General features: G+C 63.3%; 49 protein-coding genes and 1 pseudogene (2 of these 50 cut by a window edge). 30 read left to right on the top strand and 20 right to left on the bottom strand.

What is annotated here, in order from left to right; all coding sequences use genetic code 11:
* Both ACLLJI_RS14520 and ACLLJI_RS14515 read right to left on the bottom strand, forming a co-directional pair.
* Nucleotides 1-434 carry the 5' portion of an Rv3235 family protein gene (locus tag ACLLJI_RS14520; RefSeq protein ID WP_283560289.1) on the bottom strand. 238 nt of this gene lie to the left of the window's left edge, so 434 of the gene's 672 nt are visible here — the first part of the coding sequence; its start codon is at nucleotides 432-434; its stop codon lies off the left edge, out of view.
* Nucleotides 435-511: 77 nt separating this feature from the next.
* Complete coding sequence (locus ACLLJI_RS14515) at nucleotides 512-1345, bottom strand: LysM peptidoglycan-binding domain-containing protein (protein WP_434613546.1); 834 nt, start codon at nucleotides 1343-1345, stop codon at nucleotides 512-514.
* 229 nt (nucleotides 1346-1574) lie between these two features.
* Between ACLLJI_RS14515 and ACLLJI_RS14510 the strand changes: the two genes are divergently transcribed.
* The gene (locus tag ACLLJI_RS14510) at nucleotides 1575-2099 is read left to right on the top strand and encodes a hypothetical protein (RefSeq protein WP_434613543.1); all 525 of its coding nucleotides are present in this window, start codon (nucleotides 1575-1577) and stop codon (nucleotides 2097-2099) included.
* A 187-nt stretch (nucleotides 2100-2286) separates the two neighbouring features.
* On the opposite strand, the gene ACLLJI_RS14505 is transcribed toward ACLLJI_RS14510, so the two are convergent.
* Nucleotides 2287-2535 (bottom strand): helix-turn-helix domain-containing protein, encoded by a 249-nt coding sequence (locus ACLLJI_RS14505; RefSeq protein ID WP_434613540.1) that lies wholly within the window; start codon nucleotides 2533-2535, stop codon nucleotides 2287-2289.
* Between the two features lie 342 nt (nucleotides 2536-2877).
* On the opposite strand from ACLLJI_RS14505, the gene ACLLJI_RS14500 reads away from it, so the two are divergent.
* The 4 genes from ACLLJI_RS14500 (at nucleotide 2878) to ACLLJI_RS14485 (ending at nucleotide 11334) form a co-directional block, all read left to right on the top strand.
* Nucleotides 2878-3330, top strand: coding sequence for a hypothetical protein (locus tag ACLLJI_RS14500; RefSeq protein ID WP_434613537.1), 453 nt, complete (start codon nucleotides 2878-2880; stop codon nucleotides 3328-3330).
* 188 nt (nucleotides 3331-3518) lie between these two features.
* Complete coding sequence (locus ACLLJI_RS14495; RefSeq protein ID WP_434613534.1) at nucleotides 3519-4886, top strand: AAA family ATPase; 1368 nt, start codon at nucleotides 3519-3521, stop codon at nucleotides 4884-4886.
* A gap of 58 nt (nucleotides 4887-4944) precedes the next feature.
* Nucleotides 4945-9810 carry an NAD-glutamate dehydrogenase gene (locus tag ACLLJI_RS14490; protein WP_283560283.1) on the top strand — a complete coding sequence of 1622 codons (4866 nt, stop codon included), beginning with the start codon at nucleotides 4945-4947 and terminating at the stop codon, nucleotides 9808-9810.
* A gap of 45 nt (nucleotides 9811-9855) precedes the next feature.
* Nucleotides 9856-11334 carry a sensor histidine kinase gene (locus ACLLJI_RS14485; RefSeq protein ID WP_283560282.1) on the top strand — a complete coding sequence of 493 codons (1479 nt, stop codon included), beginning with the start codon at nucleotides 9856-9858 and terminating at the stop codon, nucleotides 11332-11334.
* Between the two features lie 74 nt (nucleotides 11335-11408).
* On the opposite strand, the gene ACLLJI_RS14480 is transcribed toward ACLLJI_RS14485, so the two are convergent.
* Nucleotides 11409-11657: a WhiB family transcriptional regulator gene (locus ACLLJI_RS14480; protein WP_214427045.1), complete on the bottom strand. Its 249-nt coding sequence runs from the start codon at nucleotides 11655-11657 to the stop codon at nucleotides 11409-11411.
* 266 nt (nucleotides 11658-11923) lie between these two features.
* Between ACLLJI_RS14480 and ACLLJI_RS14475 the strand changes: the two genes are divergently transcribed.
* Nucleotides 11924-12394 carry a hypothetical protein gene (locus ACLLJI_RS14475; protein WP_434613529.1) on the top strand — a complete coding sequence of 157 codons (471 nt, stop codon included), beginning with the start codon at nucleotides 11924-11926 and terminating at the stop codon, nucleotides 12392-12394.
* A gap of 62 nt (nucleotides 12395-12456) precedes the next feature.
* Here ACLLJI_RS14475 and ACLLJI_RS14470 read toward each other — a convergent pair whose 3' ends face one another.
* The gene (locus ACLLJI_RS14470; protein ID WP_434613526.1) at nucleotides 12457-16947 is read right to left on the bottom strand and encodes an FtsK/SpoIIIE domain-containing protein; all 4491 of its coding nucleotides are present in this window, start codon (nucleotides 16945-16947) and stop codon (nucleotides 12457-12459) included.
* Between the two features lie 275 nt (nucleotides 16948-17222).
* Here ACLLJI_RS14470 and glf point away from each other — a divergent pair, with 275 nt between their 5' ends.
* Genes glf through ACLLJI_RS14445 form a run of 5 tightly spaced genes read left to right on the top strand, consistent with a single transcriptional unit; the run spans nucleotide 17223 to nucleotide 24110 of the window.
* Nucleotides 17223-18407 (top strand): UDP-galactopyranose mutase, encoded by a 1185-nt coding sequence (gene glf, locus ACLLJI_RS14465; protein WP_434613523.1) that lies wholly within the window; start codon nucleotides 17223-17225, stop codon nucleotides 18405-18407.
* Nucleotides 18404-20443 carry a glycosyltransferase gene (locus ACLLJI_RS14460; protein ID WP_434613520.1) on the top strand — a complete coding sequence of 680 codons (2040 nt, stop codon included), beginning with the start codon at nucleotides 18404-18406 and terminating at the stop codon, nucleotides 20441-20443. The genes glf and ACLLJI_RS14460 overlap by 4 nt, the downstream gene beginning before the upstream one ends.
* On the top strand, nucleotides 20440-21315 hold the full coding sequence (locus ACLLJI_RS14455; RefSeq protein WP_434613517.1) for an ABC transporter permease: 876 nt from the start codon (nucleotides 20440-20442) through the stop codon (nucleotides 21313-21315). The genes ACLLJI_RS14460 and ACLLJI_RS14455 overlap by 4 nt, the downstream gene beginning before the upstream one ends.
* 20 nt (nucleotides 21316-21335) lie before the next feature.
* Complete coding sequence (locus tag ACLLJI_RS14450) at nucleotides 21336-22076, top strand: ABC transporter ATP-binding protein (RefSeq protein WP_434621557.1); 741 nt, start codon at nucleotides 21336-21338, stop codon at nucleotides 22074-22076.
* 54 nt (nucleotides 22077-22130) lie between these two features.
* Complete coding sequence (locus ACLLJI_RS14445; RefSeq protein WP_434613514.1) at nucleotides 22131-24110, top strand: DUF6541 family protein; 1980 nt, start codon at nucleotides 22131-22133, stop codon at nucleotides 24108-24110.
* An 84-nt stretch (nucleotides 24111-24194) separates the two neighbouring features.
* On the opposite strand, the gene rfbA is transcribed toward ACLLJI_RS14445, so the two are convergent.
* Complete coding sequence (gene rfbA, locus ACLLJI_RS14440) at nucleotides 24195-25058, bottom strand: glucose-1-phosphate thymidylyltransferase RfbA (RefSeq protein WP_434613511.1); 864 nt, start codon at nucleotides 25056-25058, stop codon at nucleotides 24195-24197.
* Nucleotides 25059-25168: 110 nt separating this feature from the next.
* Here rfbA and ACLLJI_RS14435 point away from each other — a divergent pair, with 110 nt between their 5' ends.
* Nucleotides 25169-26251, top strand: coding sequence for an acyltransferase family protein (locus tag ACLLJI_RS14435; protein ID WP_434613508.1), 1083 nt, complete (start codon nucleotides 25169-25171; stop codon nucleotides 26249-26251).
* 16 nt (nucleotides 26252-26267) lie between these two features.
* Here ACLLJI_RS14435 and ACLLJI_RS14430 read toward each other — a convergent pair whose 3' ends face one another.
* The 9 genes from ACLLJI_RS14430 to ACLLJI_RS14390 form a co-directional block, all read right to left on the bottom strand.
* Nucleotides 26268-26462 (bottom strand): hypothetical protein, encoded by a 195-nt coding sequence (locus ACLLJI_RS14430; protein WP_434613505.1) that lies wholly within the window; start codon nucleotides 26460-26462, stop codon nucleotides 26268-26270.
* 178 nt (nucleotides 26463-26640) lie between these two features.
* The gene (locus tag ACLLJI_RS14425; RefSeq protein ID WP_434613502.1) at nucleotides 26641-27501 is read right to left on the bottom strand and encodes a hypothetical protein; all 861 of its coding nucleotides are present in this window, start codon (nucleotides 27499-27501) and stop codon (nucleotides 26641-26643) included.
* A gap of 557 nt (nucleotides 27502-28058) precedes the next feature.
* Complete coding sequence (locus ACLLJI_RS14420; protein WP_434613499.1) at nucleotides 28059-28961, bottom strand: glycosyltransferase; 903 nt, start codon at nucleotides 28959-28961, stop codon at nucleotides 28059-28061.
* A gap of 21 nt (nucleotides 28962-28982) precedes the next feature.
* Entirely contained in the window at nucleotides 28983-30077 is a 1095-nt protein-coding gene (locus tag ACLLJI_RS14415) for an NAD-dependent epimerase/dehydratase family protein (RefSeq protein WP_434613496.1), read from the bottom strand.
* A gap of 23 nt (nucleotides 30078-30100) precedes the next feature.
* Nucleotides 30101-30988 (bottom strand): glycosyltransferase family 2 protein, encoded by an 888-nt coding sequence (locus ACLLJI_RS14410; protein WP_434613493.1) that lies wholly within the window; start codon nucleotides 30986-30988, stop codon nucleotides 30101-30103.
* The gene (locus ACLLJI_RS14405; protein WP_434613490.1) at nucleotides 30989-31396 is read right to left on the bottom strand and encodes a DUF2304 domain-containing protein; all 408 of its coding nucleotides are present in this window, start codon (nucleotides 31394-31396) and stop codon (nucleotides 30989-30991) included.
* Nucleotides 31397-31399: 3 nt separating this feature from the next.
* Nucleotides 31400-32149, bottom strand: a complete 750-nt coding sequence (locus tag ACLLJI_RS14400) for a glycosyltransferase family 2 protein (protein WP_434621554.1) — start codon at nucleotides 32147-32149, stop codon at nucleotides 31400-31402.
* A 78-nt stretch (nucleotides 32150-32227) separates the two neighbouring features.
* Nucleotides 32228-33154, bottom strand: coding sequence for a glycosyltransferase (locus ACLLJI_RS14395; RefSeq protein ID WP_434613487.1), 927 nt, complete (start codon nucleotides 33152-33154; stop codon nucleotides 32228-32230).
* Entirely contained in the window at nucleotides 33144-34376 is a 1233-nt protein-coding gene (locus ACLLJI_RS14390) for a polysaccharide biosynthesis protein (RefSeq protein WP_434613484.1), read from the bottom strand. Before ACLLJI_RS14390 ends, ACLLJI_RS14395 begins: the two co-directional genes overlap by 11 nt.
* A gap of 148 nt (nucleotides 34377-34524) precedes the next feature.
* Between ACLLJI_RS14390 and ACLLJI_RS14385 the strand changes: the two genes are divergently transcribed.
* Nucleotides 34525-35301: a glycosyltransferase gene (locus tag ACLLJI_RS14385; protein ID WP_434613481.1), complete on the top strand. Its 777-nt coding sequence runs from the start codon at nucleotides 34525-34527 to the stop codon at nucleotides 35299-35301.
* A 22-nt stretch (nucleotides 35302-35323) separates the two neighbouring features.
* Here the strand turns inward: ACLLJI_RS14385 and ACLLJI_RS14380 are convergent, their stop codons facing one another.
* A complete protein-coding gene (locus ACLLJI_RS14380) occupies nucleotides 35324-36814 on the bottom strand; it encodes a GH25 family lysozyme (protein ID WP_434613478.1) in 1491 nt (496 codons plus the stop codon).
* A 559-nt stretch (nucleotides 36815-37373) separates the two neighbouring features.
* Here ACLLJI_RS14380 and rfbB point away from each other — a divergent pair.
* Together rfbB and ACLLJI_RS14370 are read left to right on the top strand one after the other, a co-directional pair.
* Nucleotides 37374-38372, top strand: a complete 999-nt coding sequence (rfbB, locus tag ACLLJI_RS14375; RefSeq protein WP_434613475.1) for a dTDP-glucose 4,6-dehydratase — start codon at nucleotides 37374-37376, stop codon at nucleotides 38370-38372.
* Between the two features lie 2 nt (nucleotides 38373-38374).
* Nucleotides 38375-39784, top strand: coding sequence for a sugar nucleotide-binding protein (locus tag ACLLJI_RS14370; protein ID WP_434613472.1), 1410 nt, complete (start codon nucleotides 38375-38377; stop codon nucleotides 39782-39784).
* A 32-nt stretch (nucleotides 39785-39816) separates the two neighbouring features.
* Here ACLLJI_RS14370 and ACLLJI_RS14365 read toward each other — a convergent pair whose 3' ends face one another.
* A complete protein-coding gene (locus tag ACLLJI_RS14365; RefSeq protein WP_434613469.1) occupies nucleotides 39817-41454 on the bottom strand; it encodes a DUF2142 domain-containing protein in 1638 nt (545 codons plus the stop codon).
* Nucleotides 41455-41517: 63 nt separating this feature from the next.
* Complete coding sequence (locus ACLLJI_RS14360; protein ID WP_283560340.1) at nucleotides 41518-42531, bottom strand: substrate-binding domain-containing protein; 1014 nt, start codon at nucleotides 42529-42531, stop codon at nucleotides 41518-41520.
* A 356-nt stretch (nucleotides 42532-42887) separates the two neighbouring features.
* On the opposite strand from ACLLJI_RS14360, the gene ACLLJI_RS14355 reads away from it, so the two are divergent.
* The 5 genes from ACLLJI_RS14355 (at nucleotide 42888) to ACLLJI_RS14335 (ending at nucleotide 50179) form a co-directional block, all read left to right on the top strand.
* Nucleotides 42888-45575, top strand: a complete 2688-nt coding sequence (locus ACLLJI_RS14355; RefSeq protein WP_434613466.1) for a M12 family metallo-peptidase — start codon at nucleotides 42888-42890, stop codon at nucleotides 45573-45575.
* Nucleotides 45576-45741: 166 nt separating this feature from the next.
* A complete protein-coding gene (locus ACLLJI_RS14350; RefSeq protein ID WP_434613463.1) occupies nucleotides 45742-47007 on the top strand; it encodes a CpaF family protein in 1266 nt (421 codons plus the stop codon).
* 210 nt (nucleotides 47008-47217) lie between these two features.
* Nucleotides 47218-47514, top strand: coding sequence for a hypothetical protein (locus ACLLJI_RS14345; protein ID WP_434613460.1), 297 nt, complete (start codon nucleotides 47218-47220; stop codon nucleotides 47512-47514).
* A gap of 437 nt (nucleotides 47515-47951) precedes the next feature.
* Nucleotides 47952-48629 (top strand): hypothetical protein, encoded by a 678-nt coding sequence (locus tag ACLLJI_RS14340; RefSeq protein ID WP_434613457.1) that lies wholly within the window; start codon nucleotides 47952-47954, stop codon nucleotides 48627-48629.
* Between the two features lie 320 nt (nucleotides 48630-48949).
* A complete protein-coding gene (locus ACLLJI_RS14335) occupies nucleotides 48950-50179 on the top strand; it encodes an IS110 family transposase (protein ID WP_434613454.1) in 1230 nt (409 codons plus the stop codon).
* Nucleotides 50180-50215: 36 nt separating this feature from the next.
* Here the strand turns inward: ACLLJI_RS14335 and ACLLJI_RS14330 are convergent, their stop codons facing one another.
* The gene (locus ACLLJI_RS14330; protein ID WP_434613451.1) at nucleotides 50216-50674 is read right to left on the bottom strand and encodes a hypothetical protein; all 459 of its coding nucleotides are present in this window, start codon (nucleotides 50672-50674) and stop codon (nucleotides 50216-50218) included.
* A 156-nt stretch (nucleotides 50675-50830) separates the two neighbouring features.
* Between ACLLJI_RS14330 and ACLLJI_RS14325 the strand changes: the two genes are divergently transcribed.
* Nucleotides 50831-51010, top strand: a complete 180-nt coding sequence (locus ACLLJI_RS14325; RefSeq protein WP_434613448.1) for a recombinase family protein — start codon at nucleotides 50831-50833, stop codon at nucleotides 51008-51010.
* Nucleotides 50946-51440, top strand: a complete 495-nt coding sequence (locus tag ACLLJI_RS14320; RefSeq protein WP_434613446.1) for a recombinase family protein — start codon at nucleotides 50946-50948, stop codon at nucleotides 51438-51440. Before ACLLJI_RS14325 ends, ACLLJI_RS14320 begins: the two co-directional genes overlap by 65 nt.
* Nucleotides 51441-51510: 70 nt before the next feature.
* Here ACLLJI_RS14320 and ACLLJI_RS14315 read toward each other — a convergent pair whose 3' ends face one another.
* A complete protein-coding gene (locus ACLLJI_RS14315) occupies nucleotides 51511-53058 on the bottom strand; it encodes a recombinase family protein (protein ID WP_434613443.1) in 1548 nt (515 codons plus the stop codon).
* 38 nt (nucleotides 53059-53096) lie between these two features.
* Here ACLLJI_RS14315 and ACLLJI_RS14310 point away from each other — a divergent pair.
* The 8 genes and pseudogenes from ACLLJI_RS14310 to prfB all read left to right on the top strand — a co-directional run.
* Nucleotides 53097-53444, top strand: a pseudogene (locus ACLLJI_RS14310) (hypothetical protein); the annotation flags it as partial.
* Nucleotides 53444-54298, top strand: coding sequence for a type II secretion system F family protein (locus ACLLJI_RS14305; protein ID WP_434613440.1), 855 nt, complete (start codon nucleotides 53444-53446; stop codon nucleotides 54296-54298). The pseudogene ACLLJI_RS14310 and the gene ACLLJI_RS14305, both read left to right, overlap by 1 nt.
* The gene (locus tag ACLLJI_RS14300; RefSeq protein ID WP_434613437.1) at nucleotides 54295-55236 is read left to right on the top strand and encodes a type II secretion system F family protein; all 942 of its coding nucleotides are present in this window, start codon (nucleotides 54295-54297) and stop codon (nucleotides 55234-55236) included. Before ACLLJI_RS14305 ends, ACLLJI_RS14300 begins: the two co-directional genes overlap by 4 nt.
* Before the next feature lie 140 nt (nucleotides 55237-55376).
* A complete protein-coding gene (locus ACLLJI_RS14295; RefSeq protein ID WP_434621549.1) occupies nucleotides 55377-55574 on the top strand; it encodes a hypothetical protein in 198 nt (65 codons plus the stop codon).
* Between the two features lie 121 nt (nucleotides 55575-55695).
* Nucleotides 55696-56097: a TadE family protein gene (locus ACLLJI_RS14290; protein WP_434621546.1), complete on the top strand. Its 402-nt coding sequence runs from the start codon at nucleotides 55696-55698 to the stop codon at nucleotides 56095-56097.
* Nucleotides 56098-56233: 136 nt separating this feature from the next.
* Nucleotides 56234-56626, top strand: coding sequence for a hypothetical protein (locus ACLLJI_RS14285; RefSeq protein ID WP_283560256.1), 393 nt, complete (start codon nucleotides 56234-56236; stop codon nucleotides 56624-56626).
* Nucleotides 56623-57141 carry a pilus assembly protein TadG-related protein gene (locus ACLLJI_RS14280; RefSeq protein ID WP_434613433.1) on the top strand — a complete coding sequence of 173 codons (519 nt, stop codon included), beginning with the start codon at nucleotides 56623-56625 and terminating at the stop codon, nucleotides 57139-57141. Before ACLLJI_RS14285 ends, ACLLJI_RS14280 begins: the two co-directional genes overlap by 4 nt.
* Before the next feature lie 75 nt (nucleotides 57142-57216).
* Nucleotides 57217-57671, top strand: partial view of a peptide chain release factor 2 gene (gene prfB, locus ACLLJI_RS14275; protein ID WP_283560254.1) — the 5' end (the start) only. Its footprint extends 664 nt past the window's final position; only the first 455 of its 1119 coding nucleotides appear in the window; its start codon is at nucleotides 57217-57219; its stop codon lies off the right edge, out of view.

Here is a 57671-nt window from a genome sequence, read left to right as displayed (position 1 = left end):
TGAAGGGCCTCGAAGCTGCGCGCGTCCAGCCAGCGCGCCAGCTGCTGGGGTGGCCTGCTGCCAGCCAGGACCTCGACGGCGGCCTGGCCGATCTTGGCCGTCATGGCCCGAACCAGGGCTGCTTCCGCCGCACGCGCCTGGGCAAGATCGTGTCGGAATTTGTCTGCTGGGGATTTCAGGGATGAGCCATCGCCGTCCGCAGAGCCTCCTGGCTCAACGGCCTCACGATCTGCCGATGTGAACACGCCCAAGGCCGGAACTGCCAGGACCTCTGCCGCGGTCGCCGCCTGTCCTGACGTTGTTCCCGCGCGGAGACCACGATGCCGCGGCGGCATCGGAATAACGGGAGCCAATTCCCCGGCCGGTTCCAGCACGGGCGCCGGACGGCTCCGGATCGGCGTGACAGCGCCATCAAGGGCTGCATGCGTGTTCATGGTTCTCTCCTTGCTTGGGTGCGCGTGGGTGAAAAGCGTCTCCGACCAGGTACTCCGGAAGCCTAAGGGACGACATGTCAGGGCTCCTGCAGAATCTGCCCCGGCAGGATAAGCCCTGGGTCGCTGCCGATGACGGCGCGGTTGATGCGGTACCAGAGCGGCCATTGACGGGCAATCTCCACGTCGGTGGCAAAAGGACCCAATTGCTTTGCGGCGAGAGTCCACAGGCTGTCGCCGGCCCTCACCACGACCATATTCGCGTCCTCGGAGCCTGCGTCATTGGCCGCTGGTGCGACCGGCTGCGCCGCGGCGTGACCGCCCGGTGATGCCGGGGTCTGTTCACCCCGTGATGACGGCATCTGGTCCGGCGGACGGCTGGGGACCGGCGCCAGCGGCCCGGGGAATACGACGGGTGCCTCCGGCTTCCAGAGCGGGCTCGGCGGTTCCGGAGCACCCGGTGTCACCGGGTCCACGGCCGTCCGCGCGGCGGGAAGGACCGGGGCGGCCGGGGCGGTGGTGGCCACGGCAGGATGCCACAGCGGATCAACGGGGGATTCAGCGCCGTGAGCCAAGGGCGCGCAGAGCAGATTGACCCCGAGGACGGCCAGAACCAGTCTGCGCATAAACGCCGGTGTCAGGCGCCCGGCAGCGCCGGCCAGCCGCCGTCGCCCGGTGCGGTGCAGAACGCAGGAAACAAGGGCCAGCAGTAGGGCAAAGAGCCACCAGAGGACGACGGCGGATCCAATCGCCGCCGACACGGCTCCGAGCGCGTCCTCAAACCCGGGAGTCCGTCCAGGACGGCCCTGCACGAGCCAGCGCTGGAGCAGCACGGTCCCGACATAGACCAGTGCGACTCCCAGCAGGAGTATGGTCCCGGCCATGGCCGCATCTTCCCGCAGTTGCTTTCGCACGATGCGCACTCCTTCCACCGTTAGCCCGCGCCGCCTTATTCTGAACCATTTTGATGCTCTTTGATAGATTTTGACTTCTTTGGATGGCTGTGTCCAGAGGTGAGGGGTGGCTGTGGGTAACTCCATCCCTGTGTTGACGCCCTGTGGACCGACTGTTGACCCGTCCGGCCGGCTCTCGTACGCTGGCGGCATGCGCTGGGACTCGCTTTTTCGCGATATGGAGGACCAATTGGATGCTGCGCAGCAATTGGAACGTGATGCGGGTGTCACGGAAATGGCGCGGATCGAGGACTCCGCAATCGGGCTGGCGGACAGGCTCCGGGGCGGCGTAGATGCCCCTCTGACGCTGCTGCTGAAGGGTAATCTGCAGCTCAGCGGTACGCTGGCCTGCACGGGACACGGGTGGCTGCTGATGTCCGACGGGAACCGTTCAGTGCTGGTGCCCCTGCACGCCGTGATTCGGATTTCGGGCCTGCCCGGGACCGCAGTCAAGCCGGTCGGCAAGGTCCGCCATTCGCTGGCATCGGTCCTGCGGACGCTTGCGCGCGACAGAGCGGCCGTTCATCTGTATCTGGAGGACTCGGAGCATGCCGGCCCGCTCTCCGGTGTCTTCGACCGGGTTGGTTCCGATTACGTGGAGCTTGCTGTGACCGCCGACGGCGAACCGCGGCGCCAGCGCAACGTGCTCACCAGCTATGCAATTCCTTTTGACGCTCTGATGGCCGTCAGCTCGCGGAACAACGGCCGCCCCTAGGCTGCATTTGGCAGACGCTGTCTTAGCCGACCGCGCCTTAGCCGACCGCGCCTTAGCCGACCGCGCCTTAGCCGACCGCGCCTTTGTCGACCGCGCCTTTGCCGACCGCGCCTTTGCCGGCGGCGTCTTGGCAGGCCGATTCTTAGCCGCCGGCGCCTTGGCAGGCGGAGCCGTTGGAGGCGGTCCCTCAGCTTCGGCGACGGCTGGATGACCCCACGTCAGGTGCTGGTGCAGGTTTCGATGCGGCCAACAGCTGCTCTGTCGCCGCGTAGCGCGCCTGGATGAATTCCTCAAACTTGGATTCCTCTACCCGCCACTGCCCCCGGCCGCCGATCTGGATGGCGGCGAGTTCGCCGCTGCGCACCAGGGCGTACGTGGCGGCCGCGGACAGCTGCAGTTGCTCCGCAACGTCCGAAAGGGTCAGAAAGCGTGGCATGCTTTCATCCTGCCACGTTTGCGCCCCTTTGATGCTGATGTCCACAACCCTCTCGGGGGCCCCGGATACCTTGGACGGTTTACCTCGGCCGGAAGTTTCGCCCGATGGTCCTGTCCAATGGATTTGCCCAAGGCTTGCTCAATGGTCCTGCATGACCGTTTTTGCCGACGGTTTCCGTCGGTGACCAATGCTGCGGTTTTGCACATTTTCCGCCCCGGGGCTTTCCTTCCGGGCCGCGAACCATTAGAACTAGGAACACAGGCAGGAAAATCATTCGGGTCGAACCAGGACCGCAAAGGCGCGGACCGGGGAAGCGCCACGGGAACCTTCGGGGGAGTGCAGATGAGCCTTGGCGTTTCCACCCCGGCGGCCCGCCTCAAAAAGCCCTCCTGGAAAGACCCACGGCTGCTGGTCGGCATTCTGCTTGTCCTGGCCTCGATAGCCTCGGTGGTGGCGCTCGTGGGCGGGGCCGACCAAACAACTGAGGTGTACGCGGCCAGGAACAACATTGGGCTGGGACAAAAAATCACTCCGGACGAATTGACCACCGTTCGGGTCCGGCTCGGGGACGCGGAGGGCATGTATGCAGTGGCCGCGGATCCCCTTCCGGCCGGACAAATGGCCGTCCGTCTGGTGCCGAGAGGTGAGCTGTTGGCCAAATCCAGCATGGGCACGGCCGACGCGCTGGGACGAAAACCGGCGGCCATCAGCGTCGAAGAGGCGCTCCCGAAGGAAGTGGCGGTCGGTTCACGGGTGGATGTGTGGATTTCTGTTCCGGACGGCAAAAACGGATAGGGTGAGCCGGCACTGCTGCTGCCCGGCGCGGAAATCTCCGAACTCACTCCGGGTTCATCGGCGCTGGGCGGGAACAAAACCACCCAACTGCATGTGCTGGTGACAACGGCCCAGATGCCCAAACTTCTCGGCGCCCAGGCGAACAAGGCGAAGATCGCCGTGGTCTGGAACCCCGCAGGCGGACAATAATGCAGATTCCTGTCGTGACGGTGGGTCAGACGACACAAGATCTGATCGGCGGCCTCGAGAAACTGCACGGCCAGGTCACGGTGGTGCGGCGTTGTGGTGAACTGACCGAACTGCTGGCTGCCTGTCAGAGCGGGCTGGCCCGGGCCGCCGTCGTCCTTGCCGGTTCGGAGGAACTGACGGCGACCCTCGTGGACCGGCTGGCGGCCGTCGGCGTCGCCGTCGTCGTACTGGCCGACGACGGCGGTGAAGTCAGCCGGCTGCGCGGCATCGGTGCTCTGGTCGCGGCGAGCACGACGGATCCCGCAACGCTGGCCGGGCAGATCCGTGAGGCGGTCGCCACGTCTGCGGGAACGCCCGGGCGGGGAACCAGCGGTGCCCAAGCGCACCCGGCGACGGCCACATCGCGGCTGGATCCTGCGGCCGGACGCGGAGAACCGCCGCCGGGGCATGACACCGGGGAAGCCGCGCCGCCTGACCCCACTGGGAACGGCGGCACGGAAGCGATTTCCGCAGCGCGGATCCTGGCCGTCTGGGGCCCGACCGGGGCACCCGGCCGGACCATGGTTGCCGTCAATATTGCCGCCGAGCTAGCGGCCTCGGGGCTGTCCGTCCTGCTGGTGGATGCGGACAGCTATGGACCGACCGTCAGTGCCAGTCTGGGGCTGCTGGACGAATCGGCGGGACTGGCGCAGGCCTGCCGGCTGGCCGATCAGGGGCTGTTGACCGCCGATGGGCTGCGCACCGTGGCGACCCCGGTCGTCTTCAGGGGCGGACATATCCGTGTGCTGACCGGGCTGACCCGGGCGGACAGATGGCCGGAACTGCGGGCCGCGGCGCTAGAGGGGGTGCTGGCGGTCTGCCGGGAACTTGCCGAGGTGACGGTGATCGACTGCGGGTTCTGTCTGGAGTCGGACGAGGAGCTCAGCTACGACACTCTGGCCCCGCGCCGCAATGCTGCCACGCTCGCGTCCCTGGCCGCGGCGGACAGCATTTACGCGGTCGGCGCCGCGGACGCCGTCGGGCTGCCGCGGTTGGTGCGCGGATTAGCCGAGCTCGCCGGGCTGACCTTCGCCGCGGACATTTCGGTGGTGCTCAACAAGGTCCGTACGTCGGCCGCGGGCAGGGGGCCCGAGCGTGCGCTGCAACTGGCCTGGGACCGGTTTGGGCCGCCACTGGGGATCGGCCACTTCCTGCCCTGGGATCCGGCCGCAACGGACAAAACCCTTAGTGCCGGGCAGCTGCTGCTGGAGGCGGCGCCGGATTCGGCCCTCCGGACGGCAGTGTCCCGGATAGTTTGTGCACCCGTCCAGCACAGGCGAAGATCCGCTGTCGGAAGGGCCACAGCACGGTTGGGGATTTCGCGCTAGGCTCGGAATCGGGCCGCAATGAGGCGGCCTTCAACAACTGTCACGGAGGCGTTTATTCATGTCGTCTGGAATCAACTCGGCCGATACCACGCTGGATAATTCGGCCATGGAGACATTCATCGCTGACTACTACGAGCAGCTGGCCGCTGAAGATTCGCGGGCCTATGATCCGCAGACACTTAAGGACCGGGTGCAGGAGCACCGCAGGTTGGCCCGGGACCGCGCACCCGGCGAGACCAAGGTGCACATTTCCTCCGAGGTTGACCGCAGCGTTGTCTACATCGTCACCGATGACATGCCCTTTCTGGTGGACTCGGTCAACGCCGAGCTGGTCCGCCAAAACGCCGCCATCCGCCTGGTGATGCACCCGATGTTCGTGGTGACTCGCAACCGGGACACCAACGAGCTGGTCCACGTGGCGCGGGTGCCCTCCCACGTCGGCATTGCCAGCGGCGACACGGCGGCGATGCCCAGTCTTTCCGCTCTCATTTCCCAGGGCGACAACGCCTCCTTCATGGAGTCCTGGATCGCCGTCGAAATTGACCGCGTGGGCGACGACGTCAACGCGGAACTGTGTTCTGGCCTCACGAAAATCCTCGGCGATGTCCGGGCGGCGGTGGAGGATTGGCAGCAGATGCGGGAGCGCGCCCTGAGCCGCGCCGGTCTGCTGGCCGAGGTCTCCGCTGCCGAGTCCATCGTCGACCTTCGCGAAGCGGAAGACCTGCTGCACTGGATGGATGCGGGCAATTTCACCTTCCTCGGTTACCGGGAATATGACCTCGTGCAGGAAAACGGCGAGGACGTTCTGGTCAACAGGGAAGGCAGCGGACTGGGCCTGCTCCGCGACGACCGCGGCAACCGGCACGTCCAACATTTGACCGATACGGGCAGGCGCAAGGCGCGGGAAAAACGGGCACTCGTCATCACCAAAGCCAATTCCCGCTCCACGGTCCACCGCGCCGCGTATCTGGACTACATCGGCGTCAAGTCCTTTGACGCGGCCGGAAACGTCAACGGAGAGCAGCGTTTCATCGGACTGTTCGCCTCGACGGTCTACACCGGAAGCGTCCGGAACATTCCCGTGGTGCGGGAGAAGGTCGACGCCGTGCTGCGGCACTTCGGGTTTCCGCCGGATTCCCACTCCGGCAAGGATCTCTTCGCTGTGTTGGAGACCTACCCGCGGGATGAGCTCTTCCAGATCGAGGTCGATGACCTGATCGCCACGGCCCAGGGAATTCTGCGTCTGCAGGAGCGTCGGCGGACCCGGCTCTTCCTGCGCCCGGACATCTACGGCCGGTTCATGTCCGCTCTGATCTACATCCCCAGAGACCGTTACACCACGGCCGTCCGGCACCGGATCGAAGCGGAGCTGACCAGCACGTTCGCCGCGGTGTCCATTGATTTTGAGGCGCGGATGAGCGAATCCGCGTTGGCCCGGCTCTTCTTCCGGATCCGGCTGCCGAAGGGAGAAGAGCTGGTCACGGTGGATTCCGCCGCGCTGGAGCAGCGGTTGGTCATGGCCGCCCGTTCCTGGCCCGAAGGCATCAGCGAAGTGCTCCGCGGTGCGCACCGGCTCGAAAGCGCCAAGCACCTGGCCGCGAAATGGTCCGACGCATTCCCGGCCGGCTATCGGGTGATTTTTGAGGTCGAAGAGGCGCTGGAGGATATCCGCCGGTTCGAGGAATTCGACACCGCCTACAATGCGCTCCAGACCGCCGGCGGAGACGTCGCGCATTGTCTGCCCGGCACCCACATCTACATTCCGCAAGGAGCGGAAGCCGAGCCGGAGGAGGACGCCCGGATCAAGCTCTACATGGCGGATCCGAAGAGCCTGAGTCAGATCCTGCCGTATTTCCACAACCTGGGCCTCGAGGTCCTTGACGAGCGTCCCTTCGAAATCAGGACGGCGGACCGGCGGGATTTCTTCCTGTACGATCTGGGGCTGCGGTATCCCAAGGGAATCGATCCGCTGGCCACCGCCGGCCTGCTCACGGAGGCGTTCGGGGCCGCGATCACCGGGGCCAGCGAATCGGACGCCTTCGACAGGCTCGTCCTGCGCGAGGGCATGGGCTGGCGGCAGATTGTGATTCTGCGCAGCTATGCCAAATATCTGCGGCAGATGGGCAACACCAATTCCTACGGTTTCGTCTCGGACACGCTGCTGGCCAACGCCGCCGTGACCCGCTCCCTAGTGGAGCTCTTCGACGCAAGTTTTGACCCGGATCTCAGCGACGACACCCGGGCCACGCGGCTTGAAGAGGTGCGCGCGGCACTGGCTGCGGGGCTGGAACAGGTCCCCACCCTGGATGCGGACCGGGTGCTGCGGACACTCGCCAATCTGATCGAGGCGTCGCTGCGGACCAACTACTTCCAGGACAAGCCGTACCTGAGCATCAAGCTCAGCCCCACCATGATCGAGGGACTGCCCTTCCCCCGTCCGAAGTTCGAAATCTGGGTCTACTCGCCCCGGGTGGAGGGCGTGCACCTGCGCTTCGGCAAGGTGGCCCGCGGCGGGTTGCGTTGGTCCGACCGGCGCGAGGACTTCCGGACCGAGGTGCTGGGGCTGGTGAAAGCCCAGACGGTCAAGAACGCCGTCATCGTCCCTACCGGCGCCAAGGGCGGATTCTTTGCCAAGGCGCTGCCCGACCCGGCCGTCGACCGCGCCGCCTGGCTCGCCGAGGGCGTTGAGAGCTACAAGACATTCATCCGCGGCCTGCTGGATATTACTGACAATCTGGTCACCAGTGCCGATGGCGAGCGGCTGGTGCCGCCGGACCGGGTGGTCAGGCACGACGACGACGATTCTTACCTTGTCGTCGCGGCCGACAAGGGCACCGCGTCCTTCTCCGACATCGCCAACTCGTTGTCCGCCGAATACGGATTCTGGCTCGGGGACGCCTTCGCGTCCGGCGGATCGGTCGGCTACGACCACAAGGCCATGGGCATCACCGCCCGCGGAGCCTGGGAATCAGTCAAGCGGCACTTCAGCGAGCTGGACGTGGACACGCAGACCGAGGACTTCACCGTCGTCGGGGTTGGGGACATGTCCGGGGACGTCTTTGGTAACGGCATGCTGCTCTCTGAACATGTACAGCTGCTGGCGGCCTTTGACCACCGGCACATTTTCCTGGATCCGAATCCCGACGCGGCGAGCTCCTTCGCCGAGCGCCGCAGACTCTTCGAACTGCCCCGTTCGTCCTGGGCGGACTACGATTCCGCGCTGATCAGTGCAGGCGGCGGAATCTACCCACGTCAGCTCAAGGCCATCCCGATTTCCGATCAGGTGCGCACCGCGCTTGGCCTGCCTGACGACGCGAAGCACCTCAGCGCGCCCGAACTGCTGCGGGCCATTCTGCTGGCGCCCGCGGACTTGCTCTATAACGGCGGCATCGGCACCTACATTAAGGCCAGCACCGAGACCAATGCCATGGTCGGCGACAAGGCCAACGACGGCATCCGCGTGGACGGGCGGGACCTTCGCGTCAAGGTGGTCGGGGAGGGCGGAAACCTCGGGATGACCCAGCGCGGACGCATCGAGGCCGCGCTGGCCGGGGTAATCCTTAATACCGATGCCATCGACAACTCCGCGGGGGTGGATTGCTCCGACCATGAGGTAAACATCAAGATTTTTGTGGATCGGATGGTTGCGGCCGGAAAGCTGGATCCGGCCGAGCGCGCGGACTTCCTCGCCGCCATGACGGACGAGGTCAGCCGGCTGGTGCTCGCCGACAACGTGGAGCAGAACATTCTGCTGCTCGCCGACAGGGCCCGGGTGGTCGAAGCGACCCCGAGCTACGAACGGCTGATGGACTGGCTGGAATCCTCGGCGGACCTCAAGCGCGACATCGAAGCGCTGCCGACCACGGGAACCCTGCAGACCAGGCTGGAGAGCGGACAGGGTCTGACCTCGCCCGAACTTGCGGTGCTGGTCGCCTACGCGAAAATCGAGCTGGCGGGGGCCCTCGGGGCCAGCGACCTGGCCGACGATCCATGGTTCCGGACAACCCTGCGCAACTACTTCCCCAAGCAGTTGGCGGAACGCTTCGATGCCGAGCTGGACACTCACCCGCTGCGTCGGGAAATCATAGCCACGGTCGTGGCCAACGACATGATCAACATCGGCGGCATTACCTTTGCCTTCCGCGCCATGGAGGAGACCTCGGTCGGCGAGGCGGTCATCGCCCGCGCCTTTGTGGCCATGCGTGAGATCTACCAGCTGGACGGCATGCTCGAGGCACTGAACGCGCTGCCGCCGTCGTTCCCCACCGCGCACTGGTGCACCATCCAACTTGACATTCGTCGACTGCTGGACCGTGGGGTCCGCTGGCTGGCGAATCAGGGTACCGACGGACGCCGGATCGAGGAGGTCGTCGGGCAGTTCGCCCCCGTGGTCACCGGCCTGCGTGCCGAGCTTCCCGGCTTCCTGAAGGGTGCCGACAAGTCAAGAGTCGAGGCCTGGCAGCAGCGGTCCGACGAGTGGGACGTGCCGGGGGAGCTGGGCCAGCGCTGGGCGCAGCTGTTCGAGAGCTATGCGCTTCTCGACGTAGCCAAAGTATCAGGCCGCATCGAAGAGCCCGTCGGGGACGTGGCCCGCGTCTACTTTGCGCTGTATAACCACTTCGGCGTGGACGGCATGCTGGAGCGGATCACGGCACTGCCGCGTGAGGACCGGTGGCAGTCCCTGGCCCGGGCCGCACTGCGCGACGACTTGTATGCAACGACGGCCGACATGACCGTCGCCGTGATGCACGGGACCGAGCGGGGTCTGCCTGCCGCGGAACGGATAGCGGCCTGGGAGGCCCAAAACGCAGAGCAGCTGGGACGGGCCAGGAAGATGTTCGACGAAGTCAATCAGCTTGAACAAGATGATATGGCGTCCCTGTCGGTAGCATTGAGGCTCCTGCGGTCGATCGTGCGGCACTGACGTCCGGCATGCTCTTCCCTGATCAGCGCTCCTAGGAGTCACTTAATGGCAATTTTCACCGACCCGATCAGGGAGCATGCCAACCTCGGCCCGGGGGATGCGGAATGGCTGCATCTGCTGGTCGGGGACTGGCAACTGGTGGCGGACCTGGCCTTTGCGGACCTGGCGCTGTGGTTCCCGCAGCCGGACATCGGCTATGTTTCGTTGGCCCATGTCCGGCCCTCCACCACGCACACGGTGTTCCACTCGGACTTCGTAGGGGATCCGATCCGCAGTGACCTGTTGCCCCTGGTGGGCAAGGCCTGGGACAGCCAGGTTATTGAGCGGTCCGGCGATACGAGTGGTTGGAACACGGATATGGCCATGCGGGTGGAGGCCGTTCCAATGGTCCGCAACGGGCGGACGCTTGCGGTAGTGACGACGCATATGGACCTGTCAAGTTCGCGGATGCCGTCCAGACTGGAGCTGACCTACCGGCAGTGCGCCTACGATCTGCTCCGAATGGGCACGCTGGGACTGTGGCCTGACTTTGCCTCTCCGACTGGTTCGCGCCGAGGGGCCCCGCGGGTGGGTGACGGGCTGATCCGGCTCGATGCCGAAGGGATCGTGCAGTACGCCAGCCCCAACGGCGTCTCCGCGTACCGCCGGCTGGGCGACGCGGAATCCTTAGAGGGCAGGTCGCTGGCGGAGGTGACGACGGGGCTGCTCAAGGACCGCCGAATGGTGGACGAAACGCTGCCGCTGGTGGTGACCGGGCGGATGCCTTGGCGGACGGAAATCGAGTCCCGCGGCGTCAGCCTGTCGCTGCGGGCGATACCGCTTCGCGACAGCCACGAACGATTCGGAGCGGTGGTGCTCTGCCGCGACGTCTCGGAACTGCGCCGCCGCGAACAGGAGCTGGTGACGAAGGATGCGACGATCCGGGAGATCCACCACCGGGTGAAAAACAATCTGCAGACCGTGGCGGCGCTGCTGCGCATGCAGTCGCGCCGGATGCAAAGCGAAGAGGGAAAACAGGGTCTGGAGCAGGCTATGCGGCGGGTGGGGACGATAGCCCTGGTGCACGAAACGCTGTCCCAGGGGCTGGCGCAAAGTGTCGATTTTGACGAGTTGATCGGCCGGCAGTTCCGGCTTTCCGCCGAGGTGGCCTCGCCTGCACAGCGGGTCCGCACCGAGCGCGAGGGCGTTTTCGGTGAACTGCCGAGTGATTTTGCGACGCCCTTGGCGTTGGTGATCAACGAACTGGTCACCAACGCGGTGGATCACGGCCTGCAGGGGAGGGAAGGCACGGTATGGCTCAAGGCCAACAGGAGTGTGAACGACGCAGGAGAGGAAATTCTCAACATCTGGGTGTCCGACGATGGTGTGGGGCTCCCCGAGGGACCGTACAGCGAGGGCCTGGGCCTGCAGATAGTCCGCACTCTGGTCACCAGCGAGCTCGGAGGATCCATCCGTTGGTCACCGCGGGACGGCGGGGGGACTACGGTCGAACTGGAGATGGCCCTGATCAGCCGCGGCGGCTGACCCTCTCTGCTCCGACACTACGTGCAAAAAAACCGCGGATCCGGGTATCCGGTCCCGCGGTTGTTTGCCGGTCGTCAGCTGGCGCGGCGGGCGCGCGCGGCGCGGCGCTTGAGGGCGCGGCGTTCGTCTTCGCTCATGCCGCCCCAGACTCCGGCATCCTGGCCGGACTCGAGAGCCCACTGGAGACAGGTGTCAACAACCTGGCAGCGCCTGCACACGCTTTTGGCTTCCTCGATCTGAAGCAGGGCGGGGCCGGTATTCCCGACAGGGAAAAACAGCTCCGGGTCCTTGTCGAGGCAGGCCGCGCGGTTACGCCAGTCCATGCTGATCACATTTCTCCTTCTGGAACGGGGCGGCAGGCCTTGTGAAAACATTCACGTGCGGCCGCATAAGAAAAGGGCCTCTGGGGCCCCCTTGGTCACTTAAACAAGCGTGTCATGTTAACGAGACGTAAACAAGGGGTTGGTACCGGGAAAGTCGCGTTCGCAGGTGTACGATCCATCACACCGCGCACCGGAGCAAGCCCCGCAGGCCGGGTCCAGCAGTTGCGTCGAAGCTATCCCAAGGCAATCTCAGGTAGTGTGCCCTTGTGCCAACACCTCCAGTAAATGATCCTCAGCTGCCCGGCGACGTCCCGGCGAAAACGCCGCCGGCCGGCCACCGGCCGGTGCGCCCGGGGGGCGTGGTGCTCGCCGCCGGGGTGGTGGGTTTGGAGGGTCTTGCCCTGCTGGGCGCCGGCATCTGGTACATCGTTGGCCTGCTCACGTCCGTACCCCAGTCCCTAGGCGGCTCGATCTTCATGGTGGTTCTTTTGCTGGGTCTCGGGGTCGGTCTCGGCGCCGTGGCGGTCAATCTCTACCGCGGCTTCCGGTGGACCCGTGCCGCGGCTTTTGTCTGGCAGCTGCTGATGCTGACAATCGCCGGCCCCACACTCGTCGGTGGGCTCCTTCTGCCCGGCCTGCTTCTGCTGGTCCCGCCGCTGATGGTCCTGGTGCTGCTTTTCACGCCCAAGGTTGTCGCGTTCACGCTGCGTTCCGGCGGCGCCCCACCGGTACTGTAAACGCCCGGTACTGTAAACGCCGGGGCCTGTTATTGCCTGTCCGGTAAACCTAACCTGGCTCCTCAAGTCCTGTCACCGCTGTTCTTGAAGCGGGGATCGTGTAACCCGGGGAGTTGCAGCCAATTCATGCTGCCGCGGTCCAGCAGCACCGCGCGGCCCGGGGGTGTCTGACCGTGGGCATCTATCCGGCAGTTGAAGAAGTCTCCGTCCGACGGCCGGCGCGGGGCCAACACCAGCCCCTGCCCATGGCAGCGTGCTTGTACGGCCAGCGGAAACCGGCCCTGCGCGGACTGACCTGAGTCTGTCGTGGCGATGACTACGGCTCCGACCCCCAGCAGCTGGTAAATAGCCGCCTGACTGGCCTCCGACAGGGTCTCCACGTCATCGAGCAGCAGCGCCAGGACCCGCCCGTTTCGCCTGCTCTCCGCTGCTGCGGGGAGGTAGTCCCTTTCCGACACCCCTGCGGTGCGGAATTCACGCGGCGGGCAGACCCAGTCGAAGCCGCCCGGATTCAGCGCGGGGAGCGCATCCAGCAGCGTGGTCTTGCCGCTGCGTGGTGGTCCGATGGCCAACAGCACGGATCCCGGTTCCAGCCGGACGAAAACAGGGTCGAGGTTATCTCCACCCAAGCCCAGAAGCAGGCTTCCCGAATCCGGTTCTCCGGCTTTAGCCAGGTGCACCGCGGCACGGACATCGTCGACGAGGACCTCCTTCGGCAGCGCTTGGACACGGAACGGGGCGTTGCCCCGCGGGGGACTGGCCAGTTTTGAACCGGCCCCTATTGAATCGTCCCGCAGTGAATCGACCCGTAGTGAATCGTCCCGCACGGGGTTGTCGTGCGGCTGGGGAACCTTGGGAAGCTCCGGCCGAACACCGAACGGGGCGTCGCCGTCGGCTGTCACCCCGGGAAGAGCGAGTTGGGCCGCATGGCTGCCGGTAGCGGACCCAGGTCCGGCTACATCGTCGGCGATTTTCCCCATCACCAGTGCCCGTCCCGAGCAGGCAGGCACCGCGGGCAGTCTGGGCCACGCCAGCATCGACTCCGCGCTGGCGCCCATGGGTAAGAAGACCCGGTTTGGGATGCCTGCCATGAACCGGGCGGTAACAAGCTCACGCTCTCCGCTGATGATGACGGTAACGCCGGAACCCGGTCCATCACGGACGATATCCGCCAGCAGGTCTTCGCACCAGGGCCAGGGCCCGGACCGGATGGCGGACAGCCAGCGTCCCCACCCGGTGACCGCCAGAATGAGCGGCGCCGGAACGTTTTCCGCCGCCGTCGTGGCCGAACGGGGTGCATCAGCAGCGCCGGCCAACAACTGCAGCAGCCGGGCCGCGGAGCGTAGGTCCACGGGTTCCAGATAGGAGCCCACGGCGGTATTGCCAACCAGGGCGGTCGGGGATCCGACGGCAGCGCAGGGGGCCAGCGCGGCCAAGGATCCGTCTCCGTCGAGACAATACAGCCATGGATCCAGATGCCGGCATCGCAGCAGTTGTCCTATAGCCAGACTGCAGATGGCGGTCCGCGCACCGGCCGCGGGACCGATCAGCGCCAGATGGGACTGCTGCACCGGATCCCATGTCAGCGGGGCGACGTACTGCTGTTCGGGCAGGTCTAATAGGCCCAGCGGAATCTGGCCCGGCGCGGATCTGGGGAGCTGTTCCAGCGAAAGCAGCGCCGGCAGTTCCGGTGCCAGCGGGGCGGCCGGCAGCGTCTGTCCCGTCAGTGCCTGGGCCGCCGCGAGCAGCCTGGTCAATTCCAGTGCCGCTGCCATAGCGGCTGGCCCGGCCGAACCCCGGACGGCAGGAGGCTCCTGCGCCGCAAGCCGCGCAGGCCGGATCCGCGGACCCACGGTCGGCGGCTGCCGAGTTCCCAGCGCAGCAGTCTGAAATTCAATGGGCGGAGATCCGCCACGGCTGATATAAGCCCTGCCGGGCAGCGTGAGGGGGATGGCCCCGGCGAGCGGGGAATTGATGACATCCAGTGATTCGTAGCCCGACTGCACGCGCAGACAAACGCTTGTGGTGACGTTGGCGCGGATATCGGCCGAGATGGCACCCTGCGGCCGCTGGGTTGCCATCACCAGATGGATCCCCAGCGAACGGCCGGTGACGGCAATACGCATCAGTTCCGACATGGCATCCGGCGCCTGTTCCACCAGCATTCTGAATTCGTCGATCACAATCACAAGATGGGGAACGGGCGGGAGCCCCTCGGCTGTGCTGGACGCGTAGCTGCGGATGTCGTCGGCTGCCGCCCGGCCAAAGACGCCCTCCCGCCGACGGGTTTCCGCGCGCAGTGAGGTCAACACCCGGTTCAGTCCGTGCCCAGAGATATCCGTCACCAGGCCGGTGCAATGCGGAAGGTCCGCAAGCGGACCCAGCCCCGATCCGCCCTTGAAATCGAGAAACAGCAGCGACAACACCGTCGGCGGGTGCGAAAGCGCCAGGCTGGCCACCAAAGTACGCAGCAGCTCCGACTTTCCGGAGCCGGTGGTGCCTGCCACCAGCAGATGCGGCCCGTCCCGCTCCAGGTCCAGGTCCAGCAGCAGCGGACCGTCGGCAGCCACCCCAATCGCAATTTCCGCAAGCGCCGCGGGACCGTGCCGCGACCAGTTATGTAGTACCGATTCGGCGCTGATTCCGACCAGCCCGATCAACGGGCACTCCGTGGGTACGACGTTGTCGCTTGTCTCCGGGAGCAGGTCAGCTGCGCATGCCCCGGCCACCGCGGCGCGTCGTCGCGCGTAGCGGTCGAAAGTCCCGGCGCTGACCAGATCAGGCTCGAATGCTGTCGAGCCCAGGAGCCCGTGCGGACCGTCACCCGCTGTGCCGAGCCGGATCCAGCCGACACCGGCCGTTCCTGTCGCATCTGTCTCCTCCCCCTGTCCTGTTGCCGGTTCCGCTCCATCCGTCTTTTCTGCTCCTGGTGCTGCCTGGGTTACCGTTGCCGCAGGGTGGCAGCGGATGACGTAGACCCCGCGCGGCGAATTGTATTTCCGGGCCGGGAGGATACGGCTGCCAGCCAAGCCGGGCAGAGCATCGGTTTGAATCACCACGACCGGGCCGGGCCGGTCGAGCTGTGCACCGAGAGTGCCGGCATCGGCCGTGATTGAAACATGCGGCAGAAACCGTGCGGCCAGCGGCAGGGTATCGGCCGGACCCGCGACTACGGTGCGGATTCCGGCGGAATCGAGCTGCATCAGCAGAAATCTGACCAGCCCGGCAATAGCCTCCCGTGGGCCGGAAATGTTCAGTTCCCTGAGCACGCTCGCGCCTGAGCCGCTGGGGATCCTGCAGGAGAGGCCGCCGGACTGGCCGCCGGGGGCCACCCCGAGTGCCACGACCACAGGCATGACCGGCAAGAGGGGTGGGGTGAAGTGTGCATCCGGAGGGTCAGTGACGATGTTAGCCGGCTGGTCCGCCGTCCCCACCCGCAGGTGCACTGCCAGCGCAGCAAAGGTTTCGACGTCGCACTCTATTCGGGAGTCGCCAATTCGGGAGCCGCCCCCACCGGTGCCGCTTCTGATTTCAGGGACCGGGCCAGCCCCCGCGGCAGCGCCCATCTGACTCCCGTCGCTGCCGCAGGAGCTGGGGGAGCCGTCACCGCGGCCGTTGGCCGGAAAGCCGCGGGACCGGGGGAGCGAAGCATCATCCGGGAAGAGAGGACCGGGCGGGGTGAGCCCGCGCAGCACGAGGCTCGCGGCCGACGGCGCCCCTGCCTTCCTGCGCCGGCTGTCCAGCCGAAGGGCGGACGCCAGCTCCTGACGTAACCTCCGGCGGTGCCGGACGCCGAACAGCGGCACAAGGGCGGTGACAGCCGACATCGCTGCAAAGGCCATAAACATCCACTGCCCGGTCAGCAATGCCAGCCCTGTGCCCAACATGAGCGGAAGGGCAGACGTGGCCAAAAGCGTCCCCTTACCGCGCAGCCCACCGTGCGGGTGGCAAATCACCAGCGGGCCGCACTCGGTGCCCGTTGCCGGGACGTTCGGAATCGGAAGGAAGGTCAACATCAGACTGGTCGACCCAAAACTGATGACCCGGCCCACCGTGATTGCCGGCCACCGGGGCGCAGCACCGTCCACCAGATAGTGGCCGGTCGGGACCGCCGGCCGCAACGTAATGACGCGTTCGCCCACCTCGAGTTCGGCATGTACGCGGGAAAGTCCCGGATCCTGAACGCATATTTCCACCCGCCCCCGTCCAATCCGGTACCTGCCGCGTCGCAGGGCAAAGACAGCTCCGGCGTCGGGACCTGTCAGTACGGCCAGCACCAGCGCCGGGCCCTTCCGCCGGATGGACTCTTTTGGCGAACCGGGCGCTCCGGCGGGTCGGGCCACCAGGACGGCACCATTGACCAGTGGGGGAGTCCCCGCCACTAGGGCCGACAACGGCTGACCGGATAGGCTGAAGACGGTGTTCGGCCACCGTCCGGCGAAATCCAGCGCAAGGACGGAGCCGCCTGCACCAAAGGGGACATCGGCGCTGAGCTCCACCGGGTCGCCCGGCGCGGCGCCCGGTGCCGAGACGACGGTCAGTTCAAGTCTCATGGCTCCGTTTGCGCCTCCAGCCCGTGCGTCCCGTTTTCATCCACGCTAGAAGAACCCCATTGCCAGGGATGTCCTGCGGCCGCGAATTGTGGCCGCGTCCGGGTTCCCGGACCGGTGTGGAGGACGGATGGCGTACCCGGTGCTCCCGGTCCCGGCCTAGCCCCGTCCTGGCTCCCATCACGGCGGGCCAATGGGTGACGCGCCAGAAGGTCAGGTAACGTTGATCCGTAGACGCGGGCACTGCTGTGCCCGCACGCATATGCACAGGAGAGTTTGTGAACGCTGATCTCGTCGTCGTCGGTTCGGGTTTTTTTGGCCTCACCATTGCCGAACGCGCCGCCACCGAGCTGGGTTTGAAGGTGGCCGTGCTGGACCGGCGCCATCACATCGGCGGCAATGCCTACAGCGAAAGAGAAGCGCAGACCGGAATCGAGGTGCACCGCTACGGCGCGCACCTCTTCCATACCTCCAACGAACGCGTCTGGGAGTACGTGAACCGGTTCACGCAATTCACGGACTACCAGCACAAGGTGCACACGAGCCACAACGGCGAGGTCTACCAGATGCCGATCAACCTCGGCACCATCAACCAGTTCTTCCGCGCCTCGATGGGGCCGGCCGAAGCCCGGGCAATGATTCAGGAGCAGGCCGGCGAGCTGGCCGGGACGGATCCGCAGAACCTCAACGACAAGGGAATCCAGCTGATCGGGCGCCCGCTGTATGAGGCCTTCATCAAGCATTACACGGGCAAACAGTGGCAGACGGACCCCAAGGACCTGCCCGCGGAAATCATTTCCCGGTTGCCGGTGCGCTACACCTATGACAACCGCTACTTCAATGACGCTCACGAGGGTCTGCCGGTGGACGGGTACACCGCCTGGATCGAGCGGATGGCGGACCACCCGAACATCGAGGTGATATTGAACACCGATTTCTTCGACGACGGCGCATACGGCCGTGCCGCCGTCGCCGGTCAGGTACCGGTCATTTACACCGGACCGGTGGACCGCTACTTCGACTATGCCGAAGGGAACCTGTCCTGGCGCACCATCGATCTGGAGGAGGAGGTGCTCCCGGTGGAGGATTTCCAGGGCTGCTCGGTGATGAACTACCCGGATGACGGCGTGCCATACACCCGCATCCACGAGTTCCGGCACTTCCACCCGGAGCGGGAATACACCAAGGACGCCACCGTCATCATGCGCGAGTTCTCCCGTTTCGCCCAGCACGGTGATGAGCCGTATTACCCGGTCAATACCGCCGGCGACCGCGCCAAACTGCTCGCCTACCGCGACCTGGCAAGGGGTGAGGAATCGGTGCTCTTCGGCGGCCGGCTGGGAACGTACAAATACCTCGATATGCATATGGCCATCGGCTCGGCCCTGAGCATGTTCGACAACAAGATCAAGCCGCACTTTACCGGCGGAGCGAAACTCGAAAGCGGAGGAGTGGACGCATGAGCACCTCAACCAGGACCCCGTCCGTGCTGCAGCGGGTTATCCTTCCCGCCGACGGGCACGTCGACACGGTGGCGCTGTACGTGGACGCCGGATCGGTCAACGGCGTCCGGCTGATCGAGGACGACGGCATGTACCGGCTGCCAAAGAAGCGCGAAGACAAGCTGAACCTCATCAGCTCCACCCCGGCGGAAGCGCATTTCGAGGATTTTATTTCCCGCAGGTCCATGACGGTCCGCAGCGGAGCGCGGCTTTCCTTCGGCACCTACTTTAATGCCTTCCCGGCGAGTTACTGGCGCCGCTGGACCACGGTGGGCTCGGTGCGGCTGCAGGTGCGCACGTCCGGCCGCGGAGCGGTCATTGTCTACAAATCCAACGCCCGGGGCGTTGTGCAGCGGGTGGAGAGCCGGCGGGTGGACGGGGAGCAGAGCAACAGCTTTGAGCTGACGCTCAAGCCCTTCGGCGACGGCGGCTGGTACTGGTTCGATCTGGCAGCCGGTGCCGATGACCTGGTGCTGGAGGAGGCCGCATGGCTCACCGACACCGTGGCGGGCGACGGCGTCCCGGGTAACGTCACGCTCGAAATCACGACAATGAACAAGCCCGATTACTGCCTGAACAATGCCAGGATTCTGGCCGCAAATCCGGAAATCCTGACCAACGTCAGCGAAATCCTCATTGTCGACCAGGGGACCCGCAAGGTGGAAGCGGAACCGGGCTTTGCGGAAGTGGCCGAGCAGCTCAAGGGCAAACTGCGCATCATCAATCAGTCCAACCTCGGCGGCTCCGGCGGCTTTGCCCGCGGGATGTTCGAGGCGGTGGAGAACGGCAGCGCCTATGCGCTCCTGCTCGATGATGACGTGGTGATCGAGCCCGAAAGCATCGCCCGGATGCTGACCTTTGCCGACTACTGCCGCAAACCGACAATAGTCGGTGGCCACATGTTCGATCTGTACAACCGCACCACCATGCACACCTTTGGTGAGGTGGTGGACCCGTACCGCATCCAGCCCGCGCTGCCGCACACGGACATGGAACTGCGCCACGACTTTGCCCTCGCCAACCTGCGGCAGACGCCGTGGATGCACCGGCGGGTGGACGTCGATTACAACGGCTGGTGGATGTGCCTGATTCCCACGGCTGTGATCCGCGACATCGGACTCTCCCTGCCGGTTTTCATTAAATGGGACGACGCCGAGTACGGTCTGCGCGCCCGCGAGGCCGGTTTCGCCACCGTTTCCTTCCCGGGTGCAGCCGTCTGGCACATGTCCTGGGGTGACAAGGACGATCTGGTGGGATGGCAGTCCTACTTCCACGAGCGCAACAGAACGATCACCGCGCTGCTGCACAGCCCCTTCGGCAAGGGGGGGCGCGTGATGCGCGAATCCGTGCAGAACGACGTCAAACATCTGATCTCCATGCAGTACTTCACCCAGCACGGCAGACTGATTGCGCTGGAGGACATTCTCAACGGGCCAGACGCCCTGCATTCCCAGCTGGCGACCAAGCTGCCGCAGCTCAACGCGCTCAAGGCCGCCTACCCGGATGCCCAAATCAAGGACGACGTGGATGACTTCCCCGCCCCGCGGCTGGGCCGCGGTCCGCAGGGCGGCGGTGCGGAAGGCTCGCCGTCGAAGAAGCAGCTGATTCCGTGGGCAGCTAAAACCATGGCCCGGCAGCTGCTGAAGGCCCCTGCGGCCTCCTCCGCCGAGCGTCCGCAGGGCTACCTTGCGCACCGGGACAACAGGTGGTGGCGGCTGGCAGGCTACGACTCCGTGGTCGTCTCCAATGCCGAAGGGACCGGTGCCTCCTGGTACCAGCGGGATCCCAAAGTCATGAAGGACATGTTGGCCAAGAGTGCCCGACTGCACGCGCGGCTGTTCCGCGAATGGGACGAGCTGGCCAAGCAATACCGCGCGGCTCTGCCGCAGATCACATCCTTCGAGGCGTGGAAAAAGACCTTCGAGATCCACACCCAGACGGACAGCCATTCCCGCACCGACGACCGCGCGCCGTCAGGGCCCGCAGAGCGCAAGTGAGCGCTGCAGAAGCCGGACTGACCTACCCCGGCCGCGGCGCCGGACTGCGGGACGTTTACCGGAACCGTTTCCTGCTCAAGCTGCTGGTGATGAAGGAAATCAAGGTCAGGTACCGCGGGTCCGCGTTGGGGCTCTTATGGTCCTACCTGAAACCCGGCCTGCAGTTCGCCGTGTTCTACGTGGCGCTCGGGCTGTTCCTTAATGTCCAGGGATCCACACCGAACTACCCGATCTACCTCTTTGCCGGCATCGTGCTGGTTAATTTCTTCACCGAGGCGCTGGGCAACTCCACCCGCTCCATTATCAGCAACAGGGACCTGATCCGGAAGATCTACCTTCCACGGGAACTCTTTCCGGTGGCCAGCGTCTGGGTTTCCGCGGTACACTTCCTGCCGCAGGTGGTCATTCTGCTGATCGTGTGCTTCTTCAATGGCTGGAGCCCGTCCATTTGGCAGCTGCTGGCTGTGGTGGCGGCCTTCGCCATGGTCTCCGTGCTCGCCGTCGGCCTCGGTCTTTTTTTTGGTGCCGTCAACGTCTACTTCCGCGACTCCGAAAACCTCGTCGACCTGCTGGTCATGATGGTCACCTGGGCCTCGCCGGTGCTGTATTTGTGGAGCCAGGTCGAGCACGTCCTGGGACGCTTCTTCTGGGTCTACCAGCTGAACCCGATGACCATCGCCGTGCAGATCTTCCACTGGTCGTTCTGGACACCCACCCTGAACCAGACCCAGGCGGCGGCGCCGGCGGCAGCCTTGGTTCCCGGGCTGATCCCGTTCTGGCTGCCCGTGGGCGCCGTGATTTCGCTGCTGGTGCTGGTCATCGGACAAATCACCTTCAGCAGGCTCTCCACCAAATTCGCGCAGGAGCTGTGATGAGCGTGCAGGAAGTGTCCATCAGTACGGCCATCACGGTGGAAAACGTGCGCAAGGAGTTTGTCCTCCGGCACACCCGGTCGTTGAAGGAAGCCCTGGTGTGGCTGCTCCGCGGACGCCGCGGCGATCTGTCGAAGAAATTCGATGCGCTCAAGAACGTCTCCCTGCACGTGGGGCAGGGCGAAACGGTGGCCCTGCTGGGCCTTAACGGCTCCGGCAAGTCGACGCTGCTCAAACTCATTTCCGGCGTCCTGCAACCCGACAGCGGCTCCGTACGGACCCGCGGGCGGGTGGCCGGCCTGATAGAGGTGGGCGCCGGGTTCCACCACGACCTGAGCGGGCGCGACAACGTCTACCTCAACGGCGCCATTCTCGGCATGACGGAGTCTCAAATCGATACGATGTTTGACTCGATCGTGGAGTTCTCCGAAATCGGCGAATTCATTGACACGGAGGTGAAGTTCTATTCCTCGGGCATGTATGTTCGGCTGGCATTCTCCATTGCCGTCCACACGGATCCCGAGGTCTTCCTGATCGACGAAATCCTTGCCGTGGGGGACGAGCCGTTCCAGCGAAAGTGCATCGCCAAAATCAGGGAGCTCGGCGCGGCCGGCAAGACGCTCTTTGTCGTCAGCCATGACCTGGATCTGGTCGCCACGGTATGTGAGCGCGCGGTTTTGCTGGAGCACGGCCAGGTCATCATGGACGGCGAGGTGCACGACGTTGTTACCGAACTACGCCGGCGGTCCGCGGAAAGCTGACGATCCAGGAGCCCGTGCAGTGGATCCGTTCTACCCCTAAGGAGTCAGCCAGCCATGACATGGTTATCAGCAGTACCGGCGATAACCATTGCTGTGCTTGTTCTTCTCCTGCCGGGTGCGCTCCTGGCGTGGGGTCTCCGGGCGCGGGGGTTTGCGCTATTTGCGTTGGCTCCAGTGATGTCAGTTTCGCTGATTGCCGTGGCTGCGGTGGCGGGTCCCGTCCTTGGCTATTCCTGGTCCATCGTTCCGGTGGCGGTCCTGGCTGGTCTTGCAACTGCCATGGCATGGGCGGCCAGGAAGGTGCTGGCGCGCACCTGGCCGGACGAAACAGGCCGGCGCCGGTTTGACAGGCGCTTTTACTCCGCCGTCGCCGGCGTGGCGCTGGGGGCCCTGATTATCGGCGCGCGGCTGCTCTTTGTCTTTGGTTCCCCGGACAGTATTTCGCAGACATTTGACAATATATTCCATCTGAACGCCATCCAGTACATTTACCAGACCGGACAGGCATCATCGCTGACAATCGGCGGCATGACCGGGATCCCGTTCTACCCTGCCGCCTGGCATGCCTTCGCTGCCCTGGTGGGACAGCTTTCGGGCGCATCCATTCCGGTCGCCGTAAATGCTGCGAACCTTGCCATCGGGGCGCTGGTCTGGCCGCTGGGATGCGTCTACTTCTGTCAGCAGGTCTTCGGGCAGAAGATGCACGCGGCCCTGCTCACCGGCGTACTGTCGGCGGGTTTCGGCGCCTTTCCCATTCTGATGGTCGATTTCGGGGTGCTCTACCCTAACCTGCTGTCCATCGCCCTGCTGCCGGGAGTGCTGGCGCTCGGCGTGCAGACCCTTGGGTTATCAAAGGTTCCGGACTTCAGCCGGCCCGTGACGGGAATGGCGCTGATCCTGGCCGTTCCCGGGATTTCCATTGCACATCCAAGCACGACAATGGCATTCTTGGTATTTTTGCTGCCTGCGCTCTGCTACCTCTATATTCGGGCGGCCCGGCGATGGAGAGCCAGCTGGCCGGCCAGCCGCCGCCCGTTCCTGCTATGGACACTGCTGCTGCTTGCCGGGGCAACTGTATTCACTGTCCTGTGGGACGTCCTGCGGCCCCCGGCCGACGCAGCTTTCTGGCCGCCCATCCACTCCTACCGGCGCGCCATCTTCGAGATCCTGACCAGCTCGCCCATGGCCCGTCCCCCTGCTGTCCTTCTGACCGCGTTTCTTGTTGTTGGCCTGGTGGTGCTGGCCCGACGGAGGAAGACCTGGTGGATCCTGGGCTTATTCGCCGTCGCCTCCATCCTTTTTATCCTCGTGTCCGGTTTCCACCCCGGGGATCTCCGGAACTTCGCCACGGGTACCTGGTACAACGACAGTTTCCGGTTGGCGGCGTTACTACCTGCCGCCACGCTGCTTCCGGCAGCAGCGGGCGCTATCTGGCTGTGGGAATGGTGTAGACGATGCCTCTGGCGCCCGCTCAGAGCCAAGCTGATCGACGCCGGCACACCGGCCGCCCGCAGGCGCACGGCAGCGTCCGCTGCCGGGTTTTCCGTCATCGCGCTGACCGTCATCGCGCTTCTTGCACAGTCCGGCAGCATGGATTATTCCGCCGGCAGGGCACGCATCAATTATCAGCTTCGGCCGGATTCGCAGCTGCTCACGGCGGACGAGAGGGCCATTCTGGGCGATCTGGACCGCATTGTCCCGCCGGATTCGATCATCGCCGCCAACCCCTGGAACGGTAGCGCCCTTGCCTACGCGCTCGCGGACCGCAAGACCCTGCAGTTGCATGTTCTGAGTCCAATAAGCGCTGACGATGCGATCATCTACAGCGGCCTCAGGGACGCCAATACTAATCCAGCGGTGTGCCCGGCCGTGCGCAACCTCAACGTCCGGTATGTGCTGGACTTTGGCACCGAGGAGGTCAATGACGGCTCCCACCCCACGCCCGGTTTGATGAATCTCGAAGCCGCCGGTGTTGTGACCCTCGTTGAACAGCGGGGCGATGCGGCACTCTACAGGCTCACCGCCTGCCGTTAGTCGGGCATGAGTGAACGACGGCACTCAGCCGCGAGGACCCGACGCAGGGACGGCCACGCTTTTTGCGGTACCGACTGCAGCTGACTACTGCTCCAGCAGCCCCAGCAGGTACGCGCCGTACCCGCCCTTGACCAGTGGCTCCGCGCGCTCCCGCAATTCATCGCTCGTGAGGAAACCCTGGCGCCAGGCGATTTCCTCTGGTGCGCCGATCTTTAGACCCTGCCGGTGTTCAACGGTCCGGACAAAGTTGGAGGCGTCGTTAAGGGAGTCGAAGGTGCCGGTATCCAGCCAAGCCGTGCCCCTGGGTAGAATTTCCACCTGCAGTTTCCCGCGTTCGAGGTAGGTCCGGTTGACGTCGGTGATTTCCAGCTCGCCGCGCGGGGAGGGCTGAAGGTCTTTGGCTATCTCGACGACGTCGTTGTCATAGAAGTAAAGGCCCGGCACGGCGTAATGGCTCTTAGGCTTCGCCGGCTTCTCCTCCAGGGAAATCGCCTTGCCGGTGCTGTCGAATTCGACGACCCCGTACGCTGTCGGGTCGGCTACCCAGTAGCCGAAAACGGCCCCGCCGTCGATGTTTTCGAAACGCCGCAGTTGGGTGCCCATGCCCTGGCCGTAAAAGATATTGTCCCCTAGGACCAGGGCCACGGATTCCTGACCGATGTGCTCCGCTCCCAGGATGAAGGCCTGGGCCAAGCCGTCGGGAGACGGCTGCTGCACATAAGTTAACGAAACGCCGAACATGCTTCCGTCGCCCAGGAGGCGTTCAAACTGCTCTGCGTCGTGCGGAGTGGTGATGATCAGAATGTCTGTGATGCCTGCCAAGATCAGGGTGGACAAAGGATAATAGATCATCGGCTTGTCATAGACCGGCACCAGCTGCTTGCTGATGCCGAGGGTGATGGGGTGAAGCCGGGAGCCGGTACCGCCGGCAAGTATGATTCCGCGCATGTTTCCATCATCCCGTAGATGCCAGACACAGCAAAAACGGGGCTGAGCAAGGTCAACCGGTGCGCCGCGATAGGATGTGAGGGCCAGAACCAGCAAAAGACGGGAACAAATTGACTGCGCTTGGTGTGAAGCCGAGGGAACTGCCGAAGATGCTGTTCGGTAAACCCCTGGACCCTCGGAATAACAGCCTGAACCTTATCCGGCTGATTTTGGCTTTCATGGTGCTCTTTGCCCACAGTTTCTTCGTCGTGGGCGCGGGGACCGGGCCGGGCTTTAAGGGCGAGAACCTTGGCGGCTGGGCGGTTGCCGGATTCTTCGGCATCAGCGGCTACTTGATTACGGGCAGCAGGTTCAACAACAACATTGGGCCGTATCTGGTCCACAGAGCCGCCAGAATTTTTCCGGCGTTTCTCGTCTGCCTGCTCGTCATGGCTGGAGCATTTGCGCCCATTGCCTACGTGGCCCAGCACTCTTCCCTGCACGGGTTTTTTCAGACCCCCACGACGCCGGCCAACTCGGTCTTCGCAAACATGTTCCTCAAAATCAGCAGCTACGACATAGCGGGCACTCCTGCCGGCGTCCCCTACCCGGGAGCGTGGAACGGATCACTGTGGACCTTGTACTTCGAGTTCCTGTGTTACCTGCTGATCGCGCTGCTCGGTTCATTAGCACTCGTGCGGAAATCGCCGTGGCCCATTCTTGCCGCGTTTCTTCTCAGTGTGCTTGTCTGGGCCAATATAGCCCGGCTTGATCCCTATCTGCAGAACAATTTCGATTTCAATATGCTTTCCAGACTTGTCCCGTACTTTTTGGGCGGTGCCGTGGTCAAGGTGTTTGCCCGCCGCATTGGCCTCAACTGGCAGGGCGGCGTGGCGGCCTTAGTGTTGGCTGCCGGGTGTGTTTTCGGATTGGACGGCTTCGGCAATCAGCTCGCTGCACCGTTCATCGCTTACCTCCTGCTCTGGGTGTCGACGTGGCTTCCGAGCCCGAGGCTCGTTCTGCGTCACGATATTTCCTATGGTGCATACATCTACGCTTTTCCGGTCCAGCAGCTGCTGGCAGTTTTCGGCGCCTACCACTGGGGGGTGTGGTGGTTCACAGTTGCCGCCGCGGCAGCCACCATTCCCTTTGCCACTGCCAGCTGGCTGTTGGTTGAGAAGCCCATCATGGCGATTGCAAAACGCCGGACCTGAGGACGGTTCTGAGCGTTCAGGATCTGCCGGCGCTGATGACGCGGACGGCCAGGGGAGTCCCCGCCAGGTGGCTTTGTACTGCTCCGTATATTTCCGGATCAACGATGACCGACGGCCCAGGATTAGTGCGCAGGATGCCGGCAGCCACTTCCGGGGCCTTGGCATAGTCCTTCGATAGCTCCGCGAGGAGCCCGGTCAGCTCAATGTTCATTGACGTGGCAGCTCCGCTCAGCCCGAGTTCCCAGCGGGAGGCAAGAATCGGGTCAAGGCCGTTATCCGCCGGGAGATAGATCGATTTCGTGCTCCTGCCCCAGCCGGCCGCTGTCCAAGAGATACCGCACGCTGGCGGGCGTGTTCCATAAGAACCCAGGCGAAGAGTTCGGCCGCAATCAGATACTTATAGAAGTAATACGAGATGGTTCCGGAATGCTGAATCTGGCCGTAGGCAAGCACAATACAGACCCCAACAGGGAGTAGGAGCCCCAGACCCGCCATACCGGCTTGGCGGCGGATCCGGGCTGCTGTCCTGTTAGATTTGGAGAGGCAACGTTGGCCGCTCCCAGTGCTAGTACTGCCCCGACGGTGGCGAGGGCCCAGCCGAAGTCCGGTTCGGCAATGCCGCCCGAAGCCGCCAAAATATTCTGAGTCTGGTTCAGCAGTGGTGCAACCTGCAGGACCGAAAGTCCTATTCCAGTGCAGGCAAGTGCAACGAAACAAAAACAAGCAGCCCACCAGCCCTTGGTGTGCAGATGCCGGTCGTTGATCAACTGTCCTAAAGTCATGGTGACGACGACGGCGATCAGACTGGTGAGCAGCAGCCAGTTATGGCACACACCGGCCAGCCCTGCGGCCACTGCGGCGACGCCAGCCAGCGGAACCCTTCGTCCGAACGAAAGAATGGCCAGAACGGCTCCGGCCGCGAGACCGCAGGCCAAGTAAAAGTTAGCGAATCCTTCGTAGACAGGAATGGCACCCGGCCCGAGCACCCAGGCAGCGGAGGCGGCGGCAATGACAGGAGTGAGGACGGCGGCTCGTTGCCGCACGACGGGCAGCGAGCAGAGACCGGCGATGACCAGGACGACGGTCAGAATGCTCACAACTGCCTGCAGGTTAATGAACGAGACCAGCTCCGCATCCAGGGTCGATGCCGTCGGGCGTAGTATTTCAGCGAGGGTGGCCAGCACCGCATGGAATCCCTGCGGATATTCCGAAAAAGCCCAGTTGCCGCCGGCCGCAGGCCCCTGCACCATGGGTACTACGGAACCACGACTGCGAAGCATGTAATAGATGCTGAAATGCGACTGGTAGTCCCACCGCGTGATCTCCGAGCGCAATCCAGGCGGATAGGCCAGCAAAAGTGCCGGCGAGCAAAATGGTCCCGTGGGCGGTGCCGAATAACTGTTCAGGAATCCACCAGGACAACGGAACCAGCCCCCGGGCAACGAGCATGTTGATGAGGATCCGCTGCGACAGGATGGGGGAGGAGGGAATCAGCAGGACCAGAACTCCGGCGAGACCCAGCAGCCAATATCCGGTCGCGGGACCGCTTTCGCGCGCCAGTACCACGGCAGTAAAAACGGCAACAAAAAGCAGTGCCGCGCGGAAGATCCGCCGCGAACGCGAGGACGCGGCTGCTCTTTTCGGCGTATGAGGATAAGGGACGGATTCCCCGACCCGAGACCGAACTACGGATACACTATCCACGGGAAGATGTCCTTGGGCTAGAGAGCTGGCTGTTGAAGGTGCCCACCGGCTGTACACGGCGTCTGTGGGCCCAAGGTGAGGTTGTATTGACACCGCCGAGCCGTTATCGAGCCAAACGTGGACCGGTCACCCGGTGGCGTCCGTCGCGTGCTCCCGCGACGACGTTTTTGAGGCGCTCCAAGCGTCCGGGCACGAGCAGACTAACAATCATGAGATGCCGACAGTCGGCCAGTATTCCCTTGACGGCCCATCCGGGCTGCCGCAGCCAGTACCTGTTGACCAGAAGTTGGCGGTTGCGGAAAATATAGTAATACCGGTAGGCTGCGGCGGTCCTGACCAAGACCGGTTTTCCGCCAAGGGCCGGTTGCCAACCCAAAAACTCCACCGGACGCATGCTCCCCAGCGAGTGGTCCAGGCCAGCTGTTTCGGCGATCACCACCTGGTAGCCTGCTGTACGGCACCGCAGATAAAACTCAGTGTCCACGCCATCGATAAACAGTTCGCTCATCAGTGGGCCCAAACGGTCCAAGACTGTCACCGGTATCAGCAGTCCGGACTGAATTGGTTCGCCGCCCAGCACGACCGGGCCGACATGACCCGAACGCCGGGTACCCAGTCCCCGAATGCGCCCGGGCGCCACCATTCCTACCGCGACATCGGCCGCAGTTGCCTGGTCGAATGCCGTCACCAGCTTGTCCACGTACCCGGTTTCAATCCGGGAGTCCTGGTCCATTGTGAGGATGAACGCCGGGACTGCGGCGCGGTCCGCGCACACCGCGGCAATGCCCGCATTCAGCGCCGCGGCGATGCCGGAATTGGTGGCCAGCCGCACAATCCGGCAGCCGAGTGTGGCCAGCTGCGCCAGCACCCACGTCGGATCGTCGGAACTGCCGTCATCGACGGCAATGACGACGTCGACCTGCCGGAGTAGCGCGCCCACGTTGTCCAGAACACTGGCGTCCGGGTTGTAGAGCGAGACAACGGCCGCTGTTCTCCGGTGTGTCATATCCTTTGGTCCAGCCGGGCGCTATGCGGGCTGAACGTCGGGCTGGGCGTCGATCCAGTCGGCCAGGAGGTCAATTCCCTGGGTAAGACTGTATTGCGGCGTCCAGCCGAGAACGTCCGCCGCGGCGGATACATCGGCCCAGGCATGCCGGACGTCTCCCTGCCGGTATTGGCCAGTGACGTGTGGCTGCGGCGCGTTGTAATGCCGCGCAATCAGTCCGGCTGCCGTGCCGATAGTCTGGAACTCACCGGAGCCAATATCGATGGGGGTGCCCCGGACCGTGGTGCTGAGCGCACCGGCTAAGATGGCCGAGGCTACGTCGTCAATCAGAATGAAGTCCCGGCGGACATCTCCGTCCTCATAGAGTGGAATTGATTTCCCGCCCATAGCCATCCGGCAGAAGAGGCTCATAATGCCGGTATACGGGTTGATCAGGGATTGCCCCGGGCCGTAGACATTCTGGAGCCGGAGAATGACCGTCTCCACGTCATACGACTTTGCCCAGGCCTGCAGAATGTTTTCCTGCGCCAGTTTGGTGGCGCCGTAAACACTGACCGGCGCCGGGAACGTCTGTGCGGCATTCATGGCAACCGGTTCCGCACCTGGGAAGTCCCATTCGCCCTTTTCGAGCGTCACGCTGGTGCGCTGGCCGGGGTAGAACAGCTTGCCGTCGGCACGGCGCCAGGCCCCTTCCCCATACACGGCACGACTGGATGACAGAACGATCCGCCGGGGGAGCTTGTGGTGGCGATTAAGACCGTCAAGGAGCTGGGATGTCCCCACCACATTGACGTGCGTATGCCTCGTGGACTCATTTAGGGATTGCGCCGTACCCGTTTCGGCGGCGAGATGGACAACCACGTCGGGCGTGACCCTTGCAAGGACGTCATCCCAGGTGGCCGCTTCGGTCACGTCGCGGACAATCAGTTCTGCCGCTGCCGCCAGCTCGGGAGGTCTGCGGCCGCTGGCATGGATTTGCGGATGCAGGCTGTCTACGACGACCACGCGGTCAAAGGATTCCATAAGAGCGGCGGAGATGGCACAGCCGATGAAACCGGCTCCGCCCGTGACAAGGACGGTTCCGCCAGGTCGCGCTGAGGATGAAGGAGTAGTCACATTGGACCTTTCGTTGCGGGCAGTCAGCTGCCGAATGTGTGGCGGACGAGGGCCCGGATGGCTGTGGTGTGCCTGCTGCCAACGGCCCTTGGAAGCAGGGACAGGGCATGTGCCCGGGACGTGATGCGCAGCCTGGCGGCCAATGCTGCGCGGTTCCAGCCCAGCTCGTCTGCCTGCGCCGCGGCGACGGAAAAATACTCGCGTTCACCGGCGAAGCGCGACCCATCGACGAGCTTTGTCGATGAGGCACTGTTGGAATGGCGGCGGTATGAAAAACACAATGTGGGGTCAATCAGTAGTTGGTCGCCTCGGTAGACCATGTCCATGATCAGTGCCAGATCCTGGATGATCGGAAAACCCTCCCGGAAATCCACCTCGCGGATCTTTTCCGTCCGAAAGGCCAGAGCCGGCCAGTAAAGCCAGTCCCCATGCATCAGGTTGGTGGCCAGCACTTCTCCTGAGATTACCTGCCGCCCGTTTCCCCTCGGACGGACAAGGCGCTGCTTAATGGTGTCCGTAAGGGTCGAAACCACCACACTGTGTTCATTGATTACCTGCACGCCGGGCTGGATTATCGCCGCGTCCGGAAAACGGCGGTGCGCGTCGAGGATGACGTCGACGTAATTTGGCAGTAGGACGTCATCGCAGCCCAGAATGACCATGATTTCCTGATCAACCAACGACACGCAGGTCCGGTAGTTGGCGGTAATGCCTTCGTTTCGGTCTTTACGGATATATTTCACCCGGGGGTCGCTGATGCCCGCCATGAAGTCGGGGATTTCCTGACTGGGGTAGGCATCATCCACCACGGTCAGGAGCCAGTCGCCGTTTTTCTGCGCCAGAACGCTGGCAACGGTTTCTTTCATGAAGGCGGGGTCGCCCCAGTAGGGAATAAAAATATCCAAAGGCATTTAGTTGTCGGTGCTTTCGTTAGCAGTATCGGTCCTGAGAATCAGCTGCTCAGGAACATTTGGAGAATGATCGGCTGCCAAGTGTTCAACCTGTGTCCGTAGGATGGCGACTTCTTCGGCCAAAGTGCGTGTCTCATCCTCGACGACAGAAATCTCCCACGACAGATGCAGGCACACACCGAGCAGCATCAAAATACTCATGGCAAACAACAAGTTGGATGGTATCTGTACTCCGACGATTTCCGCCACAATGTTCAGCAGGCGGGGAAACGCCGCCAGCACGACGGTCGCAACCCCGACCACCAGCCAGAGAACGGCGTATTTTTCGCGTAGCTTCTTGCGGCGCAACATATCGACGACGATGGCCAGGATGGCAAGCGCCAACAGAAAGGCTGCGATGTTTCCCATAATCTAGGCTTCCGCACTTTCTTCACGCGGCGCGACAACCGAAGATCGCCTACGGGTCAGCGCAAACAGCAGGGCGAAAACCGAACGACCCAGGTACATGGCGGCTTTTACCGGATTGTGGCTCGGTTTTCCGCCTTGCCGTGGTCTCATTTCGACTGGTACCTGGGTCACGGTGCAACCGGATCGGACAGCCACGACCAGGGAATCAATCGTGTCGCCCAGATACTCGGCGGGGTAGTGGTCCAGATACTGGCTGATGGCGCGGTCGTTCGCCGCACGGAAGCCGCTGGTGACATCGGTCAGCCGGGTCTTGGCCAGGGATGAAATAACGCTCGCCAGGAATTGCATGGCCCATTTCCGGGGCCCCTTCACCGCATAATCGCCACGTTCGGCGAAGCGAGCTCCGATGGAAATATCAGCGCGGTCCAGCCCGGCGAGAACTTCGGCGATGTTCGTCGGATCGTGCTGGCCATCGGAATCGACCTGAATCACCTGATGATAACCCAGACGCCGGGCATATTTGAAGCCCGCGCGCATGGCCCCCCCGACCCCCAGATTGAAGGGAAGATTGAGGACCGTGGCTCCTGCGCGGGTAGCGATGGCTGCGGTGTCGTCGGAGGATCCGTCATTGACCACCAGGACGTCATAGTGATTACTCACGGCCAAAACTTCCGCAACTGTCGAACCAACGGATTCGGCTTCATTCCATGCGGGCATGATAACGAGAGCGCGCGCGGTGGGGGGAGTTTCCATGATGTCCAAACTATATCAAGTGCCGGTGCCCCGGCCGGGAGGCAGTACCGTGCCCACCTGCCCCCGCCGTGCGTGTCATTAATGCAGGCGGTCCTCGAGCGAAGCAGGCATCCGTCCCATGCGTCCGTTGACAGCGTCACGGAACCCAGCGGCTGCAGCCATCGCCAGGGCGCGCCTGCCCGGGCTAAAGAGCAGCCGCAGGATGTGTGCCTTGGATTCTTCCAGCAGTCTGCGGGCAACCCAGCCAGGCGCCTTCAACGCGTACCTTCTGCTGAGGACTGTCCCGTTGCGGCAGATGTAATAGACCCGGCTGGGTGAATGATAGTTGTAGGAAATGTCACGCCCGAAAACGCTGACTCTCCGCCCGAACAACGTGGCGTGGCCGCGTTCCCCCAGATCGTGTTCCAGCGTGCAGCCGCGGCCGATGACAACTCTCAGGCCGGCGTCACGGCACCGCATCGTGAAGTCGGAGTCAACCCCGTCGATAAAAAACGATTCCGCAAAATAACCGACGCGTTGCCACGTCGAGCGCGGAATGAAGAATCCGGACTGCATCGGGTCAAAGGCTTCAGCCGGGCCGCCCCCGATCCTTAGCTTCGGCGTCGGATGCCCGCTGTAGGCCGCGGAGCAGACAAATCCGATCTCCAGATCGGCGGATCCCGCCTCGGTAAGGCATGTCAGGGCCAGCTCCACGTACCGGCCGGTAACCGCTGAATCCTGGTCCAAAGTGAGAAAATACTTCGGATCCCAGGCTTTCTCGGCGTAGTGCACCCCGGCATTGAGGGTTGCCGCGATACCTGCGTTGGGCTCCTGGCGGAGCACGGTGGCTCCCGCCGCTTCAATGGAGGTGAGGACATCTTCGGAGCCCTGCGGGGATCCGTCGTCGACGACGACAACGTGGCTCACTTGCTCCGCGAGTGCACGGACAGTGTCAGCCAGATTGTCCTTGGGACGGAAGGCCGCGATGACGGCCACGACGACATCGGACTGGTCTTCATGGTACATGGTGATGGTTCCTCTCATCATTGAGTACGCGCAGTGATGGAGCCAGCAGCGAGGCAAAAAGTACGACTTCGCTCAGCGCCATGCCAAGCGCTATTCCGGGGGTATTTCCGGTGAGACCCGCGGCCAGCATCGCTGCCACACCCAGTACCGCTGAAACCAGGGTCCACCGAAGGATCAGGGCCTTCTGGCCCGCCGGAATCAGCAAATTGCGGATAAAGGGGGTGCTGGCCGAGAGGAACAGAAAAGCAATGCCGTAGAAAAAACAGACCTGGGTGGTGGCCTGGATCTGACCGGCAAACAGGACATTGCTGACGAAGGGCCCCAGCGCCGTCAGAATGACGGCACCTGCCAGGCCGAGCCCGGCATGGGCCCAGATCGCGGCGATGTGCCGCTGACGGCCGTTGCTGATGCCCCGCTCAATCGTCCAGCTCTGAAAGGCGTTGCCCAGCGCCACCACGGTGAACAGCCCGAACCGGTACAAGGTATCAGCCGTCGCGAGGCTGCCCGAGGCCACCGGCGGGGAGGTGACGGTGGCAATCGGCGTCGGTGTCGATGCGTAGGCGTTTCCGGCGAGATTTATGCCTGCCGTGTGGCCTTGGCTTTTCAGTTCCCGCAAGGTATTTGCCAGCGAAGTCGGGAGCCACTGACCGTCCCGCGAGAATCTGCGGTGGAACATGATCAGGGTCGCCACGGTGGCTAGGGCGAGAATTGCGGTGTAGTTCCACAGTTGATGCGTGAGCAACAGCAGCGGCGCGGCGAGCGCCGTTGCGATAAATCTGGGGATCGTGTCGTAAAGTGCCAGCAGCCGGGGCTGTCCCAATCCGATGCAGAACCATGCGGGCGACATGCCGGCCAGCACGGCAGCCCACGCCATGCTCACTGCTTCAACACGGAACCCGGGCACCGCCACGGCGGCGGCAATGGCCGCGGAGACGGGAAGAACCAGAACCAACAGGACCAGCCGGGTGCGGATACTTTTCAGATAGACGGCACCGCGGCTCCGAGCGTCGTGGGCGCGCGCGATGGCGACCGGTCCGTCCACGTTCCAGCCCCACATGAGCACCGTGGCTCCGAAGGTTCCGATCGCCTGACCGGATATGACGCTGGAAATTCCGCCCGGACCCACGAATCCCGCTATGACGGGCAGCAGGAGCAGCGGCGTGATCAAAGACAGCAATGGCAGCACTGTGAAACCCGACAGGCGCAGTAATACGGTCTTCATTCGGTGCTTTGGTCCTTGACTGGTGGAGGTCTCAAATGATCTTACGGGAAAGCGGAGCGGCATCGCCGATCGCCTAAAGTAGTCAACGGCAGGTACCCCTCTGCCGCGGCGTCAGCGCCGCATCATCGTCCGACGGAGAAGTGGAACCATGAACGCGCAGCATGAGGATACGTCCCTGGGCATTCGGGCCAGCATCTGCATGGCGACATACAACGGCGCGGAATATGTGGCGGAACAGATTGAGTCGATAATGCGCCAGCTCGGACCGAACGATGAACTGGTGATCGTCGACGATGCGTCCCCCGATACGACGGTTGAGGTAGTCCGGACCTTTAGCGATGACCGCATCACGGTGCTGCAGGGGGTACAAAACCAAGGCTACGTGCGGTCCTTCGAACAGGCGGTGCTCGCCAGCAAGGGTGAGTACGTCTTTCTGGCGGACCAGGACGACGTCTGGCTTCCGGGGCGGCTGGCGGTCATGCTGCGGGCGCTGCAGGGGGCGGACGTCGTCGCCAGCAACTTTGCTGTTCTGGACGACGGCGACAGAGGTAAGGTTCCGCTGCTCCGGGCCGCCGATTCAGGGCACCACGCCCGGAATATCGCCGGTATTTTGGTCGGGTACAGGCCATACTATGGCTGCGGCATGGCGATGACGCGTGCCCAGGCCCGGGTCTTCACGCCAGTTCCGTCCTATCTGCAGGAGTCCCATGACCTGTGGCTCGCGCTCTGCGGCAATGTGGCAGGCTCCATGGCCCATCTCGACGAACCGACGCTTTTGCGCCGTCTGCACGGCAACAACGTGACGCCGACCGGATGGCGTTCGCTCCGCCGGATCCTCCAGGCGCGTCTGATGATTTTTCGCGCCCTCTTGGAAGCGGCACGCAGAACCAAGGCATCGAAGCGGTCAGCGCAGCAGGCGGCCTGATCCCCCTGCTGCCCGGACCGGTCTACTGCCGGACCGAATCCACCGCGAGGGTCCCGAGGTTATTCGTCAGCTGCCAGCCATTGCCGCGGACGATCCCCACAGTCGACTTACCGTTACCGTCCCAGTCGCCGACCGTGGGCCGGTCCGTCGAAACTCCATAGGGAAAGACGTATTTCACCACAGGACTTTGCGCGTTGTCGGATAGCCAAAATATGCCGGACCGCCAGACCCCGAAAGTATCCTTGCCATCTCCATTCCAGTCACCAATGAGGGGGGTGTCGGAGGGGATGCCGTAATTGGATACAATGTCGACGCCCGGTCTCCCGCTCTGTGAATTGGTCAGCTGCCAGCTGCCGCTGCGGAAGATGCCGATAGTTGTCTTACCGTCGCCGTTCCAGTCTCCGACAATCGGACTGTCCGACCCCACACCATAGTTCTGGACAATGTCCACGGTCAGACTGTTGACGCTGTTGGTCAGCTGCCACGAACCGTTACGCACTATACCGATGGAATCCGTGCCGTCACCGTCCCAGTCGCCAACCACGGGTTTGTCACCGGGACTGCCGAAGTAGAAGCACTTGCGCTCCGCAGCCGGCATCTGCAGGCACCAGAAGGAATCCTTGTACCAGCCGATATAGGACTTGCCGTCACCGGCCCACTTTCCGGAGATCAGGGTGGCGCCCGGGATCAACCCGACAGCCCCGACAGGGCCGACCGAAGTGTTGTTCGGAGCTCCGGCGAGTTTCCGCAGCTGATCCATGGTGCCATTGAAGACATTCTGATCCCCGGGGAACGTTGCTGTCCGTGTTTGACCAGCGTCGGCATACCCGTCGGCGTACTGCCAGATGGTGTGCTGCGGCCAGCCCCCCGGCATCCAGGGGCTGGACGCATAATAGGCGGCGATCCACAGCGGGTTCGTTTGCGCGAACCGGGTGGTCCCGCCCAGGCAGTCCTGCCAGAAATAGTAGCCCGTGTAGATAACGGCGGCCTTGTTCGTGTTCCGGGAAATGGTCGTGACAAAGTCGTTGACCCAAGAGGCCATTTGTGCCGGGCTGAGGCCATAGCACTTCCCGGTGCCGTCGTCATAGGGATTGTCCTCGATATCCAGCGCAGGCGGCATCGTTTTGCCGTCGGCGCTCCAGCCGCCGCCGCTGGACAGCATGACCTGTGCCTGGGATGCGCCGCTGGACAGATTCGGCCGGGCAAAGTGATAACTTCCGCGGATCAGCCCGGCGTTGGCAGCGCCCTTGTATTGCTGGCCAAAGTAATCATTGAGCGCCCACGGACCTTCCGACGACTTTATGTAGGCGAAACGCGCTCCGCGGTTCCGGACCGAATTCCAATCGACATTCTGCTGCCAGCCGCTGACATCCAGCCCCAACGGATTTCCTTGGGTCCCGTTCGGCTGCTCGGCGACGGAGGGCTCGCTGCCTGAAGCGGCGATCCCCTGCGGCGCGGCAAGCCTGGCCGCGCTGCCCGCCTCCGGGACCCCGCCGGCACCGGCCCCTCCCATGACGGCGCCGCCTCCTATGGGTCGCTGGTGTGGATCGGCCGACGCAGCCCCCGGGGAAGCCGCTGGCGCAGACGGGCCGCCCGCCGGAGTCGCTGCCTTCGGCGTAGGAGTCGACGGCGCAGGTTTCGACGGCGAAGCCGGCGGCGGCGCCGGGGAAGGCGACGGTGTCCCGGCCGGTGGGGCGGACGTCGCAGCGGTGCCCGGACGTGGCGGAGGCGGCGGGGTCGGCGCGGCGGACGCCGTTTGCCCTCCGACGAACAGCGTGAGTGCCACACTGGCCGCAATCAGGCAGGGGGCAGCCTTGAATGTTTGCACGAATAACCTCGGATTTCATGGAAGTCACCGACCGCGAGACCACGCTCCGATGTTCATATGTACCATAAACCGGAGGTGGCTGAAGTTGCTAATGGGGCAGCAGCAAGGCCAAAGACGAGTGCGGGCTGCTGCCGCGTCCGACACCGGCCGGAGGTTCACCTGCGGGAATTTGCCGGGCTTCCGGGGCTACCGCGTCAGTGCCCCGGCTGCGCACCGGCACGCGCGAACGGGTACCTTGATAGGCATGCAGAAAATTCTTGTCACCGGCGGCGCCGGCTTCATCGGATCGAATTTCGTTCACTATGTCCTCGACAATACGGACCATCATGTCACCGTGCTGGACAAACTGACATATGCAGGAAACCTGGCATCCCTGGCCGGACTGCCCGCTGAACGCTTCAGTTTTGTCCAGGGGGACATCTGCGACGGCTCGCTGACGGACAGGCTCACGGCCGCTGCCGACGTCGTCGTGCACTACGCAGCCGAATCCCACAATGACAATTCCCTGCATGACCCCCGGCCGTTTCTGGATACAAATATCATCGGCACGTACACGCTGATCGAAGCGGCCCGCAAGCACAACAAACGGTTCCACCACATCTCCACGGACGAGGTCTACGGCGACCTGGAGCTTGAGGATCCGGAGCGTTTCACGGAAAGCACGCCGTACAACCCGTCCAGTCCGTACTCGTCCACGAAAGCCGGTTCGGATCTGCTGGTCCGCGCGTGGGTGCGCTCCTTCGGGCTGCAGGCCACGATCAGTAACTGTTCCAACAACTACGGCCCGTATCAGCATGTGGAGAAATTCATCCCGCGTCAGATCACCAACGTCATCGACGGAATCCGCCCCAAGCTCTACGGAGCCGGTGAGAACGTCAGGGATTGGATCCATGCCAACGACCACTCCGCCGCGGTCCTGACCATTCTGGACAAGGGAGTGACCGGCGAGACATACCTGATCGGAGCGGACGGCGAGAAAAACAATAAGGACGTGGTGGAGCAGATCCTCACCCACATGGGACTACCCGAGGACGCCTACGACCATGTGACAGACCGGCCCGGGCACGATCTGCGCTACGCCATCGACTCGTCCAAGCTCCGCAGTGAACTGGGCTGGGTCCCGAAATTCGCCAACTTCGACGCCGGCATCGAAGACACGATTGCCTGGTACCGGAAGCATGAGGAATGGTGGCGCCCGCAAAAGGCTGCGACCGAAGCCAAGTACCAGGTGCAGGGCCAGTAGCCATGACCATTGAATTTTCCAAAAAGCTCAGAGCCACCGAAACGGCGATTCCCGGCGTCGTGGTGTACGACCTGCCCGTGCACGGCGACAACCGGGGCTGGTTCAAGGAAAACTGGCAACGGGAGAAAATGCTGGCACTTGGCCTGCCGGACTTCACCCCGGTCCAGAACAACATTTCCTTCAACGAAAAGGCCGGCACCACACGCGGTATCCATGCGGAGCCGTGGGACAAATATGTCTCCGTGGCGACGGGTAGGATCTTCGGCGCCTGGGTGGACCTCCGCGAGGGCCCTTCCTTTGGCGCGGTCTTCAGCACGGAACTGGACGCCAGTCAGGCCATTTTCATTCCGCGTGGGGTGGGGAATGCTTTCCAGACGCTGGAGGACAACACCGCCTATTCCTATCTGGTCAACGATCATTGGAGCGCGGACGCGCAGGGGCAATACACTTTCCTGAACCTGGCTGACGAGACGGCTAATATTGCCTGGCCGATACCGCTGGGAAACGCCGAGCTTTCGGACAAGGACAAGTCACACCCCCGTCTGCCAGATGTAACGCCCATGCCCGGGAAAAAGACCTTGGTGCTGGGAGCGGACGGACAGCTGGGCAAGGCTCTGCGGAAGGCCTATGCCGGGGACGCCTCGGTGGAGTTCGCCGGCCGTGCGGACTTTGATCTCACCGTTGACGCGTCCTACACGGGCCGGAACTGGAAGAATTACACCAGCATCATCAACGCGGCAGCGTACACCGCCGTCGACACCGCCGAAACGCAGGAGGGCAGGGCGGCGGCGTGGGCACTCAACGTCACCGCTGTGACCCGGCTGGCGAGAGTCGCGACCGACTACGGGGTGACGTTGGTCCATGTTTCCAGTGATTACGTATTCGATGGCAATCAGGCGCTGCATTCCGAGACCGAACCGTTTACACCACTGGGGGTCTACGGACAGACCAAGGCCGCCGGCGACGCCGTCGTCGGTGTAGTTCCACGGCATTACCTCGTGCGCACCAGCTGGGTCATCGGGGAGGGCAATAACTTCGTCCGGACGATGGCAAACCTGGCCGGACGCGGCGTCAGGCCTTCTGTGGTCAACGACCAGATCGGCCGGCTGAGCTTCACAGAAGACATCGCCGCGGGAATCAGGCATCTGTTGGATTCAGGGGCCACGTACGGCACCTACAACCTCAGCAACGATGGCGCCCCCCAGTCGTGGGCGGACATCGCCGCCGACGTCTATGAGATCTCCGGAGCCGACAGGGACGCGGTCACTGGCGTTGACACCGGCAAGTACTTTGCCGGGAAGGAAGCCGCACCGCGGCCGCTCAACAGCGCGCTGGATCTTGGGAAAATCAAAGCTTCGGGATTCGCCCCGGCGGATGCCGGCCTGCGGTTGCGGGAGTACCTGGGCCGGTAGGCCCCGGACCCACCTGAGGAACGGGAGCGCGATCAGGCGGGCTCGCTCCGGGCGTCGGCGGCAGGGTTCACTCTTGGCCGGACGTCCGGGGCGGCTGCCTTGGCGCGGTGCCGCGGCCGGACAAACAACTCGAACCCTGGGAATAGATAGCTGTACAACGAACGGGCCGCCACTGTGAGGAGCGCTGCATAGAGGATGGTGAGCACCGGCCAACCGAGCGGGGGCTGCCATGAGGGATGACTGATCATTGTCTGCCAAGTGCTCAGATCCTGAATGCCCGCGACATACCGACGCAGCACGTAGGCGAACGAAGCCACATGAGCGACCAGGGCCGAAATTATGAACAGCCTGCCCAGCACTGGCGCCCGGGCAGATGTGGAAAACCGATGGCAGCGCAAAGCCATCCCGGCAGAGATCAGCGTGATGATCACCAGCGGCATCGAATAGCGTCCTTGCCAGATGAATCCGACACTGCCGACGAGTACGGCCTGTATCACAGCCGGCACCACAGCCAGCATTAGCAGGGTCGTTACGAAAACATAAGCCAGGCGTCTCGGCCGGGTGATCAGCGGGAGCAGGATCGCAAGAACAAATAGCATGCTCCAGAACGAGAGGACCATCTGGGGCACGGGCGTATCCAGCCAGCCCATGACGCCGATGTATTGCGTGATGAAGTCAAACGTCCTGTCCAGCATCGTGACAAAGGCCTGATAAGAGGCGACGTTGTGAGTGGCGTTCGCGATGCCTTCCGGAGCCACACCGCTGGATGCCGGCGTGGATAGGGTCAGGACCATCCATGCCAGCCCCAGAACAACTCCAACGGCGGCGATACCGATGGTCACGAGTGTTAACCTATTGCGGAACAGGGACGCCACATCGCGCCAGCGGTAAAAGAGGAAGGCGACGACGACGGCACAGAGGAGCCATGCCAAGGAAACCGACCGCGTGTTCGCCAGGACAGCTATGGACGCTCCAACGGTCAGAATCGCAGGGCTGACCCGGGCGAGCCCACGGGAATTATCGAGCACAACCAGTAGCCCGCAAAAGAGGGCGACCGTGGTCCCTATTTCAATGGAATTTGGATTGATCCCGGAGCCCAGGAACAGCGTCATAGGGGTTATGGCGACGGCTGCGGCGATCACGGGCCACCCGGGTCGTCGGAGCTGCAGAAGTGCCGTAAACCCGGCGGCGAAGAAGACGGCCGACAGCAGGGCACTGACAATGCGCATGGCATAGATAGCCGGGGCGCCGGTCATCACCAGGCTTGGCAGGCCCACGATCCAGTAATACATGGGGTTGTAGGTTCCGGCCGATGTTACCGCGATGGCGTCATAGGTGTCGTTGCCCGGTACCGGCGGTGCGCAATCGGCCGGCACTGCGCGCTGAAAAGCGAAGCACGTCTGAGCCGGCAGGTTCGCGATGTATGCCGGAACGATGACGTGGACACCGTGACCGAACGACTGGCCCGGCGGAACCGTCACCTCACCCCTGACAACCGCCGCAGCCTTGATCGTGTGGGCTGGTTCGTCCGGGTAGCCCATCAGCGGCGTTGCCACGGCCCACAGGCTGAACGCGAGCGAAAAAAATATGAACAACCCAAGGAAGACTGCCGCGGGTGACCTCCGGGTTTTATTCGCAGTCCCGGCCTGCTTTCCGATGGCGGTCGACATGGATCTCCGATGCTGGTGTTCAATGTAAAGGCCGTGTCGGGCGGATGAGGCTGTGTTCACCGGCTAGCGGCCCCCGACGGTGATCGCATCGACGAGGCGCAGGGATGATGCAACCGCCGCCGGGCCGGGGGAAGTTGCGGCTGCCGAATTTGCCGCCGCCCGCTGTCCTGAATCACTCAACACGTACTTCGCCCATGATTGCACGAGCGTTGCCAGGGCCTCGGGCTGATATTGGTGGCAGAAGACCTGATAATTTATGGCACCGAGCGCGTACGCCTGATCGGTGTCACCCAAGGAGATCGACACGCCGCCAGCGGTCGCGCTCAGCTGGCCGGCTGCTACCGACGCATCGAGGGCGTCGTCTGTCATCTTTCCGTATGACGAGCCAAACTTCAGTTGCGCCGTACTGAAACGGGTGCCGATGGATGCTCTGTCTGTGAAGCCAATGGATCCGGCCGTATCGTCGAGGGCCTGCGGCAGGTCAGAAAGCTTGTCTACCCGACGGCCGGCAGTATCATCGGGGAGGGTGTCACCGGGAGAGCGGGACAAGTCGCCCGCATCGTTCTTGTTCAGATAAGCAGTAAAGGCCGCTGTCAGTGCGGACGGCTCGTCGGCATGAATGGGAACGATTTTGCGGTCCGGAATTGAGATGTGCGGATTCTGCGCCACAATCCGGGCATCCCGCCAATTCGTAATGTCTCCGCTGAAAATCCCGGCCAGGGACTCCGCGTCCAGGTGCAAGTCCTTCACGTTCCCGAGATTGTAGGCGACCGCGATGGGGATGATCGCCGTCGGGACGGCAAAGGCGCCCTGCGGTCCGCAAAACGCCTTAGAGTCCGAGATGTCCCCGGTGGTCAGGGGCGCATCCGTGACGGCAAAATATGCAGTGCCGGAGAATAGCGCCTTCTTCCCAACGTCAGCGCCGTCGGGGGAAAACGCAAGGGACACTCGTTTGTTTTCCTTGACCCAACCGTCCCGCCATCCATCCATCGCCCGTTGTCCGGTTCCAGCGCCGACAGCTGTGAGGGCGCCTCGCACTGACCCGGGCTCCGCCGTCGCCGAGCACGCCGTGAGCATAGCGATGCTGCAGGCAACAAGCAGCGCGTGCCATCGTCCCGTGGTGCGACGATTCAAAGTAGGATCCCTTCATTTCTCCCCATCGTGAACCCCACGAGGACGGGCCACTACAAACACACTATCCGGCGTGCGGCCTTTGACCGCACATGCCGGGCCGGAGGGTGATGATTCCGGCGCGAATTCTTATGGCGCAGGTCTCCTGTCAATGACAAGTACATTCTGCTCCTGCAGAGCATTGCTTCGTGACAGCACTTTGACCAATTTGACTGTACTATTCGATCGAGACTCTACCGGTTTCAGGTTTCAGGAACCCGTGCACCCATCCCAGCATCACGGGGGAGGTCCGACATGTCTCAATGCCCTGCCCTGCCCTTCAGAAAGAACAACAAATGCATGCGATCCGACAAGCCGGTGGGCTCCTTATTGCCCTGACCGTCTCGGCGACCCTCCTTCTGGCTCCCTCAGCCGCCTCTGCCGATGCGGCGACACCCCCCACTCCGGGGACCGTTCCCGTGGAAAAGGTGGAGGGAACCCCCAGATCAGAGCACACCTTCGAAACCCCGCCTTCCAAGGTCGCCAAGGGCATTCCGGGGTCCGAGAGCCCTGATGCCCTTCCGCTCGATGCTGTTCAGGGCGAATCCCAACTCTCCCGAACCGGTGACATCAAGGTCAAGCTCGTTACAGTCAAGCTCGCGGACCAAACATCGACGCAGGCAGCTTCGATCCCGGTTAACGCAGCAACCGACGCCGTCAACGCCGCCAGCGCATACTGGAAAACGATGTCCAACAATAGGCTGTCCATGTCCGTTGTGAACACAGTGACCGGCTTCTCTTCAGCAGCTACATCGGGCCAGTCGTACGGGCAGATCATGGACACTGTGACGCGGGAGCTCAATTGGGTTACGCAGTCCAATACCGCCTTAGTGGTCTTCATCCCGACGGCGAATCTTTCGGGAGGTGCATTGGGCGCCGGTTGGAGCGGGAGCGCGAGCAACCTGACAGGCCGGATTCTGATGCCGATGCCAGGTCAGTATTCCAATAACGTCATGGCTCACGAGTTCGGGCATGTCCTCGGGCTCATGCACGCGGACAGTCTGCAGTGCGGCAGCGGCGCTTCCGACGTCGCATCGAACGGCTCCGGCGGGTTTGCCGATACGAGCTGCAGCATCCGCGAATACGCTGACGCGATGGATCTGATGGGATTTGCCCAGCCGGATCTTCCCACCATCAGCTCCAGCCTCTGGGACTATGGCAGCTTTGGCCGGGGGAACGAGATTTTTGATGCCGGTGTGGCAGCCGGGACCAAGAGTTACACCCTGAAAGCCTGGGCCGGCACGGATGCAAACCGGGCGGTCAAATTCACCGATCCGAAGAGCGGTGAGGTCTATTACCTGGAACTTCGCCTCCCTGTCGGTTACGACACAAAGCTCGCGGTCAACGGCAACCGGGGCGTCAAAGTAGTACAGCGCGGCGGCGCCACCGTGGCCAGCTCGCTGATCCTCCCGCCGAATACGCGCCCGTTCGCGGGGTATTACAACCCGAACCTCACCTGGCAGGCCGGCAGCACCTTCACCACCCATGCTGGAACGAAGGTGTCCGTGGATTCAATTTCCAGCACGTCGGCGCAGGTCAGGATAATTGCCAGCCCGCCCATGCCACAAGGTGTAATTGACAGCGTCACTGTGGCCAAAACGGGTAGCAAGGTTTCGTTGAAGGTTCGCGGCTGGGCAATTGACATGGCTGACACGAAGGCCGCCATACCTGCCCACGTGTACGTTACAGCGCCCGATGGCACAAAAACCAGCTTCGCCACCGTCGCTGGCGTTGCCCGCCCGGATGTGGCTCAGGTCATGGGGTTCGGTGCCAATCACGGCTACGAAGCAACGACGGTAATTTCCCAGCCGGGCCAGTACGAGGTCTGCGTTTACGCGATCGGCAAGAATGCCAATCCTCAATTGGGGTGTAAGACATTGCTCGCTGATGGTTCGCCATCGCCGGTTGGGTATGTTGACTCAGCTGTCGTCGCCCGAACGGGGAGCGGCGCGTCGCTTGCGGTTAGTGGGTGGTCCTACGACGGCGGGACACCGTCGGCGTCGATCCCGGTCCATGTTTACGTGACGTCCCCTGACGGTGCGACAAAAAGCTACCCGTTTACGGCTAATCAGGCCTATCCGGGCGTGAACCAGATGTTCAGTGTTGCCGGCAACCACGGTTTTAAAGCCGTGGTTCCGATCTCGGCGGCCGGATCCTATCGTGTTTGCACCTATGGTCTGGCGGTCTCAGCGTTTTCCTACGGTAACAGTCTGCTTGATTGTCGGAATGTGCTCGCCGCTGGCGCGCCCGCACCTGTTGGTTATGTGGACTCGGCCATCGTAACGAAATCGGTCGGCGCGGCGTCGATTGCGGTTAGTGGTTGGTCCTATGACGGCGGGGCGCCGTCGTCGTCGATCCCGGTGCATGTTTACGTCACGTCCCCCGACGGTGCGACAAAAAGTTACCCCTTTACCGCGAATCAGGCATATCCGGGCGTTAATCAGGTGTTTGGTGTTGCCGGTAAGCACGGTTTCAAGGCCGTAGTCCCGGTCTCCGCGGCCGGCGACAATCGCGTATGTGTGTATGGCCTCGCTGTTGCACCGCTGTCGACGGGTAATAGCCTGCTGGACTGTAAAACCGTGAACACCGGAGTTGCCGCCCTGACGGTCGGATACCTCGATTCGGTGTCAGTTAGCCAAACGGCTAAGGGGGCGACGATTAGCGCAAACGGATGGACCGCGGATCGAGACATGCCTGCCGCGAGTATTGCGGTCCACACCTACCTCAGCTATCCGGATGGAACCCGGATCGGTTACCCATTTGTCGCCAACGGAAGCAGACCGGATGTGAACCAGATCATGGGAATGCCAGGGAACCACGGTTACAGCACCAGCGTGAACGTGACCAAGGAAGGTACATACAAAGTGTGTATCTACGGGATCGGCATTTCACCATTCAGCTTGGGAAACCCCGAAGTGGGGTGTAAATCCGTCACGTATAAACGGACGTAGGCTCTTCTTTGCCTTAGGGGCGCCCCGCAAACTCCGGAACCGCGGTAACCGGGCGTTTATCCACAAGGACGGCGGAACGCCTAGACCGGGCCCCTGATCTGCCCTAGGCTCACAGCCAGAGCCCCGAACAGGGGCCCGGTTCGTTGGAGGGAACGCCGGGTAAATCATGGATGCTGTCAGCGTGGTCGAGGACGAGGTGAGGGAACTGATCCGTCGCCGCGGGCTGGACCCGCTGCGGCAGGTGGCCGAGGTCCGTCGTCTCGTGGATGCGGCAGTCAATGACTATGACGAGCGTTCCCTGCTGGGTGCTGTCCCTCCGCTGGGGAAGACGGACTCCGCACGGCAGATAGTTTTTGATGCAGTAGCAGGATTCGGCGCCTTGCAGCCCTTTCTGGACGATGACTCGATCGAGGAAATCTGGATCAACGCGCCGACGGAAATCTACGTGGCCCGGAACGGCGAGTCCGAGTTAACCTCGCTGACCCTCACTGACCAGCAGATCCGGGACCTGGTGGAGCGGATGCTCAAAAGCTCCGGTCGGCGTCTGGATCTGAGCTCACCGTTCGTCGATGCCGCATTGCCGGACGGCTCCAGGCTACACGTGGTGATCCCTGATGTGACGAGGGTGCATTGGGCGGTGAATATCCGTAAGTTCATCGTCAAGGCCAGCAGGCTCGACCATTTGGTGCGGCTCGGTTCGCTGAGTCCGCAGGCGGCCCGGTTTTTGGGTGCTGCGGTGAGCAGCGGGTTGAACATTCTGGTGTCCGGTGCAACCCAGGCCGGTAAGACCACCATCCTCAATTGCCTGGGTGCCAGCATCGGATCGCGCGAACGAGTCGTGACCGTGGAGGAAGTCTTTGAACTTCAGCTTCCGCTGCGCGATGTGGTGGGTCTGCAATGCCGACAACCAAATCTGGAAGGGCTCGGTGAGATTCCGCTGCGGCGCCTCGTCAAGGAGGCGCTGCGGATGCGGCCCGACCGGCTCATCGTGGGTGAAGTTCGCGAAGCGGAGAGCCTGGACATGCTGATTGCTCTGAACAGCGGCCTGCCCGGCATTCTTCAGGGACAATACAAAATACATGTGTCCTATATGCACGAAGAGCCCCCGGCTAACGCCGAGGGCTCCTGCTTCCTGCTGGCAACGTGGTTGGTCGGAAGGTGGCGATCAGCCTCCTATCAGGCTGCCCTCCACCGCAGACGGCCATCTGAGCCCGGCGCGCAAACCATCGGCGTTCCCTTGCTCGTAACTCCAACACCTCCGCTGCAGAAAGCCCCCGGGTGCACGACGTTCACCGGAGCCGGGGCAGGAGCCGGGGCAGGAGCCGGAGCCGGGGCCGCCTGCCGGGCGGCAGCTTGCTGGGCGGCAGCCTGCTCCGCAGCTGCCTGCTGGGCCGCTGCCTGTTGTGCTGCGGCTTGCTCAGCGGCTGCTTGATCTGCGGCTGCCTGCTGGGCCGCGGCCTGATCAGCCGCCGCCTTGTCTGCCGCGGCGTTCTGGGCTGCAACTTTGTCATCCGCCACCTTTTTGGAGGTTGCAGCATCCATCCAGACTAATTTGCCGTCAACGTTCGCAGCGCAAACCAAGTCGGAGCCCTCGACCGTTCGGGTGATGGCGGCGGAGTCACAAGAGGTGAGAAGAACGCTCTTGACGCTTACTGTGGGCGTTGGCGTCGCAGTAGGCATCGCAGTACGCGTCGGCGTTGGCGTCGCCGACGTGGTCGGCTTCTCGGTCGAACCCGCTGCGCTCGTTGCGGGCGTTGACGGCGACATCATGGACGAGAGGACGATGCCCAGCACAAAGACGGCGAAACTGACACCAATTGCCCCAGCGGCAATCTTGCGGTTCGCCAGACCGAGCCAGGATCGCCGGTTGAAGAGAAGGGAGTACAGGGCCGTAAGGATGGCCCCAACCGCGAATAGAATCAAGCCGACGCCGAAGTAACCCGTAACGCTGAACAGGAGGATGAGTAACAGCCAGACGGCTGATGTTATCCAAAACGAAACAGTTGGTCGCCATCGGTTCCTGCCGGGGGCAGGAACGTAACCATTACTCATAAAGATCCCCCAAGAAGTAAGTTGCCACGAGTGTGGCCTACTACAGGGTAGCAACCACTCTGAGAGCGCACTAGCCTTTCCCTACACTTGATGCTAAAGCGTGACTGGGACAAGTGAAACGGCTGTCATGGCAGCCGTTTCACACCATGCTTGGGGCAGGGGGCGCTCCGCTGGTGCTACGCGCCCATACCGGACCCAAAACACTGAAAGGGTAGCCACCCCGGAAGCGGTGGCGTATGAGGCAAATTCCGCCCCGTCACTGGACGGATTCAGGCTTCATGTAGGCTAGTACCACTGAAATTGTGGGACATGAAAGGAAGCTGTTTGAACCCGAATAAATCCTGCCTGGAGGCTGACTGCGAACGGCTCGCCATCAAGCGCGAGCGTTGCGAGACGCACTACAAGGCGTGGAACCGGAAGCAGCCGCGATGCCGTGTCGGAGGGTGCAACTCGATCCTTCTGGCAGCCGAGCGGAAAACAAGGGGCGACTACTGCCGCGCGCACGAACAACTGGCGCTCACCCTGCGTAGTCCTGCGATGCAGGCGAGAACACTCGCCAACTTCCGTCGTGCCATCGAGCCCGACTGGCTCTATGGGTGCTGGCTCTGGACGGAGACCCCCAACCAAGATGGCTACCCAATGGTGCACGCGGGTACTGTCTGGCTTGCACACCGTTTCGCGTACGTCTGGTTTTACGGCGGTCACGGACGCAGGCAGACCCTGGATCACCTTTGCAACCGAACACTGTGTGTTCGCCCTGACCACATGCAAGTTGTCTCCGCCACCACCAACAACCGTCGGAGGGACATCCGGACCTTTGCGCCCCCCTTCACCCCCTACTTTCTTGGCAGCGTACCAAGCAGCGCGAAGATGGATGCATGGGCGCTGGAAAACGGTTTGCCCTACGGGAACCCGCTTTGGTTGGACGCGTTCACCCAGACCATTCCGGAGTCCCCGGCTGGGGACTCCTCCCCTCGTTTGAGCAGCTATCCCACCATGTGAGAGAAAAGCTTTCAAACCCGTAACCGCAGGAAGGCGCTAAGACTACCGGGGCGGCGGCGAATCGGCAAAGGGTGTCCCGTTACCTTTTTAGTAGCCCCTAATTGAGTAAGAATTGGGTTGCTGGCCTGTTGGTTCCCGGCATGATTTATGCCCCCAGTCTTCAATGATCCGGGGGGTGATGTCACCGGGATCCGATAGGTGTCAGGGGATCGCTAATAGGGACCGGACCAGCGGCAGTTTTTATCGTGGCAGGTCAGCCGTAACGTGGATGCCGACTCTTGTCGCCGCAGGACAGACCAGCGCTGTTTTACAGGTCTCGGATGCGGGAGGTTTTGAGGTTGATTAAGGATTACGAGAGTATCGATGTCTTCATCGGAGTCGATGTCGGCAAGAGCAATCACCACGCGGTGGCGCTGGATAAATCCGGGAAGAAGCTGCTCGATAAGGCTTTGCCTCAGGACGAAGCGAAGCTGCGGGCGATCATCGACACACTGGCCAAAAACGGCACGCTACTGCTGGTCGTGGACCAGCCCGCCACCATTGGTGCGCTGCCGGTGGCGACGGCCCGGGCCGCCGGAATCCTGGTCGGTTACCTGCCCGGGTTGGCGATGCGCCGGATCGCGGATCTGCACCCCGGCGAGGCTAAAACCGATGCCCGGGACGCGTACATCATCGCCGAGGCAGCCCGGACGATGCCGCACACCCTGCGCTCGATCGAGGTCGCCGATGAGCAGATCGCCGAGCTGTCGATGCTGTGCGGTTTTGATGATGATCTGACCCAGCAGACCACCGCTACATCAAACCGTATCCGCGGGCTTCTGACCCAGATCCACCCGGCCCTCGAACGGGTGATCGGCGCACACCTGGACCACCCGGCAATGGCGGAGCTGCTGGTGAAATATCCGACCCCCACCGCACTGAAGACCGCCGGCCAGGCACGGGTGGCCACGTACCTGGCCAAGTTCGCCCCGCGGGCAGGCAAACACTGGGCAGCCGATATCTTTACCGCCCTCGGCGAGCAAACCGTGGTCGTCGCCGGCACCGCCGGAGCCGGCATCGTGCTGCCCCAACTGGCAGGCATGCTCGCCGGTCTGCGTAAAGCCCGGGTCGAAGTCCATACCCGGGTCGAGGCGCTCGTGGAGGCCCACCCTCTTCACCTCGTCCTGAGCTCGATACCGGCGGTCGGGATCAGGACCGAAGCCAGGATCCTCACCGAAGTCGTCGGTAAACACTTCGCCACCGCCGGGCATCTGGCCTCCTATTCCGGACTGGCGCCGGTGACCTGGCGATCAGGGACGTCCATCCGGGGAGACCACCCCTCCAGGAAGGGCAACAAGATCCTCAAGCGCGCTCTCTTCCTGTCCGCGTTCGCCGCCCTCAAGGACCCCACCTCACGGGACTACTACGACCGAAAACGCGCCCAAGGGAAACGCCACAACCAGGCCCTGATCGCCCTGGCCCGGCGCCGCTGCGACATGCTCTTCGCCATGCTCAGAGACATGAGCATCTACGAAGAAAAAAACCCCAAAAGCGGCTTGACAAAAACATAGGGACACCCCCCGGGGGTTGGGGCGGGGTCGGGCACCTTACTGCTGCTGGTCTGGGTCGCTGATCGGACGACCCTTATGGCGAGCCCTAGTGTAGTGGATGTCGTTGGAACCAACGTTGAGGTAACCACTATCGGTCTCGGTATCTGTGTAGAACACATTGCTACTGCCGTAATTCGAGAACCCATAGGAGGACCCGGCGGGGGGCTGCGCAGACGATAACCCAAAGGAGGCGCCATCCGCCGGTTGTTGTTCCGGCTGCTGCCCATCCGAAGTCGAACCCACCGAGGGGGTATTGTCACGCCTTCGATTCAGTCGCTGCCTGCGTTCTCTACTCAAGAAGTATCCCTTCACAAAAAAGCCGTTGATGATGACCCATACAACCTCAAACGCAATTGCCCATAACAGGGGTTGGATCCAGTGAACCTGCCCGATCAGCAGTGACGCCGCGACACCGATCAAGGCGCTGATGACATAACTAAACCAACTCTGAATCATTCGTTGAGTTTACCCAGTGGGAGTACCCTGTCTCGTGACCGATCGGCCATGAGACATATCAGTGAGACGCTGCCCGTCCCCGTCATCTATCCACCCCGAGTGTCGCGTGGCCATGTCTTGTGGCCTGTGTTACGCTGGCTGTAATCATCCACCCCCATGAGACACATTGGAGCAACGTTGAGCAAGCTAATTGGATACAGCAGAGTCAGTACGCGCGGGCAAGACGCCGACCGACAGACGGCGGACCTGCTGGCCGCCGGTGTGCGGCGCGATGATCTCTACACGGATCACGGATCACGGAGTCAGCGGCGGCAAGGCCAGCCGCCCCGAGTTTGACCGAGCGCGTGCCGCGCTCCATGTGGGGGATACCCTCGTGGTCACCACGCTGGACCGCTTGGGGCGGTCCACGCAGAACATGCTGGACCTAGCGCAAGAGCTCAGGGACGGCGGCGTGAACCTGCGAGTGCTCAACCTTGGCGGCGGCGACGTCGACACAGCCAGCCCGACTGGCGCCATGATGTTTACCATCATGTCCGCGCTGGCTCAAATGGAGCTCGACATCAAGCGCGAGCGCATCCGCGACAGCGTGAGCAAGCGGCGGGCGGCGGGCAGTGATCTAGGCGGCGGCGTAACCAAGTTCACGGATGGCCAGATCGAGAATGCCCAGCAACTCATAGCGGGCGGCAAGCCATCGGCACAGGTCGCCCGCGATCTGGGCATGTCCCGCGCCACGCTTTACCGGCGCATTGCGGCGCTGAGCAAGTAGCAAGACAGAACACAGAGGGCCCCACGGCATCGCGCCGTGGGGCACTCTGTGTCGTTGTCCGGTGGATGGCTCAGCTTGCGGCTGGCGCCGTCCTGTACGTGGCGATGTAGGCCTCCATATCCGCCTTGGAGCTGATGAGCACGGCGGCGCCTGCGTGCTGGATCTCGCGCACGGACAGCGGGCCCAGGCCATCGCCTGCGTTCTTCATTACGGTCTGCACTGTCTCGGGATCAAAGACGCGCTTTGAGCCCTTGCCATGCGGCCAGATAATGACGTTCATTGTGGCGCGGATGTAGTCGCGGCGGTCATCGGCAGGGGAGGTCAGCCATGTGATGGCCTCTGGCGAGTCCATCTCAGCGGTGGGCAGGCCATCCGTGGGCCGTGCTGGGCGGGCGGCCTGAACCTCCAGCTCTGTGACGCGGGCGGTTACCCGTGTCTGATTGTCACGGATGCGCTCTGTTATGGCGGAGAGCTGGGCGGGGCTGATGTCGCCATCAGCGTATGAGTGGGCAGCGTCCTGCAGCCGCTGGCGCAACGCTTGGCCCTCCAGTTCCAATGTCTGGAGTTCGGCCGCCAGCGCTGGGCTGGCCACCTCCTGCTGGCTGGCCGCCATCGCACGGAAGGCAACGGCCAGCCGATTCACAACGGCGTCCGTGTATTCCACGCGCTTACCGATGTGGCCCTTGCCGCGCACGGGGCAGCGGTAGACCTTATGCTTTACGCCGTCGCGGCCCGAGACAGTGGCGACACGCACGAGCGCGCCACAGTGGCACTGGGCAATCCCTGACAGCAGATGCACGGCCTTGTTGGACTGCGAGCGCCGCCGTGCTGGATCGCTGAGAATGGAGCATGCCGCCTGCCACACGCTCTCGGAAACTATGGCTGGAAACTCTGACAGGCCGATCACCTCGCCATGCAAGGTGGCAAGGCCCGCGTTCCGCGGCCTCTGTATCACCTGCCGGAGCTGCGTGTATCCCCACGGTTTGCCGAGGCTGGTAGTTATCCCCGCGGCGTTGATCTCCCGCACCCAAGAGCCGAGCGTTCGGCCACCGAGTACATGTTCAAAGGCGCCCCGTACGACGGCGGCCTCTGTCTCACAGATGATGGGAACGCCGTCCTCAAAGACCCAGCCGAACGGACGAGCGCCGCCCGTCCACTTGCCAGCGCGGGCCTTCTGTTCTATCGCGCGCTTGATGCGCTCCCCCTTCTGGTCCGACTCATAACGGGCAGCGGCGCCAAGCATGCGGGCTACCATCTTGCCCGAGCCTGTAGCAAGGTCCAGCTCACCCGACTTGACCGCGTGCGTTGTCACGTTGGCGGCATTGCATACGTCAATGTACCGCTCCAGCTCTACTGGGCGGCGGTGCAGGCGGTCAGTGTGCCAGCAAATGACGGCCGACGCCGCGCCCGCTTCAAGTAGGCTGAGCATCGCCTCATACTCCGGGCGCCGCTTACCCGAGTACGCGCTGATGTCGTTGTCTATGAAGACCCGAGCGACGGCCAGACCCTGCTGCGCGGCAAGTGCCCGGCAATCCTCCTCTTGGCGCTGAACGCCCAAGCCCTCACCGCTGCGGTCTTGGCTGATCCTGCAATAGATGAACGCCTGTTGTGTCTCCATGCTGGGAGTCTATCGCTTATCGCGGGTGAGCAATGCCGGGCCTGCCCGGGATGTGCAGCATCCATGCGAATTCCGCGCATGACGCGGTGACGAAGCTTTGTACCCTCCCGTTGTTGGCGGGAGCCAACATTAGTGCCTCCTTCGTGGTGCCGACGGTGGCTTCCTGCATCGACCTGGTGGTCCACTGCGTCCGGCTGCCCAACGGCCGCCGGCAGGTCTCGGAAATCCTCTTCCTAGGCCGGCGGGTGGAAAACGGCGTCATCGAATCAGGCACCGTCTTCGCCACGACCAGCGCCGGGCTCCAGGCCGTGGCCGCCTCCATGCCTTCGCCGGAAAAGTTCGCCGCCGCCGGGTACGATGTCGCGGCGCTGCTGGAGGCCGGCTGATGTCCGCGGCCGTTGGTCTGCTCGCCGGACTGGGCTTGTTCCTGATCTGGTGGTCCTGCTGGCAGGTGCCCCGGCGTGCCGGGCGTCGGGAGCGGGTGGACCGCATCCATGAACTGCTGCTGCGCGCGGGTGTCGAAAGGGTCAGTTCCACCGGGCTGCTTTTCAGCTGCGTTTGTCTGGGACTTCTGGCGGTGCTGGTGTTTTACCTGCTGACGCGCTCATTGCCAATTGCGCTGTGCTTCGGCTTCTTTGGCGGTTATCTCCCGCTCGCGGCCGTACGTTGGAGAGCACGACGGCGGACGGCCGTGCTCCGGCAGCTGTGGCCCGATGTGGTGGACCATTTGCGTTCAGCCATCCGAGCCGGTCTGTCCCTGCCCGAGGCACTGATTCAGCTGGGGGACAAGGGGCCGGAGGAGCTGCGTCATTTCTTCATCGATTTCGGCTCCGACTACCGGGCCGGCGGCCGGTTCGACCATTCGCTGACGATACTCAAGGACAGGCTGGCGGATCCCGTTGCGGACCGGATCGTTGAAGCCCTGCGCCTCACCCGCGAGGTAGGGGGCACGGACCTCGGCCGATTGTTGGGCACGCTCGCCGAATTCCTGCGGGACAACGCCCGGACCCGAAGCGAGCTGGAGGCCCGGCAATCGTGGACGGTGAATGCGGCACGGCTCGCTGTTGCGGCGCCGTGGCTGGTTCTGATGCTTCTGGCAACCCGTCCCGAGGCGGTCTCGGGCTATAACTCCGCCGCCGGTTGGCTGGTCCTGACGAGCGGCCTTTTCGTCTCAGTCATCTGCTATCGCGTAATGCTTGGAATCGGCACCCTGCCCGCGGACGAGCGGGTCCTCCGATGACAACTGCCATTTCCCTTGCGGTGGTTTCCGGACTGGTCCTTGGGGCCGGCCTCTGGCTGGTCCTGGTCAGGCTGCCTTTCATGCGCCAGCCCAGCTTTGCGCAGCGCATCGAACCACAGCTGCGTTCCGTAGTGCGGCAATCCCGGCTGCTGCACGACGCCGACGGGCCGGAGGTGCTTTTCGGTCCACTCGAGCGCATTCTTCGCGCGATGACGGTCGATGCCGTGCGTTGGCTGGGCCGTTTCAATATCGGCACGGCGGCCCTGACGGCACGGTTGCAGCAAGCCGGTCAACGCCACACCGCACTCGATTTTCGTGCAGGCCAGCTCATTTGGGCGGCGGCAGGATTCATCCTGGCCGTAGTGGCTGCGCTGCTGTCCGCGGCGGGGGGACGGCTTAATCTGCCGTTGGCCCTCCTTGGCGCCGTAGCTCTGCCGGCCGCTGCGTTTGTTATCAAGGACTACCTGCTGTCAGTCCGGATCAAGCGCCGCGAACGACGCATCATCGCCGAATTCCCGAGTCTGGCCGAGCTGATGGCGCTCGCTGTCAGCGCCGGAGAAAGTGCCACCGGCGCACTTGAAAGGGTCTGCCGGTCCTCCCGAGGTGAGCTGGCCGGCGAGTTCGGCCAGGTACTGGCACAGACGCGCAGCGGGATCCCGCTGGGACAGGCCCTAACGGGACTGTCCCAGCGCAGCCGGGTGGTGCCCCTGGTTCGCTTTGTGGACGGCGTCATCGTGGCCATCGAACGCGGTACCCCGCTGGCTGACGTGCTCCGTGCCCAGGCCCAGGACGTCCGTGATACGGCGAAGCGGGAACTGATGGAGTCCGCGGGTCGGAATGAGATCGCCATGATGGTGCCGCTTGTCTTCGGAGTGCTTCCATTGACCATTATTTTCGCGGTTTTCCCGGGGCTTGCGCTGCTCCGGCTCGGTTTCTAACGCAGGGACAGACAGGTACGAAAATGACTGACAACTCGCAAAGGGGTAATCCGATGAAACACCTGAAACCGGCGCCGTTGGTATGGCTCGTCGCGTTCTGTACACTCGCGACGCTTTTGACGCGGCGCGGTTCGGCCCGCATCCCTGGCGCGCCGTCGTCGTCCGGCACCGTGGACGACGACGGCGGCCACGACCCCGGTGACCGCGGCGATGTACCCGGCTGGGTCATGATCACATTGATGTCCGCGGTGCTGGTGGCCGGGTTGTTGGCCATTGCCGGTCCCGCTCTGGAAGGGCTCTTCAACCAGGCCATCAGCCAGGTCAACAAGGGCGGATGATACCGAAATGAAGGCGATGACACGGCGATGGAGAACCGTGTCCGTGCCGGAAGCGGGAACCGTGTCCGGGTCCGGGTCCGAAGCGAGAAGTAGTATGTCCGTGCCGGAAGGCACAGCCGGGATGTGCTGCGGCGGCACGCCCGGACCAGGCTCGGACGCCGAATCGGGATCCGCCGTGGTGGATTTTGTTTTGGTCGGGGCGCTTCTGACGGTGCTCTTTCTGGCCGTTGTCCAGTTGGCCCTGGTGCTGCACGTCCGCAATACTGCGGTGGATGCGGCCGCCTCTGGAGCGAGATACGGAACGCTCGCCGATCGGGGAGCGGCGGACGCGAAGACACGCACGGAGCAGCTGATCTCGGCAGCTCTGAGCCCGGACTATGCCAAGGAGGTTACGGTTACGGAAGAGATGTATCTCGGCATCCGCACACTCAAAGTGACCGTGCGGAGCCCGCTGCCCGTGCTTGGGCTGATCGGACCGGGATCGGCACTGGAGGTGTCCGGGCATGCCGCGCTCCAGCCCTAATACGATGGGGAGGACGTTCCTGCGACAGCGGTTGGCAGGATGCCGAGGGGCAGGAAACCAAAAGACCGGAGTCCGGGGCGCCGAAGATGAACGGATCGACGACCGGACTCCCGGAGTCTCAGAGCAGGGGAACGCTGTGGTGGAGTTTGTTTTCCTAGCCGTACTTCTGATGATTCCCGTGGTGTATCTGGTGATTACCGTGGGACAGATGCAAGGTGGCGCTTATGCCGTCACCGGTGCTGCGGATCAGGCCGCCAAGGTGTATGTTTCCGCACCCGATCCGGCATCCGCGCGGGCGGCTGCGGAGGAAGCGGTCCTGCTGGCTATGGCGGACCATGGCTTCAGTGACGGCAGAGCGCGGTTGGACATCAGCTGTGAGCCCGCGGGCTGCCTCAGCCCGGGAGCGCTTGTCACGGCGACGGTCACGCTTGCCGTCCCGCTGCCGCTCGTCCCGTCGCTGCCAGGCGGAGCCTTGACGGCAGCGACGGTGGATGCGGCCGCGAGTCAGATTGTCGGCCGATTCCGGTGACGGAGGGCCAGCATGGGAGTATCGGCGTTCGCGCGCGGGTTCGAAGTATCTGCAGCCATCCGCACCCGCGCCGTCCCAACGGCGATGCCGAGAGCGGCGAGCTGATGGTGATGATCATCGGTTACGTAGTCCTGGCCCTGCTGCTGGTCACCGTGGTGGCGGCTGTTTCGAGCGTGTACCTCGGACATAAGAAGCTCCTGTCCGCAGCAGACGGAGCAGCCGTGGCCGCGGCGGACAGCTTCACCCTCGCCGGGGTGGCTGGAAACTCCGGGGCCCCGGTCACCATTTTGTCCGGCGACGGTGTGCGGGCGGCGGCTTCCGCCTACCTGAACCGGAACAGCAGCTACAGGCACATTTCCGGGCTGACCCTCGGCGGCGGAACCGGGACCGCGGACGGGCGGACCGCCCGCGTGACGTTGGCCGCCGTCGTCCATCCGCTTTTTATCAATTTCCTGATTCCGGACGGAATCGCCGTTACCGCCACGAGCACGGCGCGCTCGCAGTTGACCCGTTGATGCCCAGTCCCGGCATCCCTGTCCGGCACGCTGGTCCGGCAAGTCATTTCCGGTGATGCCGTAGGCTTGAGGATCATGGCTGAAATCGATTTTGCTGCAGAAATCCGCGCGCTCCGCGCCACCTACCTCTCCATAGAGCAGGTGTCCGAAGTGGACGCGCTCAAGGAATCCATCGAAGATCTGAGCGACCAGGCCGGGACGCCGAACCTGTGGGATGACCCCGCGGCGGCGCAGAAGATCACCTCACGGCTCTCGCACGCGCAGTCCAAGCTGGAAAAGCTTGAGTCGTTGCAGGCCCGGATCGATGACCTGGAGGTCCTGGTCCAGCTCGCGCAGGAAGAGAACGACGCCGACACGCTGGCCGAGGCGGCGAAGGACCTGCCCGTGCTGCGGAAGGCGCTGCAGGAGCTGGAGGTAGTCACGCTGCTGGCCGGCGAATACGACGAGCGCGAAGCCGTGGTGACAATCCGTTCCGGCGCGGGCGGCGTGGACGCGGCGGATTTTGCCGAAATGCTGCTGCGGATGTACCT

The organism is Arthrobacter sp. A5 (genome assembly GCF_051131705.1).
Classification (GTDB): Bacteria; Actinomycetota; Actinomycetes; order Actinomycetales; family Micrococcaceae; genus Arthrobacter_M.
The sequence above is the reverse complement of the archived record's forward strand: the minus strand, read 5'-3'. Positions and strand labels throughout refer to the sequence as shown.

Excerpts from the sequence above, each read along its gene's own strand:
- ACLLJI_RS14505 (WP_434613540.1), bottom strand. The coding sequence starts at position 2,535 with ATGCCACGCTTTCTGACCCTTTCGGACGTTGCGGAGCAACTGCAGCTG.
- ACLLJI_RS14500 (WP_434613537.1), top strand. The coding sequence starts at position 2,878 with ATGAGCCTTGGCGTTTCCACCCCGGCGGCCCGCCTCAAAAAGCCCTCC.
- ACLLJI_RS14495 (WP_434613534.1), top strand. The coding sequence starts at position 3,519 with ATGCAGATTCCTGTCGTGACGGTGGGTCAGACGACACAAGATCTGATC.
- ACLLJI_RS14490 (WP_283560283.1), top strand. The coding sequence starts at position 4,945 with ATGTCGTCTGGAATCAACTCGGCCGATACCACGCTGGATAATTCGGCC.
- ACLLJI_RS14485 (WP_283560282.1), top strand. The coding sequence starts at position 9,856 with ATGGCAATTTTCACCGACCCGATCAGGGAGCATGCCAACCTCGGCCCG.
- ACLLJI_RS14480 (WP_214427045.1), bottom strand. The coding sequence starts at position 11,657 with ATGGACTGGCGTAACCGCGCGGCCTGCCTCGACAAGGACCCGGAGCTG.
- ACLLJI_RS14470 (WP_434613526.1), bottom strand. The coding sequence starts at position 16,947 with ATGAGACTTGAACTGACCGTCGTCTCGGCACCGGGCGCCGCGCCGGGC.
- ACLLJI_RS14460 (WP_434613520.1), top strand. The coding sequence starts at position 18,404 with ATGAGCACCTCAACCAGGACCCCGTCCGTGCTGCAGCGGGTTATCCTT.
- ACLLJI_RS14445 (WP_434613514.1), top strand. The coding sequence starts at position 22,131 with ATGACATGGTTATCAGCAGTACCGGCGATAACCATTGCTGTGCTTGTT.
- rfbA (WP_434613511.1), bottom strand. The coding sequence starts at position 25,058 with ATGCGCGGAATCATACTTGCCGGCGGTACCGGCTCCCGGCTTCACCCC.
- ACLLJI_RS14430 (WP_434613505.1), bottom strand. The coding sequence starts at position 26,462 with ATGAACATTGAGCTGACCGGGCTCCTCGCGGAGCTATCGAAGGACTAT.
- ACLLJI_RS14425 (WP_434613502.1), bottom strand. The coding sequence starts at position 27,501 with ATGGTGCAGGGGCCTGCGGCCGGCGGCAACTGGGCTTTTTCGGAATAT.
- ACLLJI_RS14420 (WP_434613499.1), bottom strand. The coding sequence starts at position 28,961 with ATGACACACCGGAGAACAGCGGCCGTTGTCTCGCTCTACAACCCGGAC.
- ACLLJI_RS14410 (WP_434613493.1), bottom strand. The coding sequence starts at position 30,988 with ATGCCTTTGGATATTTTTATTCCCTACTGGGGCGACCCCGCCTTCATG.
- ACLLJI_RS14405 (WP_434613490.1), bottom strand. The coding sequence starts at position 31,396 with ATGGGAAACATCGCAGCCTTTCTGTTGGCGCTTGCCATCCTGGCCATC.
- ACLLJI_RS14400 (WP_434621554.1), bottom strand. The coding sequence starts at position 32,149 with ATGGAAACTCCCCCCACCGCGCGCGCTCTCGTTATCATGCCCGCATGG.
- ACLLJI_RS14395 (WP_434613487.1), bottom strand. The coding sequence starts at position 33,154 with ATGTACCATGAAGACCAGTCCGATGTCGTCGTGGCCGTCATCGCGGCC.
- ACLLJI_RS14390 (WP_434613484.1), bottom strand. The coding sequence starts at position 34,376 with ATGAAGACCGTATTACTGCGCCTGTCGGGTTTCACAGTGCTGCCATTG.
- ACLLJI_RS14385 (WP_434613481.1), top strand. The coding sequence starts at position 34,525 with ATGAACGCGCAGCATGAGGATACGTCCCTGGGCATTCGGGCCAGCATC.
- ACLLJI_RS14380 (WP_434613478.1), bottom strand. The coding sequence starts at position 36,814 with ATGGGAGGGGCCGGTGCCGGCGGGGTCCCGGAGGCGGGCAGCGCGGCC.
- rfbB (WP_434613475.1), top strand. The coding sequence starts at position 37,374 with ATGCAGAAAATTCTTGTCACCGGCGGCGCCGGCTTCATCGGATCGAAT.
- ACLLJI_RS14370 (WP_434613472.1), top strand. The coding sequence starts at position 38,375 with ATGACCATTGAATTTTCCAAAAAGCTCAGAGCCACCGAAACGGCGATT.
- ACLLJI_RS14365 (WP_434613469.1), bottom strand. The coding sequence starts at position 41,454 with ATGTCGACCGCCATCGGAAAGCAGGCCGGGACTGCGAATAAAACCCGG.
- ACLLJI_RS14360 (WP_283560340.1), bottom strand. The coding sequence starts at position 42,531 with ATGCTCACGGCGTGCTCGGCGACGGCGGAGCCCGGGTCAGTGCGAGGC.
- ACLLJI_RS14355 (WP_434613466.1), top strand. The coding sequence starts at position 42,888 with ATGCCCTGCCCTGCCCTTCAGAAAGAACAACAAATGCATGCGATCCGA.
- ACLLJI_RS14350 (WP_434613463.1), top strand. The coding sequence starts at position 45,742 with ATGGATGCTGTCAGCGTGGTCGAGGACGAGGTGAGGGAACTGATCCGT.
- ACLLJI_RS14335 (WP_434613454.1), top strand. The coding sequence starts at position 48,950 with ATGCGGGAGGTTTTGAGGTTGATTAAGGATTACGAGAGTATCGATGTC.
- ACLLJI_RS14330 (WP_434613451.1), bottom strand. The coding sequence starts at position 50,674 with ATGATTCAGAGTTGGTTTAGTTATGTCATCAGCGCCTTGATCGGTGTC.
- ACLLJI_RS14325 (WP_434613448.1), top strand. The coding sequence starts at position 50,831 with ATGAGACACATTGGAGCAACGTTGAGCAAGCTAATTGGATACAGCAGA.
- ACLLJI_RS14320 (WP_434613446.1), top strand. The coding sequence starts at position 50,946 with ATGATCTCTACACGGATCACGGATCACGGAGTCAGCGGCGGCAAGGCC.
- ACLLJI_RS14315 (WP_434613443.1), bottom strand. The coding sequence starts at position 53,058 with ATGGAGACACAACAGGCGTTCATCTATTGCAGGATCAGCCAAGACCGC.
- ACLLJI_RS14305 (WP_434613440.1), top strand. The coding sequence starts at position 53,444 with ATGTCCGCGGCCGTTGGTCTGCTCGCCGGACTGGGCTTGTTCCTGATC.
- ACLLJI_RS14300 (WP_434613437.1), top strand. The coding sequence starts at position 54,295 with ATGACAACTGCCATTTCCCTTGCGGTGGTTTCCGGACTGGTCCTTGGG.
- ACLLJI_RS14290 (WP_434621546.1), top strand. The coding sequence starts at position 55,696 with ATGTGCTGCGGCGGCACGCCCGGACCAGGCTCGGACGCCGAATCGGGA.